Raw genomic sequence first — 52,311 nt, 5'->3', positions numbered from 1 at the left:
TTTCAAAGTTCGTCCGCGCCTGTTTTGGCGACTCAATTAGAATACCAAGTCTGAAACAAGAAGTCAACAACTTTTTTGAAATTGTTTTTCTCGTTTGTTTCAAGCGCTTGTCGTTGTTAAGGACATGTAATAATATATCATGCGTTTTATTATTGTGCAACACTTATTTTAAAATTGTTTTTAAAATCATGAACAAGCCTCTTGAACCTTGCGATTCCGGCTCAAGAGGCTGTTTATTCCCTATTAATCCATCAACTGAATAATACTATGTTGTCGTTCTTCCATTAAATCAATGATCGTCATCCGTCCTTGTTCTTCATAAGAAATGACAGGTCGATCAAAGACTGGATTCTTTCGCGTGATGGTTGCAATCTTTCCGTTACTCATCAGCACGCGATCACCGACTTCTATTGGTAGAAGTAATTGTCCGAGCAACAATACATACTTTGAGCAATATTGCATCGGTCTTGCTTTCAAATGACGATAGGCATCAAACGGCGTATAAGCTTCCCGATACGGACGCCAACTCGTCATTGCAGCAAAGACGTCTGCTACGATGAACAATCGTGTGTGATCTGCGATCTTATCTCCTTTTACCTTTAAAGGGTAACCTGTTCCATCTAACCGTTCATGATGTTGAACAATTAAACGATTTACTGTATCAGAGATGATCGTCTCCTTTTGCAAGGCTTGATACGCCATAGCCGGGTGACGTTGAAAAATTTCTTGTTGCATTGCTTCATATCGTTTCGTGTGACGCCATTCCATGATTCGCGCTAGTCCATAGTCTGCAAAATAGGATGCGGTCCACAACTCATGAATCATTTTCCGTTCTTTTCCGACTGCTTCCGCCAGCATTTGCGCAATTGCCCCTCGATAAATGGCATGTCGCACTGTATAAGCTTCCGTTCCCCGCTCTAGGAAGAATGGTAAGACATCTTGTCTCGTAATCCGTTCTGGAACGGACTGTTTGACCCAACTCAAGGCTTCGTATACATTCGGCTTCATTCCTTGTTCCCATGACATGAAGACTTTATTGTAAAAGCGAATAAATTCTTCAAAGGGATGTTCCACATGGGCTTCAACTGTTTCAATCTGTACTTGTTCATCTTTACCGAAATCAGGTCGATCTTCAATGACGACTTCTTTGATTAAGAAACGCTGGATTCGTCGTAACTCATCGGTCCCTATTTTTTTCCCTGCTTCTACGATCGGATGATCCGTATGTAAATAGATGGATTCTGTCAAACGATCCCCGATGCGTAATTGGTCACTTGCCACTCGCATATCGCTTCGTTCCTTTCTCTTCTTTCTATATATGTAGATAAAAGCAGCAGAGTAGTATCACTCTGCTGCTTCCTTGCTGACGTCTTGCTTATTCTTCCGCTTCTTCTGAAGCATCCGATTCGACTACATTCTCTTCAGACACGATATCCGTGTCTTCTTCCATTTCATCAGTCTCTTCGCGTTTCAGTTTCGCAACCGTTGCAACACGGTCACCTTCTTCAATTCGAATGACCTTCACCCCTTGGGTATTCCGGCCGACACGTGAAATGTATTGCGAGTCTGTCCGAATGACGATCCCGCTCTCTGTCATGATCATGATGTCATCGTCGACATCAACGATTCGCATGGCAACGATTTGACCGACGCGTTCTGTCACCTTACTCGCGATCAATCCTTTACCACCACGAGACTGGCTACGGAACTCGGTCATCGGTGTTCGTTTACCGAATCCTTTTTCCGTAATGACAAGAACATCTTGAGCATCACGTGCAAGTTCCATCCCGACGACGAAATCGTCTGGACGTAACGTCATCGCTTTGACACCACGAGCGCCACGTCCCATCGAGCGGACATTCGTGATTGGGAAACGAATCGCTTTCCCGCTTGTTGAAACAGCAAAGACTTCATCGTCCGTCGATGCGAGACGAACCGATGTCAACTCATCGTCTTCAAACAATCGAATCGCGATCAAACCGTTTTTGTTGATCCGTGCGTACGCAGACAACGGTGAACGTTTGACGCGTCCTTTACGTGTCATGAAGATCAATGATTTTTGCTCATCTTGAACGACTTCTTCCGTTTCAAGCGTTTCTTCCGTCTCTTCAATCTCTCCTTCAATCACCTCGACAGGTGCTTCAGTTGCTTGTTGCTCCTCGAGATAACGTTTGAAGTTGACTGGAATCATCGTCTCGACCTTTTCGTCGCGTTCGATTTGGATGAGGTTGATGATTGGTACACCTTTTGATGTCCGGCTCATCTCCGGTACTTCATATCCACGAATCCGGTAGACTTTCCCACGGTTCGTAAAGAATAGAATCGTATCATGCGTCGAACAAGACAAGAGACGCGTGACGTAATCTTCGTCGTTCGTTCCGATTCCCTGAACCCCACGTCCGCCGCGGCGTTGTGTCCGGTACGAATCCGTCGTCATCCGTTTGATGTAGCCACTGCTTGTCAACGTGATGATGATATCCTGTTCCGGAATCAAATCTTCGTCTTCGAATTCGATGTGGTCCATGCGGATTTCCGTCCGACGTTCGTCGTTGAAACGTTCTTTTAACTCCTCGAGCTCTGTCCGGATTAAATCAAGCAAGACTTCCTCACTCGCAAGGATGCGGTTCAGTTCCGCGATCAATTGCATGATTTCGTCATACTCTGCTTCAATTTTCTCCCGCTCAAGACCTGTCAGGCGTTGCAAGCGCATATCAAGAATCGCTTGTGATTGTTTCTCGGATAACGCAAAACGCTCCATCAACTGTTCACGTGCTGCGTCCGCTGTCCGGTTCCCGCGGATGATTTGAATGACTTCATCCAAATGATCGAGTGCAATCCGTAGACCAGCGAGTAAGTGTTCACGTGCTTCTGCTTTTTCGAGATCGAACTGTGTCCGACGACGCACGATTTCTTTTTGATGCTCGAGGTAATGATAAAGCATTTCCTTGAGCGTCAATGTTTTCGGACGTCCTCCAACGATCGCTAGCATGTTGACACCAAACGTCGTTTGCATCGACGTCTGCTTATACAAGTTGTTTAAGATGACGCTCGCATTTGCGTCACGACGGATTTCCATGACGATGCGCATACCGCGGCGATCTGACTCATCTCGTAAATCGGTGATACCTTCGATCTTTTTCTCGCGAACGAGATCGGCAATCTTTTCAACGAGGCGGGCTTTATTGACCTGATAAGGCAGCTCCGTCACGATGATCCGTTCCCGGTCTTTTTTCGTCTGTTCGATTTCAGCTTTCGCGCGGACGATGATTGAGCCACGTCCTGTCTCATAAGCGCGACGAATACCGCTACGACCAAGAATTTCACCAGCTGTCGGGAAATCAGGTCCCGGAATGTGCTGCATCAGTTCTTGGATCGTGATTTCTGGATCGTGAGATAATGCTAAGACACCATCGATGACTTCGCCAAGCTGATGTGGTGGAATGTTCGTTGCCATCCCGACCGCGATCCCGCTCGAACCGTTGACGAGTAAGTTCGGGAAGCGTGACGGTAAGACTTCCGGTTCGCGTTCCGAACCATCGTAGTTATCTTTGAAATCGACTGTGTTTTTGTTGATATCGCGAACGATCTCCATCGCGATTTTTGACATACGAGCTTCCGTATATCGCATCGCAGCCGCCGAGTCCCCATCGACAGACCCAAAGTTTCCGTGTCCATCGACGAGTTCGTAACGGTAGCTGAAGTCTTGCGCCATGCGGACCATCGTGTCATAGACGGCAGAATCCCCGTGCGGGTGATACTTACCGATGACTTCCCCGACGATACGGGCAGACTTTTTATGTGGTTTATCGGCACGAATACCGAGGTCGTTCATCGCATAGAGAATCCGGCGGTGTCCGGGTTTTAAGCCGTCCCGTACGTCCGGAAGAGCACGTGCGACGATGACGCTCATCGCGTAGTCCATGAAGGACGTACGCATCTCTTGACTGATATTAATATCCTTGATGATTCCGTGATTTTGTTCGGACATGCTTCTGGCCACCCTCTCTGTTCAGCGTTAAATATCCAGGTTCTTGACGTAATGTGCGTGTGATTGAATGAAGTCGCGTCGTGGTTCGACTTGATCTCCCATCAAGATATCAAAGACTTCATCTGCTTCGATTGCATCTTGAAGCTCGACACGCAACATTTGACGACCACTTGGATCCATCGTAGTTTCCCAAAGTTGCTCTGGATCCATCTCCCCAAGACCTTTGTAGCGCTGAATGTCGTACCGTGCGTTTTCAGGAAGCGCTGCAAGCGCCTCTGTCAATTCACGTTCGTTATGCACGTACGTGATGTTCTTCCCTTGTTTGATCCCGTATAGCGGTGGCTGAGCGATATAGACATACCCATGCTCGACAAGCGGACGCATGTAACGGTAGAAGAACGTCAACAAGAGTGTCCGAATGTGGGCACCATCGACATCGGCATCGGTCATGATGATGACTTTGTGATAGCGTGCTTTTTCGATATTGAACTCAGAACCGATACTTGTTCCGAGTGCCGTGATGATCGTCCGAATCTCATTGCTTCCGAGAATCTTATCGAGACGTGCTTTCTCAACGTTCAAGATTTTACCGCGAATCGGTAAGATCGCTTGGAAATGACGATCGCGTCCGGATTTTGCAGAACCACCCGCCGAGTCACCCTCAACGATGTACAATTCGGAAATCGACGCATCACGTGATGAACAGTCAGCCAGTTTACCCGGTAGTGAGCTCACTTCGAGAACACCTTTACGGCGTGTCAGTTCACGGGCGCGTTTCGCTGCCATGCGGGCGCGCGACGCCATCATCCCTTTTTCGACGATTGCGCGTGCGTTCGTCGGGTTTTCGAGCATGAACTGCTCAAATGCACCAGAGAAGAGTGAATCCGTAACCGTACGCGCGTCGGAGTTCCCGAGTTTCGTTTTCGTCTGACCTTCGAACTGTGGGTTCGGGTGTTTGACGGAAACGATCGCGGTCATTCCTTCACGCACGTCCTCACCGGATAACGTACCGTCCGCATCCTTCATCAAACCGAACTTCTTCGCATAGTCATTGATGACGCGTGTCAGAGCTGTCTTAAAGCCCGTCTCATGCGTACCACCCTCATGCGTCGGAATGTTGTTCGTGAACGAGTAGATGTTTGACGCAAATCCATCGTTGTACTGAAGCGCGACTTCGACTTCGATGCCATCCTTTGTACCGTGTACATAGACAGGTTCCGCATGAACGACTTCTTTTGAACGGTTCAAGTGCTCGACGTAGGACTTGATTCCACCTTCATAGTGGAAGCTACGTGTCATCGGCTCATCTGCACGATCGTCCGTGATGATGATCTTCAGGCCTTTGTTCAAGAAAGCAAGCTCGCGAAGGCGTGTCGCTAGCAAATCATAGTCATACTCGAGCGTCTCTTGGAAAATCTCACCGTCTGGGAAGAAACGAATCGTCGTTCCTGTCTCTTCTGATGTTCCGATGACTTCGAGATCTTGCGCTGGTACACCGCGATGATACGCTTGGTAATACAGCTTCTCGTTCCGTTTGACGAATACTTCAAGTTTCGTCGACAGGGCGTTAACAACCGAAGCCCCAACACCGTGTAGTCCACCCGATACTTTATATCCGCCGCCGCCGAACTTACCACCGGCGTGGAGGACTGTCAGGATGACCTCAACGGCAGGACGACCCATCTTCTCTTGAATGTCGACTGGAATACCGCGTCCATTATCCTCGACTAAGATCGAGTTCCCTGGTTCGATCGTCACCTTGATCGTGTCACAGTATCCTGCGAGCGCCTCATCAATCGAGTTATCGACGATCTCCCATACGAGGTGATGGAGACCCTTTGATGCCGTCGAGCCGATATACATCCCTGGACGTTTACGAACTGCTTCTAATCCTTCAAGTACTTGAATCTGATCGGCACCGTACCCTTGTTCCAATTCCATATCTTCATGATTACTCATCGGTTTTCTCACCTACTGTTTCTTTATATGATGTCTCTTCCAAATCGACCGTCCCTTGTTTCACGTGGAACAACTTCGCTTGGTTGATCGTTTCATGCGCAATCCCGTCGACGCTTGTCGTCGTCAGGATCGTCTGGACCTTTTGTTGCATCGTATCGAGCAAATGTGTTTGACGATGATCATCAAGCTCGGATAAGACATCGTCGAGCAGAAGAAGTGGATATTCCCCTACTTCCTCATGAATCAATTCGATCTCCGCAAGCTTTAACGAGAGGGCTGCTGTCCGTTGTTGTCCTTGTGAACCATACGTTTGGACGTTTCGTCCATTGACTTCCATCTCGAAGTCATCGCGATGTGGTCCAAACAACGTAACTCCTCTTCGGATTTCATTTTCTTTTATTTTACCAAACTTCCGCGTGTAGGACGCAGTCATTCCTTCGACATCGAGTAATTCGTCGCCGAATGTGTCCGAACGATAGATGAGCGCGAGTTCTTCCTGTCCACGACTGATTCCGTCATGAATCGGTCGTGCCCATTTTTCGAGCTGGGCCATGAAATGATGCCGGCGCTGAACGATTTTAACGGCTAGCGTAATCATTTGCTCCGTCAAGATATCAAGGAAGGTCTCGTCTCCTCCCTTCATGGACAGTTGTTTCAGCAATGCGTTCCGCTGCTTCAACACTTTCAGGTACTGGCTCAATTCATGCAGATAGACCGGACTGACTTGACCGATCTCCATATCGAGAAATCGCCGGCGGACTTGTGGACTGCCTTTGACGATATGCAAATCTTCCGGGGCGAATAAAACGATGTTCAGTGCCCCGACATAATCACTCAAGCGTCGTTGCTCTAGATGATTCAGCTTTGCTTTTTTCCCGCGACCCGAGATGACGATCTCTTGGACATGGGAGCCGGTCCGCTTGACGACACGTCCTTCGACGCGCGCTGTTTCTTGGTCCCAACCGATCAGTTCCTTGTCATGCGTCGTCCGGTGCGACTTCGCGAGAGCAAGAACATAGATCGCTTCCAGTAAGTTCGTCTTCCCTTGTGCATTTTCACCAATCAGGACATTCGTTTTTTCGGAGAATGACAGTTCGAGTGCGTCATAGTTGCGATAATGACTGAGTCGGACTGAATCCAGCCGCACGTTAGTTGCCCTCGTTCTTGATGATGAACTGACCGTAGTCTTCTACATCAATGATGTCTCCATCCCGTAATTTACGACCACGTCGCTGATCGACCTCGCCGTTGACTAGAATCGGTACCTCTGCTAAAAACGGTTTGGCTTGTCCTCCGCTTGAGATGATATCCGATAGCTTCAGGAACTGCCCTAATGTGACGTATTCCGTTGTAATTCTGATTTCTTGCATGGATTGACTCCTCCTACCTACATATTATAAATGACGTACTCTTTATTGTACTAAACATTGAGCGATTTAGCAAAATCCCCGAACGTATATACGGTATACGAAAAAGACGGGTCCGATGTCGAAACGATCGAACCCGTCTTATCACGTATTTCGTGTTTATACTTACGCCGTCCGGACTGGAAGAATCAGTTGCAGGACGTTATCTTGATCGACTGGGTGCAAGATGAATGGACGAATCGAACCCGTGAACTGGATTTCGATATCTGTCGCGTCAAGCGCCTTCAAGGCGTCCATCATGTACTTCGAGTTGAACGAGATTTTCAGCTCTTCTCCTTCAAGCGACAGGATGCTGACTTGCTCCGAGACTTTCCCGACTTCTGGTGAATGTGAAGAGATCTCGACCGCTGTCGTTCCTTCAGCTGCGAACTTGATGACGTTGTTACGGTCTTCACGTGCAAGCAGTGACGCGCGATCGATCGCTTGAAGCAATTCTTTCGCGTTCATGCGGACAGCTGTCCGGTACTCTTCTGGAATCAAGCGTGATGTATCCGGATAGTTTCCGTCGAGTAGACGCGAGAAGAAGAGGACGTGCTTCATCTTGAACAAGATTTGTTGGTTCGTGATCGTGATATCCACATGACCATCCCCAAGCAACTTCGATAATTCATTTAAGCTCTTCCCTGGAACGATGACGTTCTGGAACGAGATGTCCGTATCTGTCTCGAACTGAGCACGACGAAGGGCTAGACGGTGACTATCCGTTGAGACACACGTCAAGATGCCTTTGTCAGCTGAGAAGTTCACACCTGTCAGAACAGGACGTGTTTCTTGAACGGCGACAGCAAAGCTCGTTTGGCGAATCATCGAACGTAAGAGATCAGCCGGTAAACGGAAACGTTGTCCCCCATCGACTTGCGGAAGGCGTGGGAACTCATCTGGATCAAGACCGTTCAAATGGAATTCCGCTGTTCCTGACTGGATCCGTGTCATGAAGTTCGGTGAGACTTCGAGTGTGACTTCGTCTTTTGGCATCTTTTTGACGATATCGCCGAAGAAGCGGGCATTCAAGACGACACTACCAGCACGGTGAACCGTGACATAAGATGTTCCATTCTCTTCTGCATAGATCGTCCGTTCAATCGAGATTTCTGTATCGCTTCCTGTCAGCGTCATGCCATCTCCATGAGCTTCGAGTTTGATTCCTGTCAGAATCGGAATCGTCGTGCGGGATGAGACCGCCTTGGCTACATCTTGTACTGCTTGAATTAAAGCTTCGCGTTGAATGGTGATATGCATATCGTCGTTAGACTCCTCTCGAAAATAATGGGCATGCGCCCATCATAACATAATAATATATTTTTTTAATAATAGTCTTAGGGGCTGTGGATAGTGTGGATAAGTCGGTGGATAACTTGATATAAAGCCAAAAACGGTGTGGATAAGTTGTGGATAACTACCCTGCTTTATCCACATGTTTATCCACAGTTTTACGAATGCTTCAATTCATGTTTGATTTGTTCGATGACTTTCCCAGTTTCCCCGTCCGATTTGATCAACATACTGATCTTTTCATGGGCATGGATGACGGTCGTATGGTCGCGTCCCCCGAATTCTTCTCCGATTTTCGGTAAAGAGCTTTCTGTCATCTCACGCGAAAGATACATCGCGATTTGACGTGGGAAGGCAATCGATTTCGTTCGTTTCTTCGCCTTAAGATCATCAAATGGTAAGTTGAAATGTTTACTGACCGACTCCTGGATGTCACGAATCGTGACTTTACGCGGTTCAGCGACCGGCATGATGTTATGCAAGGCTTCTGCAGCGACATTTGGATCGATTGGTCGCCCGACGAGATTCGCATAGGCAATGACACGCGTCAACGCCCCTTCGAGCTCCCGAATGTTCGTATCAATTTGACTTGCGATGTAGAGCATGACTTCGTTTGAGACATCAAGTTGCTCCGCATTCGCCTTTTTCCGTAAAATCGCAATCCGTGTTTCGAGATCCGGTGGCGTGATGTCGGTGATTAATCCCCATTCGAAACGTGAACGAAGCCGATCTTCAAGCGTTGGAATCTCTTTTGGTGGTCGATCGCTCGAGATGATGATTTGTTTTTGGTCGTTATGCAGGGCATTGAATGTGTGGAAAAACTCTTCTTGCGTCTGTTCTTTGCCCGCAAGGAACTGGATGTCATCAATTAAGAGGACATCGATGTTACGGTATTTATTTCGAAACTCAACCGTTTTATTATCGCGGATGGAGTTAATGAAGTCATTCGTAAAGCGTTCAGAAGAGACATAGGCAATCCGTGTCCCGAGATTTTGATCTTGAACGTACTGTCCGATGGCATGCATCAGATGGGTTTTGCCAAGACCAACGCCACCATAGATGAAAAGCGGATTGTATGCTTTAGCAGGCGCTTCCGCAACAGCGAGTGAAGCGGCATGCGCAAAACGGTTCCCCGATCCGATGACGAATGTATCGAACGTATACTTCTCATTTAATTGTCCGAGTTCACTCATCGTCAATTCCTCTGTTGGTCTCCGCATGTTCGATGGACGCGATTTCGGAGTCGGTGTTGCCTCAACACGTTCCTCTTCTTGTCGATCGAGCATTTTCTTCGCTTGTCCCTCTTCAATGAACTGAATATCGAGTCGGCTTCCTGTTACTTCCTCAACTGTGTCTTCGAGTAAAGATAAGTACTGGCGCTCGAGCCATGTCACCGTAAATGCAGCTGGTGCTGAAACGAGTAGTGTCGTTCCATTTAGCGTGACGCCTTCTGTGGATTTCAACCACATATCATAACTAGCTTTCGGTGTTCGTTCCTCTTCCTCGATCACAGATAAGACATTATGCCAAAGTTCGGCAGCGTTTTTCATAAATACCCCCCTTTTTTTATCAAGATAGAAAATTTTTGTACACAGGCTTATACACAGACAAAGTTAATGAAGAAACTCGACTTATCCCCATAACGTAAAAACTGTGGATAACGTTATCCACAGGCAGTTGAATCTGTGTATAAAGTTATCCACAGGGTGTGTATAACTTGTTTTGTCCTGAACAATCAGGATCATGTTATGCACAATTAGTGTATCAAAAGAAATGAGCCCTGGCAATGGTTGGAATGATTTATCCACAAGTAAATTAAACCGTCCACAGGTAGTTACCCACAAGCTGTGGATAGTGTGGATAAATTGTGGATAAGAGGTGGATAACTTTTCGAAAGAGGAAGCGTTGAAAAAGAGTTATTCACAAAATACGAAAGAGGACGAAAAAAGGAATCGAAAATCGAGGATTGACGTCGATTTTAAAAAATACTATTGTAGACAAAGTGAAGAGTTATCCACGGAAAGTGTGGATAATGTGGATAAGTCTGTGGATAGGTGGATAAGTCTACAAACATCCCCTCCATGATCGATATGTATTCTATCGCGTAATAGAGTTTGCGCAGTCGAATCCTATCGCCTGTTTTCGAACCAGAAATCCCTTAAGCAGGACAAGAAATCTTCTGAACTTTCATTGACAATGCCACAATCAGTTTATATAATGTACAAGACTGCCTTAAAGTAGAAAATAACAATTGGTTATAAAGATCTTTTAAAGGAGGTGCAGACGAATGAAACCAACTTTCAACCCAAACAACCGTAAGCGTAAAAAAGTTCACGGATTCCGTGCGCGTATGGCTACGAAGAGTGGCCGCCGTATCTTGGCTGCTCGCCGTCTTAAGGGCCGCAAAGCCTTGACTGTCTAATGCATTGATGCATCCATCACTTCGGGCATGATCCGAGGTGATTTTTTTTTATGTTTTTTCGTGTGTTCGTGCTTTTGTCACATGCGCCCTATCGCGTCGCATGTTTATTCTATGATATGATGAGAGACGACGAATTTTCGTAGTGTCAGGATGGAGTGTGAATAAGGTGAAGAAGGAATACCGCGTCAAGAAAGACAAGGAGTTCCAAGCGGTGTTTACTAAAGGAGCCTCTGTCGCAAATCGGCAATTTGTCGTGTATGCCTTGAAAAAGGAGCAACAGACTCACTTTCGGGTTGGTTTATCCGTCAGTAAGAAAATCGGGAATGCCGTCGTCCGGAATCAGGTAAAACGGTATCTTCGGGAAGCATGCCAGCAGCATGAAGCCTCGATTGCCCCGAATTATGATTTGGTGATCATCGCGCGCAATCCGGCCGCGAAGATGACCGCGCAAGAAGTGGCTGACAGTCTCCGTCACGTGCTCAAACGTTCCGGTGTCTGGATGCGATCAAAAAAATGAATCGTAGCAATGCATCCTGTTGATTTGTACGGCGCTCCCTTTCCTTGCCTTACTATAGAAGAAGATGGCGTTCGACAAAGCGTAAACAATTTCTAGGAGGAATTATGAACAAGAGAACTAAGATTTGGTTAACTCTCGGACTCATGTCCGTGCTCGCGATCGTATTATCCGGCTGTACACCTAGTTCGTATGGTACTGGTGAACCGATCACAGCAGACACAGAAGGTTTTTGGAAACATTACTTCGTTTGGCCGATGGCGTGGTTGATTCGTGAGATTTCACAGTTCTTTAGCGGTGATTACGGTATCGGAATCATCATTACGACACTTCTCGTTCGTCTTGTCATCCTTCCATTGATGATTAAACAAACGAAGAGTATGGGTGGAATGCAAGTCATTCAACCAGAAATGATGAAGCTTCGTGAGAAATACAGCTCAAAAGACCAAGAGACACAACAGAAATTGCAACAGGAAATGATGAAGCTCTATCAAGAGCACAACGTCAATCCACTTGCAGGCTGTTTACCGATCTTGATCCAAATGCCGATTTTGATCGCGTTCTACAATGCCATCATTTATACACCAGCTATTTTCCAACACACGTTCCTCTGGTTCGACCTTGGGAAACCGGATCCATTCTTCATCTTGCCGATCATGTCTGCGGTACTAACATATCTGCAACAAAAGATCTCGATGGCAGGTCAAGAAGACAACCCACAAATGAAAATCATGCTTTACGTCTTCCCAATCATGATCTTCATCATGGGTGTTACACTCCCATCTGCCCTTTCGCTTTACTGGGTCGTCGGTTACATCTTCTCGATCATCGTCACGATCGTCATCATGAAACCAATGCGTGAAAAGATTAAGTTGCAGACGGAAGCGACAATGGCTGCTAAACGTGAAAAAGAAGCAGCACAAGCAGCTCCGGCTCCTAAAAAATCGAAAAAGAAACGCTAATACGTGAAGAGCGACGCTTTGTTTTGACAGAGTGTCGCTCTTTTTCTTTTGCGTCATTTCGTGTATAGTTGTTTCGTTATACCCATTGCAACGATTAAGGATTAAATACTCATAAAAAGACAGAAGAAAAACGAGGTGGAAGAACGGATGATGGAATTTGATACGATTGCCGCGATTTCGACGCCGATGGGAGAAGGGGCGATTGCGATCGTGCGCTTATCAGGTCCTGATGCAGTCGCTGTAGCCGACCGTGTTTACAAAGGGAGCAACCGCTTGACGGAAGTACCAACCCATACGATTCATTACGGGAAATTGGTCGACCATGAGGCGGACCGTGTCGTCGATGAAGTAATGGTGAGTGTCATGCGCGCACCAAAGACGTTTACACGTGAAGATGTCATCGAATTGAATTGTCATGGAGGAGTCGTCGCGGTCAATCGTGTCCTCGAACTCATCCTCGCCCAACCGGAAGTCCGGCTGGCGGAACCTGGTGAATTTACGAAACGTGCGTTCTTGAACGGACGCATCGATTTATCACAAGCGGAAGCCGTCATGGATCTGATCCGGGCGAAGACGGACCGAGCGATGCATGTCGCCGTCAGTCAGATTGAAGGACGTCTCTCAAAACTCGTCCAAGACTTACGTCAACAATTGTTACAGACGATTGCTGCGATCGAAGTCAACATCGATTACCCGGAATACGATGCAGAAGAGATGACGCAACAGATCGTCGAACGTGATGCTGGTGCTGTCCGCGCGATTTTAGCAGAGTTATTAACAACGGCACGCCAAGGAAAAATCTTGCGCGAAGGGTTATCCACAGCGATCATCGGTCGACCAAACGTCGGAAAGTCGTCTTTGCTCAACACATTGGTGCAAGAAGCAAAGGCCATCGTCACGGATATCGCGGGAACGACACGCGATACGATCGAGGAGTACGTCAATGTTCGCGGTGTACCGTTGAAGTTGATTGATACGGCAGGGATTCGCGAGACGGAAGATATCGTCGAACGGATGGGTGTTGAAAAGTCGCGTCAGGCTTTGAAGACGGCCGATTTAATCTTACTCGTCCTAAACGGGAATGATGTTCTGACGGATGAGGACGTCTTGCTGTTTGAAGCAATCAAAGGAATGAACGCGATCATCATCGTCAACAAGAGTGACTTGGCGCAACAGATTGACTTAGCGCGTGTCACGGAGCTTGCTGATGGTCGACCAATCGTCACGACATCCTTGCTCGAAGAAGCAGGCGTCAACGATCTCGAAGCAGCGATTGCGAGTCTGTTCTTTGAACAGGGTGTCGAAAGTCAGGATATGACGTACGTCTCAAATGCGCGTCACATCCAGCTCATCAAACGAGCGAGTCAAATGATTGAAGATGCTCTCGGTGCAGCAGAAGCAGCGATGCCAATCGACATGGTACAGATCGATTTACGACGAGCGTGGGATACGCTTGGCGAAATCAATGGTGATACAGCACAGGATAGTTTATTGGATCAGTTGTTTTCGCAGTTCTGTCTCGGGAAATAATTCGAGACGACTGCGTGTGGAATAAGAAGGAGGAACCAGTACTATGGCTTATCAAGCAGGTGAATTCGACGTCATCGTCGTCGGAGCCGGACATGCCGGCATCGAAGCCTCTCTTGCTGCGGCACGAATGGGCTCGAAAACGGTCATGTTGACAATGAATCCCGATATGGTCGGATTCATGTATTGCAACCCGTCGATCGGTGGTCCTGCAAAAGGAATCGTCGTCCGGGAAATCGATGCGCTCGGTGGCGAAATGGCACGCGCGATCGATGCAACGTATATTCAAATGAAAATGTTAAACACATCAAAAGGTCCTGCCGTGCGAGCACTACGGGCACAGGCGGATAAATTCGAATACCAAAACCGAATGAAAAAAGCGCTCGAGGATGAGCCGAATCTGCTCTTACGTCAAGCGCTCGTCGAACGGTTATTGATTAACGACGAAGGACGTTGCGTCGGTGTCGTCACGAATACAGGGGCGGAGTACCGGGCGAAAGCGGTCATCATCACGACAGGAACGTTCATGCGCGGAAAAATCATCATCGGTGAATTGTCGTACGAGAGTGGTCCGAACAATCAGATGCCATCGATCAATCTATCGAAACATCTTGAAGAACTCGGATTTGAGCTCGCACGTTTCAAGACAGGTACACCACCGCGAATCGACGGGAAAACGATCGATTACTCGAAGACGGAGATTCAACCAGGCGACGAAGTAGCACTTCCATTTAGTCATGAAACGACTCAGATGATCACGGAACAGATCCCATGCTGGTTGACGTATACGACGGAGTATACGCATCAGTTGATCGATGCGAACCTGCACCGCTCACCAATGTTCTCTGGGATGATCAAAGGAACAGGTCCACGTTATTGCCCATCGATCGAAGATAAGGTCGTCCGGTTCAACGATAAACCGCGTCACCAAATCTTCCTTGAGCCAGAAGGTCGCGATACGGAAGAAGTCTACGTGCAAGGATTATCGACAAGTTTACCGGAAGACGTTCAACACGATATTCTCCGCTCGATTCCTGGGCTTGAGAATTCAGAAATGATGCGTCCTGGTTATGCGATTGAGTACGATGCCGTTGTTCCAACACAACTATGGCCAACGCTCGAGACAAAACGTGTTCCTGGTTTATTCACAGCGGGTCAAATCAACGGAACAAGTGGTTATGAGGAAGCGGCAGGACAAGGGATCATGGCAGGGATCAATGCCGGACTACAAGTCCAAGGCAAAGAACCACTTATCTTGTCACGTTCACAAGGCTATATCGGTGTCATGATCGATGATCTCGTTACGAAAGGTACGAACGAACCGTACCGCCTCTTGACGTCACGTGCCGAGTATCGGTTGTTGCTCCGTCATGATAATGCGGATCTTCGTCTATCGGAAATCGGACATGAACTCGGATTGATCTCGGAAGAGCGCCAAGCGAAGTTGCTCGATAAACAAGAACAAATCCGTCTTGAGATGAAACGTCTTGAGAAGGTCGTCATCAAAGCGACAGCGGACGTGAATGCACAGCTAGAAGCAATTGGTGCATCACCACTCAAGGAAGCTCTGCATGCGATCACGTTGCTGAAACGCCCGGAAATCACGTATGCGATGATCGCGCAGATGACACCACCAGAAACACCACTGTCTGCAGAAGCAGCAGAACAAGTCGAAATCCAAGTCAAATATGCCGGCTACATCGATAAACAACTCGATCAAGTCGAAAAAATGATGCGGATGGAGCAAAAACGGATTCCGGATCGTCTCGATTACGATGCGATCAGTGGATTAGCGATTGAAGCGAAACAAAAACTAAACCAAGTGCGTCCGCTCTCGATCGGACAAGCATCCCGGATCTCAGGGGTAAACCCGTCTGATATCTCGATCCTGCTTGTCTACATCGAGCAAGGCCAATACGCATTGACTGCGGAGTGAACGAGATGAACCAACAGCAATTCGTAACAGCATTGGCAGCACAGGGACTTGAGGTCTCAGAACATCAGTTGCATCAATTCAAACGGTATTATGAACTGCTCGTCGAGTGGAATGAAAAGATGAACCTGACGGCGATCACGGACGAAGAAGATGTCTATCTCAAGCACTTCTATGATTCGATCACAGCAGCATTCTATTTCGATTTCACGACGGTCACGACGGTGTGTGATGTCGGAGCGGGCGCTGGTTTCCCAAGTCTGCCGATCAAGATCATGTTCCCACATCTCCAAGTGACGATCGTCGATTCACTGAACAAACGAATCGGCTTCCTGAATCATTTGGCGACGGAACTCGGACTCGAAGGTGTCGCGTTCCATCATGGACGCGCTGAGGAGTTCGGTAAAAACAAACAGTTCCGCGAACGGTTCGACGTCGTGACAGCACGTGCGGTTGCTCGGATGTCCGTTCTAGCAGAATATTGCTTACCACTTGCGAAAGTCGGGGGTCAATTCGTTGCCTTGAAGGCAGCGAAAGTCAGTGAAGAGCTCGAGGATGGTGCGATTGCCTTAAAAGTACTCGGTGGGAATTTACGGGAAAGTTTCCAGTTCCAATTGCCAGGCGAGGAAAGTGAGCGTAATATCGTTATTGTAGATAAAAAACGAACAACACCCGGGAAATATCCGCGTAAAGCGGGTACGCCTGCAAAAGATCCATTAAGCTAAACACCGTTTCACGTGAAACGATGACTGATAAAGGTGAGGTGCGCCAACGTGAGAAATGCAATTGCCAAGCTGCTCGGTAAGGGAGGGCAACCTGCTACGATCGAGCTTGACCCACAAGAGACGGTTCAGGAATTACCATTGACAGAACTTGTCGCGAACCAGTTCCAACCACGGACAGTGTTTGATGGGGACCGAATTGAAGAGCTAGCCGTTACGATCGAAGAGCATGGATTACTCCAGCCGATCGTCGTTCGAAAACAAGGAACAGGATACGAAATCATTGCGGGAGAACGACGATACCGGGCAGTGCGCTCGCTTGGTTGGGAAACGATTCCTGCCATCGTCAAAGAGATGACGGACGAGACGACTGCTTCACTGGCATTGATTGAAAATCTGCAACGCGAAGATTTGACACCAATCGAAGAAGCGGAAGCCTATGAGCGCTTGCTTGCGTTACAAGACATCACGCAAGAGGTGTTAGCCCGTAAGCTCGGACGTAGTCAATCGACGATTGCTAACAAATTGCGTTTGCTTCGATTGCCAACGGATGTCCGGGAAGCATTGAAGCAACGGACGATCACGGAGCGTCATGCCCGTGCGTTATTGCCGCTCAAGGATGAAGCGCTACAAGTAACGGTACTCGCTGAAATCCTGGAACGGGAATGGAACGTCAAGGAGACGGAGCGCCGGGTGGAACGATTGATGACACCACAGCCACCGAAGAAAAAACGTCATAAGAGCTTTGCTCGCGATACACGGATTGCGTTAAATACCCTTCGCGATTCCGTCGATATGATCGAGCAAACCGGATTGACGATTGAAAAAGAAGAAGTCGATTGTGAAGAATATGTAGAGGTGCGGATTCGCATCGTGAAGGCACGTCCGGAATAAGCGGTCGTGCCTTCCGCTACGTTTAGGAGAGAAGGCAAGTGAACGAATTACCTGTTCGGGCGATTCGCCCGAATCCGACTCAACCCCGGAAACGATTCAATGAAAAAGCATTAGAAGAGTTAGCCCAATCACTCGTTCGGCACGGGATGATCCAACCGATCGTCGTCCGACCACGTGATGGCTATTATGAAATCATCGCCGGCGAACGACGGTATCAAGCAGCGAGTCGCGCAGGATTCGAACGTGTACCGGTCCTCGTGATCGAAGCAGACGAGACACGCGTGATGGAGCTCGCTTTGATCGAAAACATCCAACGGGCGGATTTATCCGCGATTGAAGAGGCGATGGCGTATGCGGAGATGATCGAGGAATTCGGTATCACGCAAGCAGAGCTTGCGCAGCGTGTCGGCAAAAGTCGTTCGCACATCACGAATAGTCTTCGGTTACTACAATTGCCGTTACTCGTTCAACAAGCGGTCATGGATGAGCGGCTATCGATGGGACATGCCCGTGCCCTATTGTCGCTGAAGCATCCAAAGAAGATCGAGCAGATGGCAGAACGCGTCATGGCGGAAAACTGGAACGTCCGTCGATTAGAGCAGGCGCTTCGGGAACGGAAAGAATCCACGCGTCCGCAACAAGCGACCGCTGTGCAATTCGTCGAAGAGTCGCTTCGCGAAAAATACGGAGCGACGGTTCGGATCAAACAAGGGAAACAAGCAGGGAAACTCGAGATTGATTTTGCAGATGAAGACGACCTCAATCGGTTGCTCGACTTGTTATTACCTGAATCGGATCAATGAAAAAGAAGCGTTCCGGTAACGGTTCGCTTCTTTTTCATTACATCGAACGGGGCGTGAAGGAAATCGTCGTCCGTGTCGATTCAGCGGATAGTTTCGCATCGAGCATGTGGAAACTGTTCGCGACGAGTTCTGCTAGTTCATAAACGAGATGTAACCGTGTATTTTGGAGAATCATCATCTCCATGAAGCCACTGACGTTAACGACGGCCTTAATGTTGAAGTCACCGACCGAAGGCAATTCTTTTTGAACGCCGGCACCGGGTGCGAGTGGACCTTCCGAGAAAAAGACATGCCCGACACTTGAAAGCCGACCAAGACACGCATCAATTGCGATGACGAGCGGACGGTAATGGGTCGTTTGGATCGAGTGAATCGTTTCAGCGAGATTCAGTGCATGGACGGGTTTAGCGAGTGTACCGTAAACGTGGAGATGAGCAGGTGCTTGTTTTTCAAGGAATGTTCCGACAAGTGGACCGAGTGAGTCGCCCGTCGAACGATCAGAACCAATGCAGACGAGTACGATTGGTCGTTTTTCTTGGACTGCGGAGATTTGTTCGAATAGTTGTTCAGCTAAGCGTTCTTTCGCGAACGGTTCCGTATATTCTAAAAAGAAAGAATAAGGCTTGGGCTCGTGCGAATGAAAGCGGAAATTCATCGAAATCATCCTTTCTTCTCTTGGTGTCGGTGTCGTGGTGGATTGGCAAGAGTGAAGGGTTCTTAGATGATTTTCCTTTCCCGGTTTTTGCGAAAATCTAACGTCAAAATCGGCTCTTTGGTTGAAACTCAATTAAAATCACGTATACTGTCGTAATAGAGAGAACAAGAAAGGATGAGAGAATGGCTACCAATCAAGATGTACAAGAATCCGTCGCCCAAGTCGATAAACTAATCAATCAAGTAATGGATGCGGATATGTGGATTCGTTTTGGGATGAAATTACTGATTGCGCTCATCATCATCGCGGCGTTCTATGTGTTAACGCGCGTTTTGACTGGGGCAGTCTCGCGTCTCTTTACGATCAGGAAAATCAATGAACAGGACTATTTGGCGCAGCGACAGAACGAGACATTACTGAAGTTGCTCCAAAATGCAATCCGTTACGTGCTCGGAATCGTCATGTTGTTGACGGTACTCAGTCAGTTCGGAATCAACATCACCGGTCTTGTCGCCAGTGCCGGAATCGCCGGTCTTGCGATTTCGTTCGGTGCGAAGAACTTGGTGCAAGATATCATTACCGGAGCGTTCATCATCTTCGAACGCCAGTTCAAAGTCGGAGATTATGTACGCGTCGGTGTGATTGAAGGGGTCGTCACGGAACTTGGGATCCGGACGACGAAACTCAAAGGACTCAACGGGGAGATCCACATCATCCCGAACGGTCAGATTTTGCAAGTGACGAACTATTCGGTCGACAACAGTTTTGCACTCGTCGACGTCCAAGTCTCCTATGACGAAGATCTCGAGCGGGTCGAACAAGTCTTGCATGAGATCGCTGACCGGACGACGAAGAAGTATGTCGATATGTTCGTCGAACCAATCCAGATGCTTGGCGTCCAGACACTTGGTCCTTCTGAAGTCGTCTATCGTTTGATGGCAGAAGTACCACCGATGCAACATTTCCAAGCTGGTCGTCTGATCCGGAAAGAATTGAAGCAAGGACTCGAAGAAGAGAACATCAAGATCCCGTATCCACGGATGGTCATGATGAATCCAGAACAAAAGAATGGTGGACAAACGGATGATTCCAAAAACGTATCAACTCCATGATTATGTTGAGATGAAGAAGCAGCATCCATGTGGTACGAACCGATGGCAAATCATTCGGGTCGGCATGGATATCCGAATCAAATGTCAAGGTTGCGGGGCAAGCATCTTGATGCCACGTCGTGATTTTGATAAACGATTGAAAAAAGTCTTACCAGAGTGATGAAAAGCGGATCTGATCCTCGTGATTAGATTCGCTTTTTTGTTGTCTTGCCTAAGTGGAGCGGTTGCGTTCGGTTAGGACGTGAGTAAAAAAGACGGTCGAGCTCCTTGCTTAAAAAAATTGAACTATCTATAATTGTGAAAGATGTGCTGACGTGGTGTAATCATTCTACCCACTGCGGCCGCTAGCACGGATTTCCTAGGAAATACCGAAAAGGAGGAATTCCAAGTGGGATTAACAGCAGGAATCGTTGGCTTACCAAACGTAGGAAAATCAACACTTTTTAACGCCATCACACAAGCAGGTGTAGAGGCAGCGAACTACCCGTTCGCAACGATCGACCCGAATGTCGGTGTCGTTGAAGTACCAGATGCACGTCTTCGGAAATTGACGGAACTCGTCAACCCGAAAAAGACGATCCCGACAGCATTCGAATTCACGGATATCGCGGGTATCGTAAAAGGTGCGTCTAAAGGGGAAGGTCTCGGAAATAAATTCCTCGCGAACATTCGTGAAGTAGATGCGATCTGTCAGGTCGTGCGTTGTTTCGTCGATGAAAACATCACACACGTGGCCGGGAAAGTCTCACCGATCGATGATATCGAGACGATCAACCTCGAATTGATCCTCGCAGACCTCGAGCAAGTCGAAAAACGGATTCAGCGTGTCCAAAAACAAGTCAAGTCACGCGATAAAAACGCAGCGGCTGAACTCGAAGCACTTGAAATCGTGCAAGCATTACTCGAAGATGAGAAACCAGCACGTCTCGCTGAATTGAACGAAGATCAAGCAGCTCTCGTTAAACACTTCCAATTGTTGACGATGAAACCGATGCTTTACGTCGCAAACGTCGGCGAAGATGAAGTCGCAGATGCGGACAATAACGAAAATGTCCGTCTCGTACGCGAATTCGCAGAAAAAGAAGGTTCTGAAGTCATCGTCATCTGTGCTCGGATCGAAGAAGAGATTGCGGAGCTTGAGCCAGAAGAACGTCAAGAGTTCCTCGTCGATCTCGGAATCGAAGAATCAGGTCTTGATCAATTGATCCATGCAGCATACAGCACGCTTGGTCTTGCGACATACTTCACAGCAGGCGAAAAAGAAGTGCGCGCTTGGACGTTCAAAAAAGGGATGAAAGCTCCACAATGTGCGGGTGTCATCCACTCGGACTTCGAACGTGGATTTATCCGTGCAGAAGTCGTTTCGTACGAAGATTTAGCAGCAGCAGGCAACATGGCGACAGTCAAGGAACAAGGACGTTACCGTTCAGAAGGTAAGGAATATGTCTTCCAAGACGGCGATGTCGTCACATTCCGCTTCAACGTCTAATCGAAAACGAATCGTTATTGCATAAAGCAAAATACTTTGGTAGTATTAACGAATGTGAGTAATGAATTATTGCTCCTTGCTCGAACATTCGAGCCGCCAGTCCAAGAGGAGGTGACAGATATGCGTAAATACGAAGTACTTTACATCATCCGTCCGGAACTTGATGAGGAAGCACGCAAAGCAACAGTGGAGCGTTTCAACAAAGTCCTCACTGATAACGGTGGTACAGTTGATAAAACAACTGAAATGGGTAAACGTCGTTTCGCTTACGAAATCAATGATATGCGTGAAGGGTTCTACGTTCTTCTTAACGTTTCTGCTGAACCAGCAGCTACAAAAGAACTTGACCGTCTCATGAAGATCAGTGACGATATCGTTCGCTTAATGATCACAAAAGACGAGAAATAAGCTGAAACAGGAGAGTGATTCTGATGATTAACCGCGTCGTTTTAGTCGGTCGGTTAACTCGTGACCCGGAAATGCGTTATACGCAGAGCGGGATTGCGGTAACGCGATTCACACTCGCATGTGACCGTCCTTTCACAGGGCAAGATGGGAAGCGAGAAGCTGATTTCATCGATTGCGTCGTTTGGCGCAAGCAAGCAGAGAACGTTGCTCAGTATTTGAAGAAAGGTAGTCTTGCTGGTGTAGAGGGTCGCCTCCAGATTAGCAGCTACGACGATAAAGAAGGGCAACGCCGTTATCGTGCGGAAGTCGTCGCTGATAGCGTCCGCTTCCTTGAGTCACGTAACGCGAGCCGTTCTTCGGATGGTAGCGAAGGCTACGCTTCATCTACTGGTGGAAACGGGAATGCTGCAGGATGGGGTTCACAGCAACAGCAGAACAACTCTTCCTCGCCAGCACCCGCTTCATCGAATTCGGGCTTCGGCGCTGATCCGTTCAGCGGCGGTAGTTCGATCGACCTTTCAGACGACGATCTCCCGTTCTAAGGAAATCGTCCTGAAAAATCCAAGTTAAAAAGGAGGTTAATCACATGGCACGTCGTCCAGGTGGAAAACGTCGTCGTAAAGTATGTTACTTCACGTCGAACCACATCACTCATATCGATTATAAAGACGTAGAACTTCTCAAACGTTTCATTTCGGAACGCGGTAAGATTCTTCCACGTCGTGTGACTGGTACTTCAGCGAAATACCAACGTCCACTTACAATCGCAATCAAACGCGCACGTCAAATGGCTTTAATCCCATACGTGGCTGACTGATTTCGTAGCACCATCCTCATACGTGAGGATGGTGCTTTTTTTCGCTTCCCTTTCATCCCCTCCTGCTTTTCGGTTATAATAAACAAGTTACTAAAAATTTAAATGAACCCTATAGAGCATATAAGGAGGACACGATGGAGTCAGGTCAACAAGTATCACCGGAACGAGAACGACGCATCGTTCGCTTCATTCCGTATCTATTAATCGTCGGTCTGCTTCTCGTCGTCGCTGTACGTGAACCGATCATCTCCGCTATCGGAGCCGTCGTGACTGCCCTCCTCTTCGGATTGCACCTATTCGAAGAACGCCGTGCACGCAGGGCATGGGAGGCGTATGTCGCCGGAATCTCGATGCAAGTCGAGGAGACGGGACAAGATGCGTTGACGAACATGCCAATCGGGATTTTGTTATACGATGAGGAAACCCTCGTCACCTGGTTCAATGATCCGATGCGGGACATCTTTGATGATGTAGCGATGGGACAGACGCTCAATGAGCTCGATCCCTTATTCATCGAGATGGTCGCGACGAATGAGGACCAAGCGACGCTTGAAATCGGTGATGCCGTATATCGCGTCTTTTCAAATCATGAGAACCGGACGTTCTATCTGTTCGATATGACAGAAGAGGCACAAGTCGAACAACAACTCGTCGACAATCAGACGGTCATCGGCGTCATCTATCTCGATAACTACGATGAGATGACACAAGGTATCGAAGATCAGTTGCGCAGTGAGTTGAACAGTCGTGTCACTCAACTATTGAATCACTGGGCAGCCGAACACGGAACGTATATCAAGCGGACCGCATCTGATCGGTATTTCATCGTCACGACAGAAGAGAATCTCCGGATTCTCGAACGATCGAAGTTCACGATTCTCGATACCGTGCGCGAAGAGACGAGTCAGCGTGGTGTCCAGTTGACGTTATCAATCGGAATTGGTTGCGGAAGTGACCCGATTCCGGCGCTTGGTCTGATGGCTCAGTCGAGTCTCGATCTCGCATTAGGACGGGGAGGCGACCAAGTCGTCATCAAACGCGATGGAAAAGTCCGCTTCTATGGTGGCAAGACGAATCCGACAGAAAAACGGACACGTGTCCGGGCACGGGTCATCGCTAACTCGCTTCGTGACTTAATGCAGGAATCAAGCCGTGTCCTGATCATGGGGCATAAGAATCCGGATATGGATGCACTCGGATCAGCGATCGGCATTTTGAAGCTTGCGGAAATGAACGATAAGGAAGCGCATATCGTTTTACCGCCAGAAGAAATCGGTCGCGGGATTCGCCGGATGATGGACGAGATCGCTGAAGTACCACAACTCGAGACACGGTTCGTCAATGCGTTTCAAGCGGATCAGTTGATCGACGATCAGACGTTACTCGTCGTCGTCGATACACATAAGCCGTCGCTCGTCGTCGTGCCGACGTTACTCGATCGATTCGAGCATATGGTCGTCATTGACCATCACCGGCGTGGAGAGGATTTCATCGAAGACGCGGTCCTCGTTTATCTCGAGCCTTACGCATCGTCGACGTCAGAACTCGTCACCGAGTTAATCGAGTACCAGCCGACGAATCAGAAGCTATCGATGCTTGAGGCGACGGCGTTACTTGCCGGAATCATCGTCGATACGAAAGGCTTTGCGCTTCGGACCGGCTCGCGGACGTTCGATGCTGCATCTTACTTGCGTTCACAAGGTGCTGACACGGTGCTCGTGCAAGAGTTCCTCAGTCAGGATCTTGAGACGTACGTTGAGCAGTCACATATCCTCGAGCGGTCCGAGGTCTATACGAAAGGGATGGCGATTGCGACAGCGGAACCTGGCGTCATTCACGATCAAGTCTTGATCGCACAAGCGGCCGATCAATTGTTGTCGCTTCAAGGCATTCGTGCTGCCTTCGTCATCGCGGAACTTCAAGACGGACGGACAGCGATCAGTGCCCGTTCGCTTGGAGAAGTCAACGTCCAGTTGATCATGGAGACGCTCGGAGGCGGCGGTCACTTGACGAACGCGGCGACACAGATGTCAGAATCGGTCATCACGGTCGCGGATGCGTTGCGTAAAGCGATCGATCAATATCTAGAAGATGAGACAAAAGGAGAGGAATCAGAATGAAGGTTATTTTCTTACAAGATGTAAAAGGACAAGGTAAAGCAGGAGACGTCAAAGACGTGGCCGATGCTTATGCAAATAACGTACTCTTCAAGAAAAAGTTGGCGCGTCCTGCGACGACTGGCAACTTGAAGCAACATGAAGCACATGAACGTAAAGCAGCAGAAGAAGCGAAACAGAACTTGCTTGACGCGCAAGCGTTAAAAGAGAAAATCGAAAAAGAGACGATCGTCGTCTCGACGAAAGCCGGTGAAGGCGGTCGTGTCTTCGGTTCTGTCACAAGCAAACAGATCGCGGAAGCACTCAAGAGCATGGGTTACAAGATCGATAAACGTAAAATCGAGCTCGAACACCCAATCAAGGCACTCGGCTTTACGAAGGTACCATTGAAGTTACACAACGAAGTGACAGCGACGCTGAACGTTCAGGTCAAAGAGGCGTGAGTAGAAAAGGGGAACGGTGATGAGTGAAGTCATGCAAAATATGCCTCCCCAAAGTATCGAGGCAGAACAAGCCGTCCTAGGGGCGATCATGATTGATGCGGATCGTTTGATCAGTGCATCAGAACGTCTGTTACCGCAGGACTTTTACCGTGCCTCTCACCAACGGATCTTCGAAGCGATGCTCGTGCTGTCCGACCGAGGCGAAGCGATCGACCTCGTCACGGTCACAGCCGAGCTCAGTACGCTTGGCATCCTAGATGAGATCGGTGGTCTACCATATCTAGCGGAACTAGCGGAAGGTGTACCAACCGCAGCCAACATCAATTACTACGTCAACGTCGTTGACCAGAAGTCGACGCTTCGGCGTCTCATTCGGACGGCGGGTGAAATCGTCACTGACGGATACGAGCGGCAAAACGAGGTCGATGTCCTGCTGAACGAGGCAGAACGGAAGATTCTCGAAGTATCACAAGGAAAAGGGAGCGCGAGCTTCATCCCGATCTCGGACGTCTTGACGAGTGCCTATGCAACGATTGATAAATTGCATAAACAAAGCGGCGAGACGACGGGGATTCCGACCGGTTTCCAGGATCTCGATAAGATGACGGCCGGATTCCAGCGTAACGATCTAATCATCGTCGCAGCACGTCCATCGGTCGGGAAGACGGCGTTTGCCTTGAACATCTCGCAAAACGTCGCGACACGCGCTGACGAGAACGTCGCCATCTTTAGTCTTGAGATGGGTGCCGAACAGCTCGTCATGCGGATGCTCTGTGCCGAAGGAAACGTCGATGCGCAGCGACTCCGGACTGGTCAACTCGAAGAAGAGGACTGGGGCAAGTTATCGCTTGCGATGAGTAACCTGTCTCAAGCCGGCATCTACATCGACGATACACCAGGGATTCGGGTCAACGATATCCGGGCAAAGTGCCGTCGTTTGAAGCAGGAGCACGGTCTTGGGATGATCATGATCGACTACTTGCAGCTGATTCAAGGGAACGGTCGCTCAAGCGACAACCGTCAACAAGAGGTTTCGGAAATTTCCCGTTCCTTGAAATCACTCGCGCGGGAACTCGAAGTCCCGGTCATCGCCTTATCGCAGCTCTCCCGTGGGGTTGAGAGTCGTCAAGATAAGCGACCGATGATGTCGGATATCCGGGAATCGGGAGCGATCGAGCAAGATGCCGATATCGTCGCCTTCTTGTATCGTGACGATTACTACAACAAAGAAACGGAAGATGCGAATACGATTGAGATCATCATCGCAAAACAGCGGAATGGTCCAACCGGTACCGTCAAACTCGCCTTCCGAAAAGAATTCAACAAGTTTGTGGATCTCGAGCCAAGTAACTCGTACGCGCCACCAGCTTAATCCAAGCTACGCTTTGTCTTCGATCGATCGGAGACAAAACGTAGCTTTTTTTATTTTCACCTAAAGATTCTCAGTTTATTTATCAAAAACGATAATTAAACGAACGAAAGAGAATTGTAACAATTAATTGTTCGGTATTTGGTTGACTTCTTTTTTTTATCGCGTTACACTTAGTCGTGGTTTTGAATCGTACGTGGAGGTGGATGATAAGATGTCATCAGTAGTAGTAGTCGGAACACAGTGGGGCGACGAAGGAAAAGGGAAAATCACCGATTTTCTTTCGAAACAAGCCGACGTCGTAGCACGTTATCAAGGTGGAGACAATGCAGGACATACGATCGTATTCAATAACGAGACGTACAAATTGCACTTGATCCCATCAGGTATTTTTTACTCGGATAAGAAATGTGTCATCGGGAACGGTCTCGTCGTTAACCCGAAATCACTCGTCAAGGAATTGAAGTATCTGCACGATCGTGGTGTTTCAACGGATAACTTGTTAATTTCGAATCGGGCGCATGTCATCTTGCCGTATCATCAGTTGCAGGATCAGTTAGAAGAAGAAGCGAAAGGCGACGCAAAAGTCGGAACGACGCTAAAAGGAATCGGACCGTGCTACATGGATAAAGCCGCTCGAATCGGAATCCGGATGGCAGACTTACTCGACAAAGAAACGTTCGCTGAGAAGTTGAAGATCGTTCTCGACCAAAAGAACCGCATGTTCACGAAGATGTATGACGCTGAACCAATCGCGTTCGACGATATCTTCGAAGAGTACTATGCCTATGGACAAGAGTTCGCGAAATACGTCTGCGATACATCCGTCGTCGTCAACGATAGCCTCGACCATGGTGAAAAAGTGTTGTTCGAAGGCGCACAAGGTGTCTTACTCGACCTTGACCACGGAACGTATCCGTTCGTTACATCATCGAACGCATCAGCTGGTGGTGTCGCATCAGGTGTCGGTGTTGGTCCAGCTCGGATCGATCACGTCGTTGGTGTCTGTAAAGCGTACACGTCACGAGTCGGTGACGGTCCGTTCCCAACGGAATTGTTCGATGACATCGGTCATCAAATCCGTGAAGTCGGTCGTGAATACGGAACGACGACAGGACGTCCGCGTCGTGTTGGTTGGTTCGACTCGGTCGTTGTTCGCCACTCGCGCCGTACAAGTGGATTGACGGATCTTTCGCTCAACTCGATCGACGTTTTGACAGGACTCGACACATTGAAAATCTGTACATCATACGAATTCAACGGTAAACAGATCGATGAGTACCCAGCAAGCTTCCGTGATCTCGAAGCATGTGTTCCAATTTACGAAGAACTTCCAGGCTGGAAAGAGGACATCACAGGTGTCCGTCGCTTTGAAGATCTACCGTTGAACGCACAGAACTACGTTAAGCGGATTGCGGATCTGACAGGTATCTCACTCGTCACGTTCTCGGTCGGACCGGGTCGTGAACAGACAGTCGTCTTGCGTGATCTCTACGAAGAAGCATAAGTCTCAACAGCCTCTTGCTTCCTGCAAGAGGCTGTTTTTTGTGCGAAATGGTTCACAAACGGAAGCAAAAACAGGTATACTGAATACAGTGTTTCACGTGGAACCTCTCTCGTGAGACGACGAACAGCAGAGAGAGTGGCGCCGGGAGTTTCCGTCGCCACCTTTCTATATGCCGAAAAAACAGGTAAAATAGATTGAATAGAAATTTTTAAGGGGGCACACCCAGTGACGGAACGCAAAATTCTAGTCGTCGATGACGAGTTACCGATTGCAGATATACTCAAGTTTAAATTAGAAAAAGAAGGCTACCAGGTCGCGATCGCAAATGACGGCGTGGAGGCATTAGAGAAATTCGAGGAGTTCAAACCGGATTTGATGTTACTCGACATCATGCTTCCGCTGATGGACGGGATGGAAGTCTGCCGAGAAGTCCGGAAGACGTCGAAGATTCCAATCATCATGTTGACAGCGAAGGATTCCGAGATTGATACGGTACTTGGTCTTGAGCTTGGCGCGAACGATTACGTGACGAAGCCATTTAGCTCGCGCGAGTTACTTGCCCGTGTGAAAGTCCACTTACGCAACACGAGTCCTGAAGCTACACCACAACCGGTTGGACCAGGTCCACTCAAAGTCGGAGAACTGTATATCGATACGAATTCGCATACGGTGACACGTAAGGATCAAAAGATCGAGCTGACGCAACGTGAGTTCGAATTGTTGCACTACCTCGCGAAAAACATCGGTCAAGTCATGACACGTGAGCATTTGTTGCAAACGGTCTGGGGCTATGACTACTTCGGTGATGTCCGGACAGTCGACGTGACAGTACGTCGTCTCCGTGAGAAAGTCGAAGACAACCCAAGTACGCCTGTCTATATCATGACGCGTCGTGGTGTCGGCTACTATCTCCAAGACGGGGAGAATGAATAACGATGTTAAAAGGAACGAACTTCTTTAAATCCATCCAATGGAAACTCGTCGTCATCTATGCCTTATTGATTTTAGTGGCGATGCAGGTCATTGGCGTCTATTTCGTTCGTTCCCTTGAAAAGCAGTACATTACGAACTTCTCGAAGTCGGTCGAGGACCGAGCAGGCCTTGTCGCCTATAACGTCGGGAAGGAATTCGATAAAACAGGCGATGATGACGCCTCCAAGCGGCAGTTGTCCCAATCACTAGGGCAACTGCTGTCTGAGTTTAGTAATGGCTCCACCTCAAGGAACGACATCCTCGAAGTCCAGATCATTGACCAGGACTCGATCATCCAAGCGACATCGGATAACGAGAACCAATCAGCAGTCGGACAACGGGCGACGAATTCACTGATTAAAAAAGCGCAGGCAACGAGCTCGACCCGGACGGACACCGTGCTTGATCCAGAATCAGAGGATAAGATCCGGATCTTTGCCGTACCGGTTACCTCGGAACGAGACGGCGTAACGACCGGTATGATTTATGTTCGCGCCTCGATGGAGTCAATCTATTCGCAGATGCAACAGGTTACGCGGATTCTTGCGACCGGAACGGTCATCGCCCTCGTCATCACGTCAATTCTCGGTGTGTTGCTGTCGCGGACGATCACGCGCCCGATTTCCGATATGCGGCGTCAAGCGATTGAGATGCGACGCGGGAACTTCTCGCGGAAGGTTAAGGTCTATTCGGATGATGAGATCGGGCAACTCGCCCGTTCCTTCAACGAATTGACGGATGAGCTACTCGAAGCAAACGCGACGACGGAAGCTGAACGGCGGAAGTTGACGAGTGTCCTAGAGAACATGACCGATGGCGTCATCGCGACGGACCGGACGCTGCGCGTCATCTTGATGAACGACCAAGCGAAGGATATCGTCGGTGCTGACGATGCGAGCGTCGTCGGCACGAACTTGAAGGACTTACTGGCACTCGGTGACGATTTCATGATTCCGGAAGACGGTACGATGCCACCGCGTCTGCTTGATTTCAGCAGTGAGGACGAACTGTTCCTCGTTCGGGCATTCTTCTCGCCCGTCAAGAAACACAGTGGTCCGATTACGGGGATGATCGTCGTCCTGCATGACGTCACGGAACAGGAGCAAGTCGAACAGGATCGTCGCGAATTCGTCGCGAACGTCAGTCATGAGCTCCGAACACCGCTGACGACGATGCGCAGCTATCTTGAAGCCTTAGCAGAAGGAGCGTATCAGGACGAGGAACTTGCCCCGCGTTTCCTTGAGACGACACAAAACGAGACGGAGCGAATGATCCGCCTCGTCACCGATCTTTTACAGCTGTCGAAGATGGACAGTAAGGAATACAAGATGAACAAGGTCCGCTTCGATTACATTCAGTTCCTGAATGAGATTCTCGATCGCCATGACATGACGAAGCCGGAACGGATTCGTTTCCGTCGTAAGATCATGAAGCGGAAAGTCTATATCCGTGGTGATCAGGATAAATTGATTCAGGTCGCAGACAACATCCTGACGAACGCAATCAAGTACTCACCGGAAGGCGGAACAATCACCGTCCGGACGATGCTCCGGGCAAAACGGATCGTCATCAGCATCAAGGATGAAGGTGTCGGAATCCCGAAAGCGAATCTCCAAAAAATCTTCGAACGCTTCTATCGTGTCGATAAAGCCCGTGCCCGTAAAATCGGCGGCACCGGTCTTGGTCTGTCGATCGCAAAAGACGTCGTTTCGGCACATGGTGGCGACATCTGGGCAGAAAGTGAATGGGGACGCGGCACGACGATTTACTTCACGCTTCCGTATGAGGTGATCGAAGAGGTGGATGCCGGATGAAGAAACAACACTGGAGTTCGCTGTTACTCGTCCTGCTTGTCGCCGGTTCGATCGCTCAGACAGCGATGCTCTGGACCTATCATCCAAGCAGTGAATCAATCGAGCGGGAACAGGTCTCGTTCAACGAGATCGATGCCTCAAAGACGATTGAAAGCAACCAACTGATTAACCCGGAACTACTCGTCTATTCGGATCAGGAAGGGATCTATCAGACACAAATCATCGGTCGGACCTTCCTTAACCGCATCGGTGCGTCGTTTAACATCGGTGTCCTCGTCTTGACGGATAAAGCGAATAACATCCCGGTCGGTGACCGGAGTGTCGAGATGATTTTCCCGACACCGATCAGTGCGACGATTCTTGAAGAGTTACTCGGAGAAAAACAAATCGCCTTCTCGGAACCGATCAAACGGCTCTATTTACTCGATTATGATGGACCGATCCTCCGTCTCGAGTCGGCGACCGGTCGCCTGAAGGACTTCAAGCTCGTCGGCGATGAGACGGTTCTGAAGCGACTGTTCGCGCATGATAAGAAAAAACCGATGACACGCGTCGAACTCAAAGGTGGCGATTATACGTATGTCGCGAGCGGTACGACGCGACTAGAGCAAGTCTTCGTCTATGACGAGGTCGGACAATCGCCAAAACCACTCGATCGCATCCGGAGTGCCTTTTTCGCCGAGAACTCGAACGTCCAGCAAATCAAGAGTCGGGATGATCTCGACGTCTTGACGGACGGCGTCAGCGTTTCGACGTATGACCGAAACTACAATGTGTATCGCTTCAATACGTTATCGCCGAACACCCAAAGCTCAACTGTCGATTACAGCACGCTCGTCAGCTATGTCAACATTCATGGGGGCTGGCTCGATCAAGATACCCAGCGCAGTGGCTTCCGGTATTACTTTGATCAGATGAGTAAAAAGAGTGAGGAACAGACAGCGACGTTCCGGTTGTACTTGAACCGGTATCCGGTATTTGGGGAGAGTGGTCCGCTGCTCGAACAGACGAAGTTCGATCTCGCGACACTGAAGATCATGTATGAGGAAAATCAAGTCCGGTCGCTCAGCCGTAGCATGCTCCGAGCGAAGCGGAAGCTGATCCTTCGGGAAGAGACGGTGCCAGCTGTTGAAACGGTTCTCGAACGTCTGAGCCGTGCTGATCTCTTAAAAGAGATCAGTGGAATCCGGATTGGATATGAGATGACGTATAAGATTTCAACGAGCCGCTATGCCGTCTTTGAGCCGACGTGGTTCATCAAAATCGACGGCGTCTGGCAATCGATCAATCAAGCTGTCGGGAATGAGGGGTGAGGATGAATGGACTGGAGTAAAGCGAAGACCTTATTGATGCTGACCTTTTTGATCCTGAACGTCTACCTCGCCATTCAATTGATGGACCGGATGGTCGAGCCGCGGATCGTCGCGACGAGTGCGACCGGTAAATCGATCTTGAAGGATCGTCAAATCGATGAGAAAAAACTACAACCGGTTACGCGAGACATCGGCTATTTAACAGCCGAAGTCGATGCGCGGACGCTAGCGCCACTCGCGAGTTCACCGATTCGTGACGCGGTCGCCTCCGTCAAGAACGATGTCGAGTGGTCGGTCCGGTTGACGAAACCGTATCGACTCGATGCGAAGACGATGCGAGATTCTGCTTCATCGTTCGTTCAAGCATCAGTTCGATATGGTGCCGAATATACATTTTGGAAGTATGATAGTAAGTATCAGGAGATGACATTCGTTCAGACGTATAAGGGACAGCCGCTCTATTCGACACCACAGCAGTCGCGTGAGGACGATGCGATGATCGGACCGTCCCTGCTCGTCTTGCAGCTCAACGATGCGAAGGAAATCGTCAGCTACAAACAACGCCACTTGAACAAGGTCGTCCGGCAAGCGCAGGACGTGACGTTGTTATCGGCAAGTGAAGCGATCGTCCAGTTGTCGGAGCAAGGCTTGTTCCCGGCATCAAAACGGTTGACGAGTCACAAGCTCGGTTATTTCTGTCTCGTCACGGAAGGTACGGAATCGGTCCAAATCCTGCCGCCGACGTGGCAAATCGAGCTCGATAATGAAGAAGTCTACTTCGTCAATGCGATTGACGGCGGCGTCCAGACCGTCGAACGATTGGATACAGTCTCAGAGAAATGAGGAATGCACGATGAGCCTACACTACAGCGTCATGGCCAGTGGCTCGACGGGGAACGCCCTCTATATCGAAAGTGAACAGACCCGCTTGCTCGTCGACGCGGGACTGACCGGCAAGGCGATGCTCGCCTTGTTCGACCAGATCGACCGATCGCCGCATGGCATCGATGGTCTGTTCGTCACCCATGAACACTCCGACCATATCAAAGGCGTCGGCATCATGGCACGGAAGTACAATATCCCGCTCTATGCGAATGAAAAGACATGGGCAGCGATGGAAGCGAAGATCGGTAAGATCGATCCGGCGCTGAAGTTCCTCTGGGAAGTCGGAGAGGTCAAGCAGTTCGGTGACATCGAAGTCGAATCATTCAACGTCAGTCACGATGCAGCCGATCCGATGTTCTTCCAGTTCGCACACGAAGGAAAACGATTGGCGCACATCACGGATACCGGATACGTCTCGGACCGGATGAAAGGTGTCATTCGGGGCGCTGATGCTTATATCTTCGAAGCGAACCATGATATCGGCATGCTCCAGATGGGACATTACCCGTGGAGCGTCAAACGACGGATCCTCGGGGATTACGGACACGTCTCGAACGAGGATGCCGCAATCGCGATGAGCGAGGTCCTTGATGATCGGACAAAACGGATCCATATGGCCCATTTGAGCAAGGACAACAACATGAAGGAACTCGCCCGGATGAGTGTCTCCCAGACGCTCGCGAGCCGTGACGTCGATCTGAGTAAGATTCAGCTTCTCGACACGGATCCGGTCATTCCGACGCCGCTCCTAAAGCTTTGATTATGGGAAATTACTGAATATGCTCAAAAGACCCCCACATTTGGCTCACTTGCCACGTGATGGGGGTATACTTGTGTAAAGAGAGTCATAAAGGAGGCGTATGTCGATGGATCGACCCGAAGAACCACGGAACGAATCCGAACGATACGAACAGTCATCCGATGAGAGCGGCTTCCCGCCCCGTCAACCGGCAACGAGCGAACCGGTCAGCCCTTATCGTGAACCATATGAAGAACAACCAGAACCACCGCGTCGTCGCGGTGCCGGAAAAGCCTTTTTCGTCGGTCTGATCGGCGGAATCGTCGGAGCCTTGTTGATTGCTCTCGTCGCGTGGCCGTTCGTCCGCGATGAGATGACGAGTCCGACTCCGGTTTCGTCGACGACAGCGGAACAGACTGCGACACAGACGACAGAGGATGAAGCCGACATCGTCGGTGCGGTCGGTAAGACGAAGGAAGCCGTCGTGAGCGTGACGAACCTTCAGAGCTCGTTCCAAGGAACCGATCAGGAAACGGGTGCGGGGTCCGGCGTCATCTATAAAAAAGACGGCAATAAAGCCTACGTCGTTACGAACTACCACGTCGTCGAAGGCGCGAGCCGCCTGTCTGTCACGTTATCCGACGGAACAGCACTCGAGGCAAAAGTCCTCGGGGAAGATCCGACGTACGATTTAGCGGTCTTGTCGATTGATTCATCGAAAGTGACACAAGTCGCAAAACTGGGGGATTCGGATACGTTACGTGCCGGTGAAACGGTGCTTGCGATCGGAAACCCACTCGGAATCTTCGCGAACTCCGTCACACGCGGTGTCATCAGTGCGCAGGAACGGACAGTTCCAGTCGATACGAACAAGGATGGACAGCAAGACTTCAACACGGAAGTCATCCAAACCGATGCAGCGATCAACCCGGGGAACTCGGGTGGAGCGCTCATCAACACAGCCGGTCAATTGATCGGGATCAACTCGATGAAGATTGCGGAAGCAAGTGTCGAAGGAGTCGGGTTTGCGATTCCGATCAACGAAGCGTTACCAATCATGCGTGATCTCGAGCAAAATGGTGAAGTCGTTCGTCCACAGCTCGGGATTCAGATTCGTGACGTGCAGGAATTCCCAAGCGGATATCGCGAAGATCGTCTGAAATTACCGAATGATGTCACGAAAGGAATCGTCGTCGTCGGTCTGACACGTAACAGCGGAGCCGAAAAAGCGGGTATGAAGGCAAACGATGTCATCGTTGAGATCAACGGAAAAGCGATCGCATCGTTCGCTGATCTAAAAAGTGTTCTCTACCGGGATGCAAAAGTTGGCGAAACGGTCAAAGTCACGTTCTACCGTGGCGGTGAAAAACAGACAGCAGATGTGAAGTTGTCAGCTCAGTCACCAACTGTTCAGTAAAGCATAATCTGAAAAACCATCCACAGGTCCGACCTGTGGATGGTTTTTTTGAGTGAGGAAACCTGCGCCTTTTCCGGTCAGGAAGGTCGATATTTGTTATACTGGAAGCGGATAAATGTGGATAAGTGAAAGGAGGAGACCACCTGTGGATAAGTACGTCTGTTTAGAACATGTCGAGCTCGCGCTTGACGAAATCGTAGATGAAACAGAACAATACCCGATTCTCGATCAGCTAAATCCAGAAAAAAACATCACCTGTGAATACTGTGACGCACCGGCAACATATCTTGTGTCAAGCAAAAAATAAATATCAACATGTGGATTTGTGGATAACTCTGTGGATAACTCCTGAATTTTCTGTCAGAAAGCGAGAAATAAGATGCAAATTACCATCATTACGGTCGGAAAGCTAAAAGAGAAGTATTTGAAGCAAGGCATCGCTGAATATACGAAGCGTCTCGGCGCCTACTGTTCGATCCAAGAAATCGAGGTCGCGGACGAAAAGGCACCGGAGCAATTGAGTGAAGCGGAGATGGCGCAAGTGAAGAAAAAAGAGGGCGAACGGATTTTAGCGAAGATCGGACCCGACGTTCACGTCCTCGCACTTGCTATCGAAGGAAAACAACGGACGAGTGAACAGTTCGCAAAAGAACTCGATCAACTCGCGACATACGGCAAGAGTAAAATTGCTTTCGTCATCGGCGGATCACTTGGTCTTGCACCAGAAGTGATGCAGCGGGCAAATGATACGATCTCGTTTTCAAAGATGACATTCCCGCATCAATTGATGAAGATGATCCTCTGTGAACAGATTTATCGGGCGTACCGGATTAATCGGAATGAACCGTATCATAAGTAAGTGAGATTTTAAAATCCTAAATTCTAATATAATGTAAGAATTAATAAGATATGAAGGTGATATTAGGAATTGGATATGAAGTTGATTCTTACTCATTGGTTTATTTCTATATTTTTTTGAACGATAAAAAGTTTTTTGTAGATTATAAAGTCATCCTGTATTTGTTTAAGAATATTCGAATTGATAAACTATTGAACAGAATATGTACGAAGTTTGGGTTTTAGATACTAGCGAATTCTCTATAAAATATAGTATGCAAGCTTTATTCTATGTAAGTAGTTTAGGTTAACGTAAAAATTAGACAATAAAAAAGCATCTTCGGGGCGTTACACCTTTAAAAGGTACTAACATCGGAGGTGTTTTTGAATGGGCCAAAATGTATATTCAAGTGGAGTGGGCAGTAGTAAATGATAAACGGAGTAGTGAGTAACGAAAAAAGAGGTCTCATTTAAATTACTGTAAATAAGAACGAATTTAAGAAAAATTAGATTATCTGGTACCGAAAAATAAGGCGCATTGAAAGCTTAATGAAGAATTCTTATATATGTTTAATATTACTATATAAGTATATAATTATAAAATTTTATTATATCAATTCAATTTAATAGAGATTAAATTGGAATAAATTATACATGATATGCTTTTTATGCTGAAAAGTTGTAAAATATTATTATATTTAGAAATAATGTATAACTAGGAGGATATTATGGCTACTTTTAGAACTAGAGCAAGAGCTGTAGATTTGTTAGGTAAACAACAAATTCGTGATGAAGTAACTGCCATATCTGAATTACTTCGTAACTCTTACGATGCTGATGCTAATTATGGAACTATTGATGTAAATACTAAACAAAATCAAATAATTATTTCCGACGACGGCGAAGGAATGACAAGAAAAGATATAGAAGAGAAATGGCTTACTTTAGGAACACATTCTAAAACTAATAATATAAAAAAAACTAGAAAAGGACGAGTTAAAATTGGAGAAAAAGGAATTGGGCGTCTTGCAATATCTTTACTAGGAGACCAATTACTTCTTATTTCTAAAAAAGAAAAAGAATGGTCAATACTTTATTTGCACTGGGAATTATTTAGGAATGAACATATGTTTCTTGAAGATATAGAATTACCAATAAAATCTTTTGATACATTTGAAGAATTAAAAGTATTTATTGATAATAAGTTTAATGAATTTAAAACTCATCTTCTGAAAAATTTCAACAATAAAGAAATTTGGAGTGACAAAATTATTTTAAAAGTTACTCAACAAATTGAAGATTTTAAAATTACAAATAAGGTTTTAAGTGAAATCTATAAAGTAAATCAAAGTAAAAATGGAACAATATTTCATATTAGTAATCTGGAATACACTTGGAGTTGGGATTCTTATATCTCAGGAACGAAAGAAAAAAGTATGCTAAGAAGGCATAAAAGGTTAATAGGAACTCTTTACTCGTTTGAAAATCCTATAGCAAAATTTGATAATGAGGTTGAAGAAAAGAAGATTAGTTTTGAGCCTTCTATAATAATAAATGGAGTAAATTTAAATGATCAAACTTGGTTTAATGAAGATGATATTCATTTATATGATTATTCAGTTAAAGGAATTATAAATAACGGGAAGTTTTCTGGTGTATGTAAAATAAAACACAGCGAAGAGGAGATTGAGGAAATTCCGTTTGAAAATAAAGAATTAACTCAAGGAATAGAATATAAAATCGGAAAAGATTGTGGTCCCCTATCAATAAATTGGTACTTCGTCGAAGGAAACAAGTCTAATTCTGCTTTAGATAAAGATTCACATAAAAAAATAACGAAAAAATTAGATGAAATAGGTGGAATTTTTGTATTTAGGGATGGATTACGAATATTGCCTTATGGAGAACCAGGAAATGATTTTCTTGAACTTGAAGCGATAAGAAGTAAACGTGCTTCTGATTTTCCTTTTAGTTTTAGAAGAATGTTTGGATACATTGAAATTACTAAGGAACTTAATGGAAAGTTACTTGATAAATCGAGCAGGGAGGGTTTTATAGAAAATCAATATTATCATTATTTTAAAGACGTCACTCTTAATATGCTAGAATGGTGGGCTTATGAATTTCTTGAAACTAAAGATAAAGATAGTGGGAGAAGAAGAGAAAGACTAGAGAAATTTGCAGTTGAGAGACAGCTGCGTGAAGCACAGAAAGAAGAAGAGAAAAATCAAGAAATATATTTACTAAATTTGCAAAAAAATGTTCAATCTGTACATGCTAATTTAAAAAAGACAGTTAGAACAATAGAAAAAAGTTTTAATGACGAATTAATTAGATTTAGAAACAATTTAAATCCAACTAAAATAAATTTTAGAAGTTATCTAAGAGAAAAAATAATCAAATTGAAATTACATCATCGTGAAATAATAAAAAAATTAGAAAATTTAATTATCACACCTAACTTAAGATATACAATACCTTCTAATATCATGGGAATTATAAAAGAAAATAATAGTGAAATAAAAAGAGAAATTACAAGACTTGAAACATATTTTCAAAAAATCATTATAGAAGAAGAATTAATTATTTTAAAAAAATATGAAAATAATTTAAAATCTGAAGAAGAAACAATAATTGATACATTAGATCAAATTAATACTTTAAAAAGTGATGTAGAGGATACCTCGAAAATCATTAAAAGATTCAAAGAAGATTATGAAAAAAATATTGCCATTGATCTAAAAAAGATAACAAATAAGATTTTTGATGAATACACTGATAATTTAAGAAAAGAATTTAAATCAATTGAAGAAGAAAATCAAGAATTAACACTAAAACTTAGTGAATTAGAACCACTGTACAATCAATTAAAATCTGCAGATTTATCTGCTGATAGTGCTTTATTAATTGAAAAAATAAGAAATATCGTCAATTTAATTCAAATGCAAAAGTTTTCAATTCACGAAAAAACACTATTAGTAAAAAATGATATTTTATCAAAGGAATTTCATATAAAAGCAAAAAATATGATTGAAAATTTCAACAATATTATTAAGAACAATGATTATACAGATGATCAATTGATTGGAATATTGAAAAAAGAAGTGGATATGTATCGTGATATTTCTGCTGTAGGTTTAGCTGCAGAATTAACAAGTCATGAATTTAATGCTTTATATCAAGAAATTAAAAGAAATTATAAAATTCTAGATTTAAAACTTAAAAATACTTCTTTACTTCCTGTTCTACAAAAAAGTAATCGCGCGTTTCGTTCTTTAGAACGTTTGCATGAAAGAATGAGCCCCTTGTATAGACAATCACGGAATATTAAAAGCGAAATCAATTTGAAGAAGTTTATCGGAACGCTGGTAGAATACTTTAGTACAGATTTAAAAAGATATGACATCCAGATAATTAATGAGATACCTGAAGACGTTATTATAAAAGAAGTGGAAGCTGTACTATTCACTCCTCTTATTAACATAATTTCTAACTCTATTTACTGGTTGCTCAACCAAGAAAAAAGAGAAATTCATTTTTATATGGATTACAATATGACGAAGTTGTATGTACAAGATACAGGTCCTGGTATAAAACCAATAGATATACCTTATATTTTTGAACCTTATTTTACTAAGAAAGTAGGAGGTAGAGGTCTAGGTTTGTTTTTATCCAGAGATATTCTAGAACATAATGGACATCAATTTTTTGCTATCGATCCAAATAACTTTCTTACAGAGTTATCAGGGGCATGTTTTTGTATTGAATTCAATAGTAAGGTAGTTTTAACAGGAGGAAAATCAAAATGAGTGAGCAACAAGTTGTTCAAAAAATTGTAAAAGAGTACTTTAATAGTGCTGTAATAATTGACGATAATCTTGAACTAGTTACTAATAAAATCGATAATCAAGATACTTTAACTGATAATGATTTAGGAATTGGAAGTTCGGATGAAATTTTTTGGGAACAATCAGAAGAAGACGATAGTATTGAATCTGACAAGCAAAATGAAGAAAATTTGAATACACCATTTGAAACCTACCAAGAGTTTATAAAAGAGGGTTTCGTTATTATGCCTTGGAAATATAATGATAAAAATGATATAGGTGTTTTAAAAAATACTTTAAATAATTCTAAGCTTTTAATTGTTGATTGGAATTTAGAACCTTCATCTTACGACAATTCGACAATGGGCGAAATAGCTATTGAAATAATCAATAACTTTATTTCATCAAAAAAGGGACTTAAATGTGCTGTTATTTATACACAAGAAGATACTCAGAGTGTACAGGCGAAATTACAAAGTACGTTTGCTTGTAAAAAGATAGAAGGCTTTGAAGAAGAAGATTTATTTATTTTTGAGGAAAAAGATAGTGAACCTTCTAAATCATTATTTGGAATAATTATGACTAAAAATACAAAGCCAGAGAATATAATTAAGAATATTGCTCAGATTTTATTAGAAAGTAAAAGTATAACAATTCATTTAATGGAAAGCGCTAACGCATTAAATGCTAATCTTGGTAAATCAATGACAAATTTCAACGCTCCATTTGAAAAAGTGTTATTTTCTCAGATGATAACTTCTAATCTTTCAAATAACAAAGTTTCTCAATTTATTAATGAAACGTTAGTATCGAGTGTTATAGAAAACGATAACACTATTTTTGAGAGCGAAAAAAGAAATTTTTTATTCGAAACAAAAAAAATGAATATTGTAAAAAAATTAAATATATTTGAAAAAGATCTTGATAATCACACAAAGACAGATAATCATAAAAAATCACTAGAAGAGTTAGTAGAGCTTCTTAATCTTATCTCTAAGCTAAATACTCAAGTAATTAAATTATTTAAAAATTATAATTTCATTAAAGATTTAGTGAATAATTTAGAAAATTCTAATTCTGTAGAGTGTTTCAAAAATAAATTATCTGATATGTTGAAAAAGCATTTGCCAGAAGACGTTGTGAAAGGTAAGTATTTTGATAGAATAAAAGGTGATACCCTTTTTCTCATATTATTTTTAGACGATTACAACGCACAAGAAAAAGAAAAATTTATTGAATCATTTAAGCAACAGTCTTTAAATTTCACTAAAATTTTGAAATTTATTTCTTTAGGAGATAAGAAAATTAAAACAGGAAGTGTCATTAAAAATTTAAAAGATGATAGTTATTTATTGTGCATTACTCCTTTATGTGACACAGAACGACCAGCTTCTATAAATAACAAATACAAATTCTTAATAGGTGATAAGATCGATAAACCTTCTAGAGATGATTTGAAGAATAATAAGAATGGTTGTTATTTTATGCCATTGCCGTTAGATGAGGAATTAATCTATATCAAATGGAATTTTTTCGATACTTGCACAATAGAATTATCAGACTTAGATGAAAAAGAATCCTTGCTTACGTTAAAAAAGGACTATATTCAAAATATAATGAATCGTTACATTGCTTACCAATCTAGAGCAGGAATTAATGAAATTTTCTATAAAGAGTCAAATTATATTTCAAACTTTATGAAGTTAATGGAAAATGAATGATGCCTTTATTTGTACTAAAAACGATATATTGATTAAAAATTGTATTTATAGTTACTATTGATAAACTATGATAATTATTTTCACCTACTATTTTTATTAAATATCATTCTTTTAATTAATTGATTTAAGAAAGTGCAATTCTTCTCAACTTGAACTGAGCCACGTAAAATGGACAGTTTAATAAAAAGACCACGTTTTCTATGCTGCGATCAGATGGTCCCGATATTGTTTCGGGGTCATCTTTTTTAGGTTCCATTGACCGCGTTCGTAGTTGTAATAGCTGATGTAGTCCCCGATCATCTCTCGAACCTCCTCGATTGACTCGCACGAACGGTTGGCGACATAGTCCTTCAAATGACCAAAGAACGATTCGATCGGTGCGTTATCGAGGCAGTTGCCCCGACGGGACATGGACTGAACCAGTCCGAGGTCGCCAATGAGTCGCTGGTAGCCCGGATGGGTGTAGTGGAAGCCTTGGTCCGAATGAATAATCGCCTCGGGATGTCGATTCCCCTGGAGATGCTCTTCGAGCTTTTTCATCGTCTGAAAGACGAGGTCCATACGAAGATCTGTGAAGAGTTTGTATGCCACGATCTCGCGTGTGGCGACGTCCTTCACACAAGACAGATAGACGTTCTCGCCAGAGGCGATGGGGAGATAGGTGATATCGGTCACGAATACCTTCCCGGGCTCGCTCTGTCGGAACTTGCGGTTCAATCGGTTCGGCACGACGCGATGCGATGCTCGTGCGTCGCCGGAGAGAGCTTGCGATACGGATTCATCCTCCGGATTTTAGTCACGATGTTAAATTTGCGCATCAGTCGGAGAATCCGCCTCGGCACGGGTCAACCAAGAGTAATAGCCACTGCGGCTCACTCCGGCAATCTCACATAGTGGGTGGACGAGATTCTTAATCTGTGCGATGCGGATGACGGTGTTGATGACCTGATATTTCTCTGCTGGTGTCAGTTCGTATGTTTCGCCGGCCCCTCTAACTGCTCTAGCTTTTTTAAGAGCTCGTTCTCTGCCGTCAGGTATTTGATCCGTGCCTCTGCCTTCGCCAACCGTCTCTCCATCGACTCGTCTGTCTTCGGGCGTCCGCCTCCCAGTGTCTTTCCACGTTTGTCGTTCCGGAGACCCTCCTCTCCATCTTTTCGGAACGTTTGGCGCCAGCGAATCAACGCAGAATGCGCTTTTCGTTTCCCGATCACCGTCAGGTCGAATCCGGCCTCCGTGAAGATTTGTTGAGGTCCCTTTCCTTCCATATTCTCACGTACGGCCCTGACCTCGAACTCGGTCTTGTACTGGATCGATCGTTCTGATACGGAAGCGACGTTCGGATTTTCTTCGAGCTGGTTGATTTGGATCATAGTGAAGATGATTTTACTCATGATTGTTTCTCCCGTCTGATTGAATAGGTTCATTATAGCGATTCGTATGCACACGAAAAACCCCGAATGATACACTTTTTTCAAGTATCTATCATTCGGGGTTCAGTTCAACTAAGAGAAAAATTGCACTTTTCGTCATTCTGAATGGAAAATATTTTTTTGTCTATTTTATTGATTGTTAATCTTGAGTAAAACTCCTTAATAAAAATCTCAGCCAGTTTTACAGGAACAGCATTTCCTATTTGAGTTGCCATAACATCCTTTGAACCTTTATAGGGAATGTCAGATAGTTCGCCCGTGAATTTATAATCCAAAGGGAAAGTTTGTATGAGAGCAGCTTCTCTAAGGCTTATGGCTCTGTCTTCAGTTGGATGACCGAAACGTCCCTTAGTATAACTTATGCAACCACATGTGATAGTTGGAGCATAATCGTATCTATTCATTCTACCATACACATCTCCGAAGCCCACATTACCCTTTTTATGGCAGTTTAACAATAAATATTCTGGCCAAGAATTTCTGCTACCTCCATCATGTGGAGTATATCGAATTCTCTCTAAATTTAATTCTGATAGATTTCTACAAGAATGAAGAGGATCAAACAAGTCAGTTTCTCCAGCAGAAATTGGATTAAGATTATACTTTGAAAGATGAACTCCGAGTAATGGAGATAATTGCTCTTTGGGCCATAGATTAAGGGGAGAAGTAACGATAGGTAATTTATTTTTAGGAATTTTTATTACCCCTTCAACAAATGGAAAATTATTAATTTTTTTAGCCAGAAGTATTAATCTTTTTCTTTTTTGTGGAACACCATATTTATTGACACTGATGATTTTAAAGTTTATATGGTAAGAGGGACGACTAGGATTTTTTTTTTGTCCAGATGCATTTAAATTAGCTAACTTTCTTAAAAATGTATGAAATATTTTATAATTGACTATATTATCTACGTTCTCAAAAAAAATAAATTCAGGATGAAAAATATCAGCTATTCGTATTGTCTCAAGTATTAATTTATTTCTTTCGTCTTTACTGTCAAGCGCTTTTTTTCTTGAGTGTCTTGAAAAACCTTGACAGGGGGGGGTTGACACTAACAAATCTAGTTGATTTTGTTTTAATCCTGCTTTCTTTATAAAATCTTCTTTCGTCACTTTTTTAATATCATTTATAATCAGATGTTCACTTCCATGATTTAATTCGTATGTTTTTGCTATTATTGGATCGTATTCGATTGCGGTAACAATTTCAAAATATTTTTTTAATGCTTGGGATACTCCTCCAGCTCCACAAAATAAGTCGATCGCTTTTGGTTTTTTCACTTCTATTTAGCCTCTCTTTTAAGAAAAATTAATATTATCAATTGATTAATCTATTTTTTCTTTGATTGTAATATTATACATGAACGCAACTTATTTTTCTTTCTCGTAGACCATTATTTATATTCTTTTTATAAAAAGAATGATAATAAAGTTGTTTCATAATTATTAACTGTACAGATAATTTTTAATGCAGTTCAAAGTATATAATTAATAGCTATGATTACAATCTTACATAAAAAATCATTAAATTATAAAGGTGGAAAATCAGATAAGACTTTAGCAAATTTAATTCTAGATAGCGATAAATGATGACAGAGTAATTACTCATATTGTTTAAGTCGAAGTAGGATAATAAGTTAATTCCTTTTTTACAAAGAAATAGGTAATTTTAATAAGTGTTCATAATTGTAGTCTGTTAGACGGGTTTTATTCCACGAACAATGATTATGAAATCATTGGACTGATCACCTATCATATTACTTCACAGACATGCGGAATCATTTCACTGGATAGTCTTGAAGAAAGCAGAGGATATACAGTATCGCAGGTGATTCCGAATGCTGTAGAACTTGCACGCAAAATAAAACCGGAAATTCCGTTGTACAATGAAAAGGGAGTTCCGATTAAAGACGAAATCGTCTTGATAAAACATTTATAAGTTACTTATTCGTTGTTTATATTAGAACTTCTAAATAATCTTTCTCACTCTTGAATTGATCATTCACAATCAAATCCGGTGAAATCAAATAGGTTCCGGCATATTCACCGTGCTTAATTTTGAAATAGCATGTCTTAAGTGAAAGTAGACTTTTCGATCGATGAATCTGCTCTCGTGATAGTGGCGTCCAATCTGATTGATCTTGTGAATTAGCGAAAGAGACAACAATCGATTGATCAGCTTGAATCAATAGTACAAGATCGTTGTCTTGTAAACGCGATGGATTGACGTGGGCGAGGATCGGATCGACAGACTTAGCAATAAACCCGCCAATAGTATCGTGTGACTGCTGTTCCTTGATGAATTGTTGAATCATAATTATCCCCCTGACTGGACCTATGTATTACTCCAACTTTTCTTTCGTGATGATACCGATACCGAAACCAAACAGCATGATGACGCCCGTAACAAGTAACGTAGGCACGTGACTCTCTAATGCCATGTAGAGACCTGCACCACTTAAAATGACGCCGGTTGGAATCAAAACGTTTCGCATGAAGTATTCCTCCCTGAAAGGATAATGACGTTGTTTTCACTATACCGGATAGAACGTCAGATAAAACGCATGCTTTAGTAAATAATGACAATCTGATTTTGAATATGTAGAACGAAAACAGACGCCGTCCATCAACTTGGACAGCGTCTGTTTTTCGTTATGTTCGCTCTAGTACATTGACGAGCATCTGATGGATGACGTCATGATCCCGGACGTCATGGACATGATAAGTGCCGGGTAACGTATAGACGTCTATCGCCCCGACGTAAGCAATCTTCAGTTCCAACGTTCCGTCCTCCTGACAAGTCGTCCGGAGTTCGAGTTCACCGCTGATGACACCGACTTCTTGCGTCATCACACCATGTGTGGCGGTAAAAGTAGAGGTTTTCGTTTCCATCGAATCGACTCCTTTTTAGTATGTACATGTGTTCAACATCGTTTGTAGAGCTGTTTTTTCACTCGACTGTAAGCTGAGGTTCCAACGACTCTTCGTATTGATCCACATCTTCGAGTAAGCGCAGCTCGCACCTGCCCGTGTCGGCTTCCATGTCGACGGATCCTGATCCCCTTTTGAACGGTTCGAGCTTGCAGAGACAGCAATCAATTGCGGACCTGTTAAATCGTTTGCGAATGCTTGACGAGTCGTTGTCGTCCAGCTGCTTGCTCCTGAGCGCCATGCTTCCGCAAGCGGTACGACGTGATCAATGTCGAGGTCAGACGGATTCGTGAATGTCAGTCCGTCATAGTAACTATACCAAGAACCAGATGTAACGGGGCACGATCCGACATATGAATCAGCGTCACGTTTTAAGACGACTTGTCGTGTATCACAGCCGCCTCCTTGACTGCTCCAGTGCGGGAACAAATCACGCGAATAACCGGTCATGCTGCCTTCTGTTTTAACAGTTAAGGCATCGAGTTGAGACTGGGCCGTCGCTTTCGATGAGATGCCCGACGGTAACGCGGAAACGGACGTCGTATCGAATTGGAAAGCGGTCAGGCAGACGAGCGTAGTGATGACGATGGACTTGATGGCTTTGAACACGTGTCATTCCTCCTATGTATGAGACGAGATGATGTGAAGACACCCTTCACAATTTTTAGTATGGCATCACTTATTTAGGAGAAAATGAATATCGTGTAAATGTTATTAAAATAAAATTTTTGTCATTATATAAAAGGGTCTGATGTTAGGATTTAGGTGGAGAAGAAAGGGGACTACATAATGAACGAACGAATCAGAGGATGGTTGATCGTGTTTGGTATCTTTTTAGTCGTAAGTGGCACGTTGATGGAAGCACAACGTTATTTCAACACAAAAGAACTAGATAATTGCATCGCGCAAGCTCGCGCTGCCCACCAGGAATATGAATATGAGATCGTTAATCCTGTCACACGCGCGTATTCGTTCCGTGCGCATTGATTTTCTAAAAGATGTCGGGTCATCTCGCATATGGTACGCTTTTCAGGAAGCAGGATTTTAATGATTCAAGGAGCTGGTATGCATGAATAAAAAAGACATCGCCGACATCCGTCGTCACTTCAAGATGGATGCCGATTTACTAAAAATCCATGAAATCTACAACGTCTATATCCGAAAAGAGACGAGCGAAATCTATCATGAGGAAGCCCGACCGTTTCCATTGCTTGATCCGGAACAACAGGAGCTGTTCCTCGCGAACTTCAAGAAAGTATTAGGTGGAAAACTCGACGTCAAGCTGTTCGAGGTCAAGTTCACGCATCCGGAAGAAGGAGAGACGGGTCACACACAGCAGCTCCTTTATGAAGGACTGTATGCGGAAGAGCCGGAGGACTGGGTCGAGCAGATGCAGACGATGGCGTTGAAGATGGTCCAAGACGTTCAGTACGAGAATGACCTCGTCGTCACGTTCATTCGCGGACAATACTATAAAACGACGAAGCGCCAAGCGGATGAGACAGAGATCGATCCGAATGACGACGTTTATACGACGCCGTTCATCCTCGGTAGCCTTAACTTGACAGAGTTACCGAAACAATCGCTCGTCTTTGATTTCGTTGAACGCGAATTCAAGTCGAACTTATTCATCAATCCGGTCATCAAACTGGCGTCGCCAATTGGTGGATTCCTCTTCCCGACCTTCACCGACAATGCAGCAGACGTCAATCATGTCCTGTATGCGGCGGGCAAGCCGAATAAACCAGATTTTGGCTTCCTTGAAAACGTCTTGAACGGTCAACCGATCGTCACGGCAGATGAGGATAAAGCGATCTTCGAGGAAATCGTCAAATCAGTCGTCGGTGAATCGATGGATACGAAGACGTTAGCTGGTGTCTATGAAAACATCAACCAGTTGATCGTCGTCGAAGAGGATCAGGATGAAGAAGAAGTACCGATGCTCGACGTTCAGGAAGTCGAGCGTGTCCTCAAGGCAAGCGGTGTCGAAGACGTCAGCACGGAGCAGGTCGAACGGGCGTTTAAGACGGTCGTTGACGATCCGACATACGAGATGAAGGCAAGTAACATCGTCCCGAACTATGAAGCGAAATCGATTAAAATCAATACGAAGGTCGCAAATATCGCGATCAGTCCGCAAGACTTGAAGTACGTCAAACAAGTCAACTATCAAGGGAAACGATGCCTGTTGATCGAGGTCGAGGAAGACACGGTCATCGATGGCTTTACGATCGTTTCCCAAGAACAATTACGATGAGGATCAGCGCAGGCGACTGCGCTGATTTTTTTAGGTGAAACATTTGCTTCTGCTATCAAAGACAGGTATATTGTGATGTAAGCGGTCTCTTTTTAAAAAAAGAGGCATTCGAAATTTTTTTAACCGTTATCGAAAGCGCTTTCGATAACGGTTTGACTAGAAAGGAAGCGATTCATTTGTCTACTGCATCGATGCAAGACTTACTGCGGACGTTACAAAATTGTTCATCCATCCATCAAGACGGACTTGAAATCGTCGATAAGCCGATTCCTGACGTCTCGACTCCAGGAACACTCGATCCGCGTGTCCGTGAGGTCGTCCTCACGCAGCGTCCATCGGTCTCGATTCCAGAAGGGGCGTCGCCAGTCGAACTGGCGCGTGCCGGCATGGGGTGGGACAACGAAGACGTGACGACTCGGCAAATCTCAACGGATGTCCTCGCGATCCCAAGACCCGGTACCACGATCGAAGCACGGCTGTATCGTCCGAAAGCGGCGCGTCAACTCCCGCTCGTCGTCTATTTCCATGGCGGTGGTTTTTTCGGTGGTACGCTCGAGACGGTCGAGAATCCGTGTAAAGCATTAGCCGATAAAGCGAACGTCGCTGTCTTGTCCGTTGGTTATCGATTGGCACCCGAGCATCCGTTTCCAACAGGGCTTGAGGATTGTCATGCAGCGATCGATTGGGCAGTTGAACACGCTGACCGACTTGGGATTGATCCAGGCGCAATCGCGGTTGCCGGTGATAGTGCCGGTGGGAACTTAGCGACGGTCTGTTGTTTGCTCGACCGCGAGCGTCCGACGCCGTATATCCGCTATCAAGTCTTGTATTATCCGGTCGTCAATGTCGGGGAACATCCGAATTCGGAATATGACTGGACGCTTGAAGCGTATGATCGACAAACGGAACCGCAGTTACTCGAACGGATCATTTTGTCGCTTCAAGATGAAGAAGGTGTCCTCGAGCAATGGTATGTTCAAGCAAGTGATTCGACGGATCGACGGATCTCACCGTTGTTCGCGACGCTCGATGATCTACCAGAGGCACTCGTCATTACAGGAGAGTTTGATTACTTACGTCTTGAAGGGGAAGCGTATGCGAAAAAACTGGCACGCGCTGGCGTCAAGACTCGTTATCTCCACTACCGCGGGATGGAACATGCCTTTCTTGATAAACTCGGTCTGTATCCGCAAGCCGAAGACAGCTTAGACGAAATTGCGAAGGACTTAAAACGACTCTTTTCTCAAACTAACTAATAAAGGTGGATGACGTATGACATACACACTCGATTGGCAAGCCTATACAAAACTCGCTCGACAAACCGTCGCGGAAGGGGCAGTCCTCTTACAAAATGATGGTGTGCTCCCGTTGCAACCCGCATCGACGGTCGCTGTCTTCGGACGTAATCAGTTCAACTACTATAAAAGTGGCACAGGATCAGGCGGGATGGTCAACGTCACGAACGTCGTCAGTCCGCTCGACATGCTACGCGAAGAGGTAACGCTGAACGCAGACGTCCTCAAGGCATACGAGAACTGGCTTGAAGACCATCCGTTTGACCAAGGCGAAGGCTGGGCAGCTGAGCCGTGGTCGCAAGAAGAGATGCCGCTTGACGCGACACTCGTTCAGCAAGCAGCGCTTGACTCCGATGTTGCCTTGATCATGATCGGTCGTACGGCTGGGGAAGACCGCGACAATACAGCGGATCCAGGGAGTTATTTTTTAACGGAGACGGAACAGGAGATGCTCCGACTCGTGACGACACACTTCAAACAAACTGTCGTCGTCTTGAACGTCGGGAACATCATCGATATGCGCTGGGTCGAAGAGACGGCGCCAAGTGCTATTCTCTACGCGTGGCAAGGAGGAATGGAAGGCGGAACTGGACTGAGTGATCTCTTGCTCGGCCGCGTCTCGCCGTCTGGGAAACTACCGGATACGATCGTTCGTTCACTCGATGATTATCCGTCAACACCACACTTCGGTCATGCCGATCGCGCGTTGTATCAAGAAGACATCTATGTCGGGTACCGTTACTTCGAGACGTTCGCACCGGAAGCGGTCTTGTATCCGTTCGGGTATGGATTATCGTATACGTCGTTTAACCTTACGGCAGACGTGACGACGTCAGCTGATGCTTGGACGATTACAGCGACGGTGACGAATACCGGTCAGACGAGCGGGAAGGAAGTCGTACAAGGATACCTTGAGAAACCACAAGGACAACTCGGGAACCCGACGCGTCAACTCGTTACGTTCGGCAAGACGAAAGAACTCACACCAGGTGAGCAAGAGTCTCTCACACTCGTCGTACCGTTCGCCTCGTTTGCGAGTTATGACGATAGTGGCGTTACGGGGCATAAGTCGTCTTATGTTGTCGAACCTGGCACGTATCAGCTGTATCTCGGAACGGACGTCCGGTCGGCGGTTCTAGTCGCAAGCCATTCCGTCGAGACGTTTGACGTCACGGACGTCTTAACGGAGAACATGGCACCGGTGACGGCGTTTGAACGCATCAAACCGCAAGCGACCGAAACGGGATATACGGTGACGTATGAAGCGACCCCACTGCGGACGATCGATCCGGAACAGCGTCGTCAACAGGAGCGTCCCGTTGAACGGACACAGGCAGAAGATGCCGGTTGGAAGTTACGCGATGTTAAAGAAGAGCGCGTCACGCTCGAGACGTTCCTCGATCAATTGACGAATGCGGATCTCGCAGCAATCGTGCGGGGGGAAGGGATGAACTCACCGCGTGTCACACCGGGAACAGCGGGCGCTTTTGGTGGCGTGACGGGAGAACTCGAAGCACTCGGCATTCCAGCAGGCTGTTGCGCAGATGGTCCGTCCGGGATCCGGATGGACATCGGAACGAAAGCCTTCTCGTTACCGAACGGAACGTTGCTTGCTTCGACGTTCAACACAACGTTGATTGCCGATCTATTTGAGATGACCGGTCTTGAGTTACGGAAGAACGAGATTGATACGTTGCTTGGACCCGGGATGAACCTCCACCGTCATCCACTCAACGGACGGAACTTCGAGTATTTCTCGGAAGATTCGTATCTGACTGGAAAAATGGCCGTGGCACAGCTCGACGGGATGCATCGGGTTGGTGTGACGGGAACATTGAAACACTTCAGTGCCAACAACCAAGAGTTCCACCGGCACGATCTGGATTCAATCGTATCAGAACGGGCGTTACGTGAGTTGTACCTGAAAGGGTTCGAGATGGCCGTCAAGGACGGGAAAGCCTACTCGATCATGACGACGTATGGTGCCGTCAATGGCATCTGGACTGCCGGCTTATATGATCAGAACACACGTATTTTGCGCGATGAGTGGGGCTTTGACGGAATCGTCATGACCGACTGGTGGGCGAAGATCAACGCCGAAGGAACGGAAGCAAACCGTCAGCAAACGGCGACGATGGTCCGTTCGCAAAACGATCTCTATATGGTCGTCGGCGAACCGGGAACGAATCCGTTCGAGGATGATACGTTGACGGCTCTCGCTGACGGAACACTTCGACGTTCCGAGTTACTGCGGAGTGCTGCGAACATCTGTCAGTTCCTGTTACGCTCACCGGTCATGGACCGTGTGATGGGAACAGTATCACCGGTCGAAGTTCTCGGGGCACCGGTCGAAGAGGAGACGCTCGAAGATCAAGCGGTCTCGCACCAACGCCTCATCAGTGGAGATGCCTTCCCGTTAACGGACGTCACGACGACGACAGGAAGCAGTCATGTCTTCGCTGTCACGGCGGAAGAGACAGGGATGTATCAGGTCACGTTGACGGCACGTTCGAACGCTGGTGAACTGGCGC

Annotated in this window: 45 protein-coding genes and 1 pseudogene (1 of these 46 cut by a window edge); 32 read left to right on the top strand and 14 right to left on the bottom strand. The window is 46.0% G+C overall.

All coding sequences use genetic code 11. The features are described from left to right. Nucleotides 1-243: 243 nt before the first annotated feature. From KNQ11_RS14495 to dnaA, 7 genes are all read right to left on the bottom strand, one after another. Entirely contained in the window at nt 244-1,287 is a 1,044-nt protein-coding gene (locus KNQ11_RS14495; protein ID WP_214772391.1) for an HD-GYP domain-containing protein, read from the bottom strand. A gap of 88 nt (nt 1,288-1,375) precedes the next feature. Then, entirely contained in the window at nt 1,376-3,988 is a 2,613-nt protein-coding gene (gene gyrA, locus KNQ11_RS14490; RefSeq protein ID WP_023469868.1) for a DNA gyrase subunit A, read from the bottom strand. 27 nt (nt 3,989-4,015) lie between these two features. Further along, a complete protein-coding gene (gene gyrB / locus KNQ11_RS14485; protein WP_200864062.1) occupies nt 4,016-5,929 on the bottom strand; it encodes a DNA topoisomerase (ATP-hydrolyzing) subunit B in 1,914 nt (637 codons plus the stop codon). A gap of 10 nt (nt 5,930-5,939) precedes the next feature. Next, entirely contained in the window at nt 5,940-7,094 is a 1,155-nt protein-coding gene (recF, locus tag KNQ11_RS14480; protein WP_023469866.1) for a DNA replication/repair protein RecF, read from the bottom strand. Between the two features lies 1 nt (nt 7,095). Beyond that, the gene (gene yaaA, locus KNQ11_RS14475) at nt 7,096-7,317 is read right to left on the bottom strand and encodes a S4 domain-containing protein YaaA (protein WP_023469865.1); all 222 of its coding nucleotides are present in this window, start codon (nt 7,315-7,317) and stop codon (nt 7,096-7,098) included. 162 nt (nt 7,318-7,479) lie between these two features. Further along, on the bottom strand, nt 7,480-8,613 hold the full coding sequence (gene dnaN / locus KNQ11_RS14470; RefSeq protein ID WP_023469864.1) for a DNA polymerase III subunit beta: 1,134 nt from the start codon (nt 8,611-8,613) through the stop codon (nt 7,480-7,482). 191 nt (nt 8,614-8,804) lie between these two features. Then, the gene (dnaA, locus tag KNQ11_RS14465; protein WP_023469863.1) at nt 8,805-10,196 is read right to left on the bottom strand and encodes a chromosomal replication initiator protein DnaA; all 1,392 of its coding nucleotides are present in this window, start codon (nt 10,194-10,196) and stop codon (nt 8,805-8,807) included. A gap of 737 nt (nt 10,197-10,933) precedes the next feature. Between dnaA and rpmH the strand changes: the two genes are divergently transcribed. From rpmH to KNQ11_RS16940, 8 genes are all read left to right on the top strand, one after another. Beyond that, nucleotides 10,934-11,068, top strand: a complete 135-nt coding sequence (gene rpmH / locus KNQ11_RS14460; RefSeq protein WP_012371910.1) for a 50S ribosomal protein L34 — start codon at nt 10,934-10,936, stop codon at nt 11,066-11,068. Between the two features lie 166 nt (nt 11,069-11,234). Then, the gene (rnpA, locus tag KNQ11_RS14455) at nt 11,235-11,585 is read left to right on the top strand and encodes a ribonuclease P protein component (RefSeq protein ID WP_023469862.1); all 351 of its coding nucleotides are present in this window, start codon (nt 11,235-11,237) and stop codon (nt 11,583-11,585) included. Between the two features lie 104 nt (nt 11,586-11,689). Beyond that, a complete protein-coding gene (yidC, locus tag KNQ11_RS14450) occupies nt 11,690-12,544 on the top strand; it encodes a membrane protein insertase YidC (RefSeq protein WP_023469861.1) in 855 nt (284 codons plus the stop codon). A 147-nt stretch (nt 12,545-12,691) separates the two neighbouring features. After that, nucleotides 12,692-14,074, top strand: a complete 1,383-nt coding sequence (mnmE, locus tag KNQ11_RS14445; RefSeq protein ID WP_023469860.1) for a tRNA uridine-5-carboxymethylaminomethyl(34) synthesis GTPase MnmE — start codon at nt 12,692-12,694, stop codon at nt 14,072-14,074. A gap of 43 nt (nt 14,075-14,117) precedes the next feature. Beyond that, nucleotides 14,118-16,007: a tRNA uridine-5-carboxymethylaminomethyl(34) synthesis enzyme MnmG gene (mnmG, locus tag KNQ11_RS14440; RefSeq protein ID WP_174316735.1), complete on the top strand. Its 1,890-nt coding sequence runs from the start codon at nt 14,118-14,120 to the stop codon at nt 16,005-16,007. A 5-nt stretch (nt 16,008-16,012) separates the two neighbouring features. Continuing rightward, nucleotides 16,013-16,729, top strand: a complete 717-nt coding sequence (gene rsmG, locus KNQ11_RS14435; RefSeq protein ID WP_023469858.1) for a 16S rRNA (guanine(527)-N(7))-methyltransferase RsmG — start codon at nt 16,013-16,015, stop codon at nt 16,727-16,729. Nucleotides 16,730-16,777: 48 nt separating this feature from the next. Then, nucleotides 16,778-17,620, top strand: coding sequence for a nucleoid occlusion protein (gene noc, locus KNQ11_RS14430; RefSeq protein WP_023469857.1), 843 nt, complete (start codon nt 16,778-16,780; stop codon nt 17,618-17,620). Between the two features lie 38 nt (nt 17,621-17,658). Next, on the top strand, nt 17,659-18,423 hold the full coding sequence (locus tag KNQ11_RS16940) for a ParB/RepB/Spo0J family partition protein (RefSeq protein ID WP_035395440.1): 765 nt from the start codon (nt 17,659-17,661) through the stop codon (nt 18,421-18,423). Nucleotides 18,424-18,460: 37 nt separating this feature from the next. Here the strand turns inward: KNQ11_RS16940 and yyaC are convergent, their stop codons facing one another. Further along, nucleotides 18,461-19,078 carry a spore protease YyaC gene (gene yyaC / locus KNQ11_RS14420; RefSeq protein WP_058704744.1) on the bottom strand — a complete coding sequence of 206 codons (618 nt, stop codon included), beginning with the start codon at nt 19,076-19,078 and terminating at the stop codon, nt 18,461-18,463. Between the two features lie 182 nt (nt 19,079-19,260). On the opposite strand from yyaC, the gene KNQ11_RS14415 reads away from it, so the two are divergent. From KNQ11_RS14415 to KNQ11_RS14320, 20 genes are all read left to right on the top strand, one after another. Further along, on the top strand, nt 19,261-20,190 hold the full coding sequence (locus KNQ11_RS14415) for a mechanosensitive ion channel family protein (RefSeq protein WP_023469854.1): 930 nt from the start codon (nt 19,261-19,263) through the stop codon (nt 20,188-20,190). Further along, on the top strand, nt 20,162-20,350 hold the full coding sequence (locus tag KNQ11_RS14410; protein ID WP_023469853.1) for a DUF951 domain-containing protein: 189 nt from the start codon (nt 20,162-20,164) through the stop codon (nt 20,348-20,350). Before KNQ11_RS14415 ends, KNQ11_RS14410 begins: the two co-directional genes overlap by 29 nt. A 228-nt stretch (nt 20,351-20,578) precedes the next feature. Then, nucleotides 20,579-21,679, top strand: a complete 1,101-nt coding sequence (gene ychF, locus KNQ11_RS14405) for a redox-regulated ATPase YchF (RefSeq protein ID WP_023469852.1) — start codon at nt 20,579-20,581, stop codon at nt 21,677-21,679. Between the two features lie 120 nt (nt 21,680-21,799). Continuing rightward, on the top strand, nt 21,800-22,087 hold the full coding sequence (rpsF, locus tag KNQ11_RS14400) for a 30S ribosomal protein S6 (RefSeq protein WP_023469851.1): 288 nt from the start codon (nt 21,800-21,802) through the stop codon (nt 22,085-22,087). A 23-nt stretch (nt 22,088-22,110) separates the two neighbouring features. Then, complete coding sequence (ssb, locus tag KNQ11_RS14395; RefSeq protein WP_023469850.1) at nt 22,111-22,629, top strand: single-stranded DNA-binding protein; 519 nt, start codon at nt 22,111-22,113, stop codon at nt 22,627-22,629. A gap of 44 nt (nt 22,630-22,673) precedes the next feature. Next, the gene (rpsR, locus tag KNQ11_RS14390) at nt 22,674-22,904 is read left to right on the top strand and encodes a 30S ribosomal protein S18 (protein ID WP_023469849.1); all 231 of its coding nucleotides are present in this window, start codon (nt 22,674-22,676) and stop codon (nt 22,902-22,904) included. A 134-nt stretch (nt 22,905-23,038) separates the two neighbouring features. After that, nucleotides 23,039-25,024 carry a DHH family phosphoesterase gene (locus tag KNQ11_RS14385; protein ID WP_214772389.1) on the top strand — a complete coding sequence of 662 codons (1,986 nt, stop codon included), beginning with the start codon at nt 23,039-23,041 and terminating at the stop codon, nt 25,022-25,024. Continuing rightward, entirely contained in the window at nt 25,021-25,464 is a 444-nt protein-coding gene (gene rplI / locus KNQ11_RS14380; protein ID WP_023469847.1) for a 50S ribosomal protein L9, read from the top strand. The genes KNQ11_RS14385 and rplI overlap by 4 nt, the downstream gene beginning before the upstream one ends. A gap of 19 nt (nt 25,465-25,483) precedes the next feature. Continuing rightward, nucleotides 25,484-26,836 carry a replicative DNA helicase gene (gene dnaB / locus KNQ11_RS14375; RefSeq protein WP_023469846.1) on the top strand — a complete coding sequence of 451 codons (1,353 nt, stop codon included), beginning with the start codon at nt 25,484-25,486 and terminating at the stop codon, nt 26,834-26,836. Between the two features lie 211 nt (nt 26,837-27,047). After that, nucleotides 27,048-28,340, top strand: a complete 1,293-nt coding sequence (locus KNQ11_RS14370) for an adenylosuccinate synthase (RefSeq protein WP_149428087.1) — start codon at nt 27,048-27,050, stop codon at nt 28,338-28,340. 225 nt (nt 28,341-28,565) lie between these two features. Further along, nucleotides 28,566-29,273: a response regulator YycF gene (gene yycF / locus KNQ11_RS14365; RefSeq protein ID WP_023469844.1), complete on the top strand. Its 708-nt coding sequence runs from the start codon at nt 28,566-28,568 to the stop codon at nt 29,271-29,273. Between the two features lie 2 nt (nt 29,274-29,275). Next, nucleotides 29,276-31,126 (top strand): cell wall metabolism sensor histidine kinase WalK, encoded by a 1,851-nt coding sequence (gene walK, locus KNQ11_RS14360; RefSeq protein WP_029343019.1) that lies wholly within the window; start codon nt 29,276-29,278, stop codon nt 31,124-31,126. Next, nucleotides 31,123-32,439 carry a two-component system activity regulator YycH gene (gene yycH, locus KNQ11_RS14355; protein WP_023469842.1) on the top strand — a complete coding sequence of 439 codons (1,317 nt, stop codon included), beginning with the start codon at nt 31,123-31,125 and terminating at the stop codon, nt 32,437-32,439. The genes walK and yycH overlap by 4 nt, the downstream gene beginning before the upstream one ends. Nucleotides 32,440-32,445: 6 nt before the next feature. Further along, complete coding sequence (locus KNQ11_RS14350) at nt 32,446-33,282, top strand: two-component system regulatory protein YycI (RefSeq protein WP_023469841.1); 837 nt, start codon at nt 32,446-32,448, stop codon at nt 33,280-33,282. Nucleotides 33,283-33,292: 10 nt separating this feature from the next. After that, nucleotides 33,293-34,084: an MBL fold metallo-hydrolase gene (locus KNQ11_RS14345; RefSeq protein ID WP_023469840.1), complete on the top strand. Its 792-nt coding sequence runs from the start codon at nt 33,293-33,295 to the stop codon at nt 34,082-34,084. A 106-nt stretch (nt 34,085-34,190) separates the two neighbouring features. Next, nucleotides 34,191-35,480, top strand: coding sequence for a S1C family serine protease (locus KNQ11_RS14340; protein WP_023469839.1), 1,290 nt, complete (start codon nt 34,191-34,193; stop codon nt 35,478-35,480). A 145-nt stretch (nt 35,481-35,625) separates the two neighbouring features. After that, the gene (locus KNQ11_RS14335; RefSeq protein ID WP_023469838.1) at nt 35,626-35,787 is read left to right on the top strand and encodes a CxxH/CxxC protein; all 162 of its coding nucleotides are present in this window, start codon (nt 35,626-35,628) and stop codon (nt 35,785-35,787) included. 72 nt (nt 35,788-35,859) lie between these two features. After that, nucleotides 35,860-36,339: a 23S rRNA (pseudouridine(1915)-N(3))-methyltransferase RlmH gene (gene rlmH, locus KNQ11_RS14330; RefSeq protein ID WP_023469837.1), complete on the top strand. Its 480-nt coding sequence runs from the start codon at nt 35,860-35,862 to the stop codon at nt 36,337-36,339. A 706-nt stretch (nt 36,340-37,045) separates the two neighbouring features. Then, on the top strand, nt 37,046-40,126 hold the full coding sequence (locus tag KNQ11_RS14325; protein WP_214772387.1) for an ATP-binding protein: 3,081 nt from the start codon (nt 37,046-37,048) through the stop codon (nt 40,124-40,126). Next, nucleotides 40,123-41,865: a response regulator receiver domain gene (locus KNQ11_RS14320; RefSeq protein ID WP_214772385.1), complete on the top strand. Its 1,743-nt coding sequence runs from the start codon at nt 40,123-40,125 to the stop codon at nt 41,863-41,865. Before KNQ11_RS14325 ends, KNQ11_RS14320 begins: the two co-directional genes overlap by 4 nt. Nucleotides 41,866-42,063: 198 nt before the next feature. Here the strand turns inward: KNQ11_RS14320 and KNQ11_RS14315 are convergent. The 6 genes and pseudogenes from KNQ11_RS14315 to KNQ11_RS14290 all read right to left on the bottom strand — a co-directional run bounded on the left by KNQ11_RS14315 (nt 42,064) and on the right by KNQ11_RS14290 (nt 46,825). Further along, nucleotides 42,064-43,256 (bottom strand): annotated as a pseudogene (locus KNQ11_RS14315) (IS3 family transposase). A 107-nt stretch (nt 43,257-43,363) separates the two neighbouring features. Next, nucleotides 43,364-44,578: a DNA cytosine methyltransferase gene (locus tag KNQ11_RS14310; RefSeq protein WP_214772383.1), complete on the bottom strand. Its 1,215-nt coding sequence runs from the start codon at nt 44,576-44,578 to the stop codon at nt 43,364-43,366. Nucleotides 44,579-45,252: 674 nt separating this feature from the next. Then, nucleotides 45,253-45,612 (bottom strand): hypothetical protein, encoded by a 360-nt coding sequence (locus KNQ11_RS14305; protein WP_214772382.1) that lies wholly within the window; start codon nt 45,610-45,612, stop codon nt 45,253-45,255. 27 nt (nt 45,613-45,639) lie between these two features. Then, a complete protein-coding gene (locus KNQ11_RS14300; protein ID WP_214772380.1) occupies nt 45,640-45,792 on the bottom strand; it encodes a hypothetical protein in 153 nt (50 codons plus the stop codon). Between the two features lie 157 nt (nt 45,793-45,949). Next, nucleotides 45,950-46,189 (bottom strand): hypothetical protein, encoded by a 240-nt coding sequence (locus KNQ11_RS14295; protein WP_214772378.1) that lies wholly within the window; start codon nt 46,187-46,189, stop codon nt 45,950-45,952. A gap of 15 nt (nt 46,190-46,204) precedes the next feature. Beyond that, nucleotides 46,205-46,825: an HNH endonuclease family protein gene (locus tag KNQ11_RS14290; RefSeq protein WP_029343013.1), complete on the bottom strand. Its 621-nt coding sequence runs from the start codon at nt 46,823-46,825 to the stop codon at nt 46,205-46,207. Nucleotides 46,826-47,017: 192 nt separating this feature from the next. Between KNQ11_RS14290 and KNQ11_RS14285 the strand changes: the two genes are divergently transcribed. From KNQ11_RS14285 to KNQ11_RS14270, 4 genes are all read left to right on the top strand, one after another. Beyond that, nucleotides 47,018-47,215 (top strand): hypothetical protein, encoded by a 198-nt coding sequence (locus tag KNQ11_RS14285; RefSeq protein ID WP_029343012.1) that lies wholly within the window; start codon nt 47,018-47,020, stop codon nt 47,213-47,215. An 82-nt stretch (nt 47,216-47,297) separates the two neighbouring features. Continuing rightward, nucleotides 47,298-48,485, top strand: a complete 1,188-nt coding sequence (locus KNQ11_RS14280; protein WP_035395462.1) for a DUF4317 domain-containing protein — start codon at nt 47,298-47,300, stop codon at nt 48,483-48,485. A 191-nt stretch (nt 48,486-48,676) separates the two neighbouring features. Further along, the gene (locus KNQ11_RS14275) at nt 48,677-49,741 is read left to right on the top strand and encodes an alpha/beta hydrolase (RefSeq protein WP_214772376.1); all 1,065 of its coding nucleotides are present in this window, start codon (nt 48,677-48,679) and stop codon (nt 49,739-49,741) included. 16 nt (nt 49,742-49,757) lie between these two features. Further along, on the top strand, nt 49,758-52,311 hold the 5' portion of the coding sequence (locus KNQ11_RS14270) for a glycoside hydrolase family 3 protein (protein ID WP_214772374.1). The gene runs 206 nt beyond the window's last position; 2,554 of the gene's 2,760 nt are visible here — the first part of the coding sequence; the start codon lies at nt 49,758-49,760; its stop codon lies beyond the right edge, outside the window.

The sequence above is a fragment of the Exiguobacterium sp. s39 genome, from assembly GCF_018618925.1.
Taxonomy (GTDB): Bacteria; Bacillota; Bacilli; order Exiguobacteriales; family Exiguobacteriaceae; genus Exiguobacterium_A; species Exiguobacterium_A abrahamii.
Note: the sequence above shows the minus strand (reverse complement) of the source record. Positions and strands in the feature narration are given on the sequence as shown.

Bases quoted from the DNA above. Each gene is read 5' to 3' on its own strand.
- KNQ11_RS14495 (WP_214772391.1), bottom strand. From the start codon at position 1,287: ATGCGAGTGGCAAGTGACCAATTACGCATCGGGGATCGTTTGACAGAA.
- gyrA (WP_023469868.1), bottom strand. From the start codon at position 3,988: ATGTCCGAACAAAATCACGGAATCATCAAGGATATTAATATCAGTCAA.
- gyrB (WP_200864062.1), bottom strand. From the start codon at position 5,929: ATGGAATTGGAACAAGGGTACGGTGCCGATCAGATTCAAGTACTTGAA.
- yaaA (WP_023469865.1), bottom strand. From the start codon at position 7,317: ATGCAAGAAATCAGAATTACAACGGAATACGTCACATTAGGGCAGTTC.
- dnaN (WP_023469864.1), bottom strand. From the start codon at position 8,613: ATGCATATCACCATTCAACGCGAAGCTTTAATTCAAGCAGTACAAGAT.
- dnaA (WP_023469863.1), bottom strand. From the start codon at position 10,196: ATGAAAAACGCTGCCGAACTTTGGCATAATGTCTTATCTGTGATCGAG.
- rpmH (WP_012371910.1), top strand. From the start codon at position 10,934: ATGAAACCAACTTTCAACCCAAACAACCGTAAGCGTAAAAAAGTTCAC.
- yidC (WP_023469861.1), top strand. From the start codon at position 11,690: ATGAACAAGAGAACTAAGATTTGGTTAACTCTCGGACTCATGTCCGTG.
- mnmE (WP_023469860.1), top strand. From the start codon at position 12,692: ATGATGGAATTTGATACGATTGCCGCGATTTCGACGCCGATGGGAGAA.
- mnmG (WP_174316735.1), top strand. From the start codon at position 14,118: ATGGCTTATCAAGCAGGTGAATTCGACGTCATCGTCGTCGGAGCCGGA.
- rsmG (WP_023469858.1), top strand. From the start codon at position 16,013: ATGAACCAACAGCAATTCGTAACAGCATTGGCAGCACAGGGACTTGAG.
- yyaC (WP_058704744.1), bottom strand. From the start codon at position 19,078: ATGAATTTCCGCTTTCATTCGCACGAGCCCAAGCCTTATTCTTTCTTT.
- KNQ11_RS14415 (WP_023469854.1), top strand. From the start codon at position 19,261: ATGGCTACCAATCAAGATGTACAAGAATCCGTCGCCCAAGTCGATAAA.
- KNQ11_RS14410 (WP_023469853.1), top strand. From the start codon at position 20,162: ATGATTCCAAAAACGTATCAACTCCATGATTATGTTGAGATGAAGAAG.
- rpsF (WP_023469851.1), top strand. From the start codon at position 21,800: ATGCGTAAATACGAAGTACTTTACATCATCCGTCCGGAACTTGATGAG.
- ssb (WP_023469850.1), top strand. From the start codon at position 22,111: ATGATTAACCGCGTCGTTTTAGTCGGTCGGTTAACTCGTGACCCGGAA.
- rpsR (WP_023469849.1), top strand. From the start codon at position 22,674: ATGGCACGTCGTCCAGGTGGAAAACGTCGTCGTAAAGTATGTTACTTC.
- KNQ11_RS14385 (WP_214772389.1), top strand. From the start codon at position 23,039: ATGGAGTCAGGTCAACAAGTATCACCGGAACGAGAACGACGCATCGTT.
- rplI (WP_023469847.1), top strand. From the start codon at position 25,021: ATGAAGGTTATTTTCTTACAAGATGTAAAAGGACAAGGTAAAGCAGGA.
- dnaB (WP_023469846.1), top strand. From the start codon at position 25,484: ATGAGTGAAGTCATGCAAAATATGCCTCCCCAAAGTATCGAGGCAGAA.
- KNQ11_RS14370 (WP_149428087.1), top strand. From the start codon at position 27,048: ATGTCATCAGTAGTAGTAGTCGGAACACAGTGGGGCGACGAAGGAAAA.
- walK (WP_029343019.1), top strand. From the start codon at position 29,276: ATGTTAAAAGGAACGAACTTCTTTAAATCCATCCAATGGAAACTCGTC.
- yycH (WP_023469842.1), top strand. From the start codon at position 31,123: ATGAAGAAACAACACTGGAGTTCGCTGTTACTCGTCCTGCTTGTCGCC.
- KNQ11_RS14350 (WP_023469841.1), top strand. From the start codon at position 32,446: ATGGACTGGAGTAAAGCGAAGACCTTATTGATGCTGACCTTTTTGATC.
- KNQ11_RS14345 (WP_023469840.1), top strand. From the start codon at position 33,293: ATGAGCCTACACTACAGCGTCATGGCCAGTGGCTCGACGGGGAACGCC.
- KNQ11_RS14340 (WP_023469839.1), top strand. From the start codon at position 34,191: ATGGATCGACCCGAAGAACCACGGAACGAATCCGAACGATACGAACAG.
- rlmH (WP_023469837.1), top strand. From the start codon at position 35,860: ATGCAAATTACCATCATTACGGTCGGAAAGCTAAAAGAGAAGTATTTG.
- KNQ11_RS14325 (WP_214772387.1), top strand. From the start codon at position 37,046: ATGGCTACTTTTAGAACTAGAGCAAGAGCTGTAGATTTGTTAGGTAAA.
- KNQ11_RS14320 (WP_214772385.1), top strand. From the start codon at position 40,123: ATGAGTGAGCAACAAGTTGTTCAAAAAATTGTAAAAGAGTACTTTAAT.
- KNQ11_RS14305 (WP_214772382.1), bottom strand. From the start codon at position 45,612: ATGATTCAACAATTCATCAAGGAACAGCAGTCACACGATACTATTGGC.
- KNQ11_RS14300 (WP_214772380.1), bottom strand. From the start codon at position 45,792: ATGCGAAACGTTTTGATTCCAACCGGCGTCATTTTAAGTGGTGCAGGT.
- KNQ11_RS14295 (WP_214772378.1), bottom strand. From the start codon at position 46,189: ATGGAAACGAAAACCTCTACTTTTACCGCCACACATGGTGTGATGACG.
- KNQ11_RS14285 (WP_029343012.1), top strand. From the start codon at position 47,018: ATGAACGAACGAATCAGAGGATGGTTGATCGTGTTTGGTATCTTTTTA.
- KNQ11_RS14280 (WP_035395462.1), top strand. From the start codon at position 47,298: ATGAATAAAAAAGACATCGCCGACATCCGTCGTCACTTCAAGATGGAT.
- KNQ11_RS14275 (WP_214772376.1), top strand. From the start codon at position 48,677: ATGCAAGACTTACTGCGGACGTTACAAAATTGTTCATCCATCCATCAA.